This is a genomic window from Rhodococcus sp. P4_B6 (assembly GCF_056402215.1).
This window is the reverse complement of the sequence record NZ_JBFUHV010000066.1, coordinates 1-44,829: the sequence shown is the minus strand read 5'-3', so window position 1 is coordinate 44,829 and position 44,829 is coordinate 1. Positions and strand designations below refer to the sequence as shown.

52 protein-coding genes, 1 tRNA gene and 1 pseudogene are annotated in these 44,829 nt (G+C 67.8%); 26 read left to right on the top strand and 28 right to left on the bottom strand.

The window, feature by feature from the left end; all coding sequences use genetic code 11:
- On the bottom strand, window positions 1-882 hold an 882-nt coding region (locus AC1DWT_RS27205; protein ID WP_477922979.1), incomplete at its 3' end, for an AMP-binding protein.
- Between the two features lie 168 nt (window positions 883-1,050).
- Between AC1DWT_RS27205 and AC1DWT_RS27200 the strand changes: the two genes are divergently transcribed.
- Window positions 1,051-1,416, top strand: coding sequence for an ArsR/SmtB family transcription factor (locus AC1DWT_RS27200; RefSeq protein WP_072947193.1), 366 nt, complete (start codon window positions 1,051-1,053; stop codon window positions 1,414-1,416).
- A gap of 8 nt (window positions 1,417-1,424) precedes the next feature.
- Window positions 1,425-2,621, top strand: coding sequence for a CaiB/BaiF CoA transferase family protein (locus AC1DWT_RS27195; RefSeq protein ID WP_072947220.1), 1,197 nt, complete (start codon window positions 1,425-1,427; stop codon window positions 2,619-2,621).
- A 106-nt stretch (window positions 2,622-2,727) separates the two neighbouring features.
- Here AC1DWT_RS27195 and AC1DWT_RS27190 read toward each other — a convergent pair whose 3' ends face one another.
- The 8 genes from AC1DWT_RS27190 to AC1DWT_RS27155 all read right to left on the bottom strand — a co-directional run bounded on the left by AC1DWT_RS27190 (window position 2,728) and on the right by AC1DWT_RS27155 (window position 8,905).
- Window positions 2,728-3,156, bottom strand: coding sequence for a hypothetical protein (locus AC1DWT_RS27190; protein ID WP_072947192.1), 429 nt, complete (start codon window positions 3,154-3,156; stop codon window positions 2,728-2,730).
- 192 nt (window positions 3,157-3,348) lie between these two features.
- Window positions 3,349-3,951, bottom strand: coding sequence for a DUF8020 domain-containing protein (locus AC1DWT_RS27185; RefSeq protein WP_072947219.1), 603 nt, complete (start codon window positions 3,949-3,951; stop codon window positions 3,349-3,351).
- Between the two features lie 181 nt (window positions 3,952-4,132).
- Window positions 4,133-5,203, bottom strand: a complete 1,071-nt coding sequence (locus tag AC1DWT_RS27180) for a class I SAM-dependent methyltransferase (RefSeq protein ID WP_206013229.1) — start codon at window positions 5,201-5,203, stop codon at window positions 4,133-4,135.
- A 50-nt stretch (window positions 5,204-5,253) separates the two neighbouring features.
- On the bottom strand, window positions 5,254-6,048 hold the full coding sequence (locus AC1DWT_RS27175; protein WP_072947190.1) for an energy-coupling factor ABC transporter ATP-binding protein: 795 nt from the start codon (window positions 6,046-6,048) through the stop codon (window positions 5,254-5,256).
- On the bottom strand, window positions 6,045-6,809 hold the full coding sequence (cbiQ, locus tag AC1DWT_RS27170) for a cobalt ECF transporter T component CbiQ (RefSeq protein WP_072947189.1): 765 nt from the start codon (window positions 6,807-6,809) through the stop codon (window positions 6,045-6,047). Before cbiQ ends, AC1DWT_RS27175 begins: the two co-directional genes overlap by 4 nt.
- Before the next feature lie 2 nt (window positions 6,810-6,811).
- Window positions 6,812-7,159, bottom strand: coding sequence for a PDGLE domain-containing protein (locus AC1DWT_RS27165; protein ID WP_179377609.1), 348 nt, complete (start codon window positions 7,157-7,159; stop codon window positions 6,812-6,814).
- On the bottom strand, window positions 7,156-7,851 hold the full coding sequence (locus AC1DWT_RS27160) for an energy-coupling factor ABC transporter permease (protein ID WP_206015983.1): 696 nt from the start codon (window positions 7,849-7,851) through the stop codon (window positions 7,156-7,158). Before AC1DWT_RS27160 ends, AC1DWT_RS27165 begins: the two co-directional genes overlap by 4 nt.
- Window positions 7,852-7,978: 127 nt before the next feature.
- The gene (locus tag AC1DWT_RS27155; RefSeq protein ID WP_477922974.1) at window positions 7,979-8,905 is read right to left on the bottom strand and encodes a DNA-3-methyladenine glycosylase family protein; all 927 of its coding nucleotides are present in this window, start codon (window positions 8,903-8,905) and stop codon (window positions 7,979-7,981) included.
- Window positions 8,906-8,977: 72 nt separating this feature from the next.
- Here AC1DWT_RS27155 and AC1DWT_RS27150 point away from each other — a divergent pair, with 72 nt between their 5' ends.
- Complete coding sequence (locus tag AC1DWT_RS27150) at window positions 8,978-9,520, top strand: ribonuclease H family protein (protein WP_206013225.1); 543 nt, start codon at window positions 8,978-8,980, stop codon at window positions 9,518-9,520.
- Window positions 9,521-9,582: 62 nt separating this feature from the next.
- The gene (locus AC1DWT_RS27145; protein ID WP_206013223.1) at window positions 9,583-10,458 is read left to right on the top strand and encodes an amidohydrolase family protein; all 876 of its coding nucleotides are present in this window, start codon (window positions 9,583-9,585) and stop codon (window positions 10,456-10,458) included.
- Window positions 10,459-10,463: 5 nt separating this feature from the next.
- Here the strand turns inward: AC1DWT_RS27145 and AC1DWT_RS27140 are convergent, their stop codons facing one another.
- Entirely contained in the window at window positions 10,464-10,622 is a 159-nt protein-coding gene (locus AC1DWT_RS27140; protein ID WP_241031324.1) for a hypothetical protein, read from the bottom strand.
- Window positions 10,623-10,676: 54 nt separating this feature from the next.
- On the opposite strand from AC1DWT_RS27140, the gene AC1DWT_RS27135 reads away from it, so the two are divergent.
- A complete protein-coding gene (locus AC1DWT_RS27135; RefSeq protein ID WP_206013222.1) occupies window positions 10,677-11,096 on the top strand; it encodes a hypothetical protein in 420 nt (139 codons plus the stop codon).
- Window positions 11,097-11,403: 307 nt separating this feature from the next.
- On the opposite strand, the gene AC1DWT_RS27130 is transcribed toward AC1DWT_RS27135, so the two are convergent.
- Window positions 11,404-11,476 (bottom strand) — tRNA-Arg (locus tag AC1DWT_RS27130).
- A 71-nt stretch (window positions 11,477-11,547) separates the two neighbouring features.
- Here AC1DWT_RS27130 and AC1DWT_RS27125 point away from each other — a divergent pair.
- Window positions 11,548-12,318, top strand: coding sequence for a dienelactone hydrolase family protein (locus AC1DWT_RS27125; RefSeq protein ID WP_206013220.1), 771 nt, complete (start codon window positions 11,548-11,550; stop codon window positions 12,316-12,318).
- An 87-nt stretch (window positions 12,319-12,405) separates the two neighbouring features.
- A pseudogene (locus AC1DWT_RS27120) lies at window positions 12,406-13,549 on the top strand (RNA-guided endonuclease InsQ/TnpB family protein).
- Between the two features lie 69 nt (window positions 13,550-13,618).
- On the opposite strand, the gene AC1DWT_RS27115 reads toward AC1DWT_RS27120, so the two are convergent.
- Window positions 13,619-13,891, bottom strand: a complete 273-nt coding sequence (locus tag AC1DWT_RS27115; protein ID WP_241031321.1) for a hypothetical protein — start codon at window positions 13,889-13,891, stop codon at window positions 13,619-13,621.
- Window positions 13,892-14,024: 133 nt separating this feature from the next.
- On the opposite strand from AC1DWT_RS27115, the gene cycA reads away from it, so the two are divergent.
- On the top strand, window positions 14,025-15,497 hold the full coding sequence (gene cycA, locus AC1DWT_RS27110) for a D-serine/D-alanine/glycine transporter (RefSeq protein ID WP_072947180.1): 1,473 nt from the start codon (window positions 14,025-14,027) through the stop codon (window positions 15,495-15,497).
- Between the two features lie 113 nt (window positions 15,498-15,610).
- Entirely contained in the window at window positions 15,611-16,399 is a 789-nt protein-coding gene (locus AC1DWT_RS27105; RefSeq protein ID WP_072947179.1) for a M23 family metallopeptidase, read from the top strand.
- A 4-nt stretch (window positions 16,400-16,403) separates the two neighbouring features.
- On the opposite strand, the gene AC1DWT_RS27100 is transcribed toward AC1DWT_RS27105, so the two are convergent.
- The gene (locus AC1DWT_RS27100) at window positions 16,404-16,664 is read right to left on the bottom strand and encodes a hypothetical protein (protein WP_005251602.1); all 261 of its coding nucleotides are present in this window, start codon (window positions 16,662-16,664) and stop codon (window positions 16,404-16,406) included.
- A gap of 118 nt (window positions 16,665-16,782) precedes the next feature.
- Here AC1DWT_RS27100 and AC1DWT_RS27095 point away from each other — a divergent pair, with 118 nt between their 5' ends.
- Window positions 16,783-18,291 (top strand): glutamate-cysteine ligase family protein, encoded by a 1,509-nt coding sequence (locus AC1DWT_RS27095; RefSeq protein WP_206013218.1) that lies wholly within the window; start codon window positions 16,783-16,785, stop codon window positions 18,289-18,291.
- Window positions 18,292-18,309: 18 nt separating this feature from the next.
- On the opposite strand, the gene AC1DWT_RS27090 is transcribed toward AC1DWT_RS27095, so the two are convergent.
- Entirely contained in the window at window positions 18,310-19,491 is a 1,182-nt protein-coding gene (locus AC1DWT_RS27090) for a globin domain-containing protein (RefSeq protein ID WP_072947177.1), read from the bottom strand.
- 1 nt (window position 19,492) lies between these two features.
- On the bottom strand, window positions 19,493-19,966 hold the full coding sequence (locus AC1DWT_RS27085) for an RrF2 family transcriptional regulator (protein WP_072947176.1): 474 nt from the start codon (window positions 19,964-19,966) through the stop codon (window positions 19,493-19,495).
- A 248-nt stretch (window positions 19,967-20,214) separates the two neighbouring features.
- On the opposite strand from AC1DWT_RS27085, the gene AC1DWT_RS27080 reads away from it, so the two are divergent.
- The 3 genes from AC1DWT_RS27080 (at window position 20,215) to AC1DWT_RS27070 (ending at window position 23,154) form a co-directional block, all read left to right on the top strand.
- Complete coding sequence (locus AC1DWT_RS27080; protein ID WP_206013216.1) at window positions 20,215-21,099, top strand: universal stress protein; 885 nt, start codon at window positions 20,215-20,217, stop codon at window positions 21,097-21,099.
- A gap of 73 nt (window positions 21,100-21,172) precedes the next feature.
- Window positions 21,173-22,213, top strand: a complete 1,041-nt coding sequence (locus tag AC1DWT_RS27075) for an LLM class F420-dependent oxidoreductase (RefSeq protein WP_012689174.1) — start codon at window positions 21,173-21,175, stop codon at window positions 22,211-22,213.
- A gap of 50 nt (window positions 22,214-22,263) precedes the next feature.
- Entirely contained in the window at window positions 22,264-23,154 is an 891-nt protein-coding gene (locus AC1DWT_RS27070) for a universal stress protein (RefSeq protein ID WP_072947174.1), read from the top strand.
- 14 nt (window positions 23,155-23,168) lie between these two features.
- Here AC1DWT_RS27070 and AC1DWT_RS27065 read toward each other — a convergent pair whose 3' ends face one another.
- On the bottom strand, window positions 23,169-24,119 hold the full coding sequence (locus AC1DWT_RS27065; RefSeq protein ID WP_206013215.1) for an acyl-ACP desaturase: 951 nt from the start codon (window positions 24,117-24,119) through the stop codon (window positions 23,169-23,171).
- A gap of 23 nt (window positions 24,120-24,142) precedes the next feature.
- Window positions 24,143-25,006, bottom strand: a complete 864-nt coding sequence (locus AC1DWT_RS27060; protein WP_206013213.1) for a nitroreductase family protein — start codon at window positions 25,004-25,006, stop codon at window positions 24,143-24,145.
- Here AC1DWT_RS27060 and AC1DWT_RS27055 point away from each other — a divergent pair.
- Both AC1DWT_RS27055 and AC1DWT_RS27050 read left to right on the top strand, forming a co-directional pair.
- Window positions 24,981-25,160, top strand: a complete 180-nt coding sequence (locus tag AC1DWT_RS27055) for a hypothetical protein (protein WP_378689391.1) — start codon at window positions 24,981-24,983, stop codon at window positions 25,158-25,160. The genes AC1DWT_RS27060 and AC1DWT_RS27055 overlap by 26 nt on opposite strands.
- A 17-nt stretch (window positions 25,161-25,177) precedes the next feature.
- A complete protein-coding gene (locus AC1DWT_RS27050; RefSeq protein ID WP_072947172.1) occupies window positions 25,178-25,813 on the top strand; it encodes a response regulator transcription factor in 636 nt (211 codons plus the stop codon).
- Between the two features lie 8 nt (window positions 25,814-25,821).
- Here AC1DWT_RS27050 and AC1DWT_RS27045 read toward each other — a convergent pair whose 3' ends face one another.
- Window positions 25,822-27,468 carry a sensor histidine kinase gene (locus AC1DWT_RS27045; RefSeq protein ID WP_206013211.1) on the bottom strand — a complete coding sequence of 549 codons (1,647 nt, stop codon included), beginning with the start codon at window positions 27,466-27,468 and terminating at the stop codon, window positions 25,822-25,824.
- A gap of 117 nt (window positions 27,469-27,585) precedes the next feature.
- Between AC1DWT_RS27045 and AC1DWT_RS27040 the strand changes: the two genes are divergently transcribed.
- A complete protein-coding gene (locus AC1DWT_RS27040; RefSeq protein WP_206013210.1) occupies window positions 27,586-28,209 on the top strand; it encodes a Tat pathway signal protein in 624 nt (207 codons plus the stop codon).
- 12 nt (window positions 28,210-28,221) lie between these two features.
- On the opposite strand, the gene AC1DWT_RS27035 is transcribed toward AC1DWT_RS27040, so the two are convergent.
- The 5 genes from AC1DWT_RS27035 to AC1DWT_RS27015 all read right to left on the bottom strand — a co-directional run bounded on the left by AC1DWT_RS27035 (window position 28,222) and on the right by AC1DWT_RS27015 (window position 31,665).
- The gene (locus AC1DWT_RS27035) at window positions 28,222-28,950 is read right to left on the bottom strand and encodes an SRPBCC family protein (RefSeq protein ID WP_206013208.1); all 729 of its coding nucleotides are present in this window, start codon (window positions 28,948-28,950) and stop codon (window positions 28,222-28,224) included.
- The gene (locus AC1DWT_RS27030; RefSeq protein ID WP_477922965.1) at window positions 28,947-30,017 is read right to left on the bottom strand and encodes a tellurite resistance/C4-dicarboxylate transporter family protein; all 1,071 of its coding nucleotides are present in this window, start codon (window positions 30,015-30,017) and stop codon (window positions 28,947-28,949) included. Before AC1DWT_RS27030 ends, AC1DWT_RS27035 begins: the two co-directional genes overlap by 4 nt.
- Entirely contained in the window at window positions 30,014-30,340 is a 327-nt protein-coding gene (locus AC1DWT_RS27025; protein WP_012689167.1) for a cupin domain-containing protein, read from the bottom strand. Before AC1DWT_RS27025 ends, AC1DWT_RS27030 begins: the two co-directional genes overlap by 4 nt.
- Before the next feature lie 75 nt (window positions 30,341-30,415).
- Entirely contained in the window at window positions 30,416-30,907 is a 492-nt protein-coding gene (locus AC1DWT_RS27020; protein ID WP_074933895.1) for a dihydrofolate reductase, read from the bottom strand.
- Entirely contained in the window at window positions 30,907-31,665 is a 759-nt protein-coding gene (locus AC1DWT_RS27015) for a thymidylate synthase (protein WP_236580952.1), read from the bottom strand. The genes AC1DWT_RS27020 and AC1DWT_RS27015 overlap by 1 nt, the downstream gene beginning before the upstream one ends.
- A 131-nt stretch (window positions 31,666-31,796) precedes the next feature.
- Between AC1DWT_RS27015 and cobF the strand changes: the two genes are divergently transcribed.
- The 5 genes from cobF to AC1DWT_RS26990 all read left to right on the top strand — a co-directional run bounded on the left by cobF (window position 31,797) and on the right by AC1DWT_RS26990 (window position 36,068).
- Window positions 31,797-32,537: a precorrin-6A synthase (deacetylating) gene (gene cobF, locus AC1DWT_RS27010; RefSeq protein WP_072947156.1), complete on the top strand. Its 741-nt coding sequence runs from the start codon at window positions 31,797-31,799 to the stop codon at window positions 32,535-32,537.
- Between the two features lie 55 nt (window positions 32,538-32,592).
- The gene (locus AC1DWT_RS27005; RefSeq protein WP_072947155.1) at window positions 32,593-33,459 is read left to right on the top strand and encodes an Fpg/Nei family DNA glycosylase; all 867 of its coding nucleotides are present in this window, start codon (window positions 32,593-32,595) and stop codon (window positions 33,457-33,459) included.
- A gap of 57 nt (window positions 33,460-33,516) precedes the next feature.
- The gene (gene purT, locus AC1DWT_RS27000; protein ID WP_206013205.1) at window positions 33,517-34,728 is read left to right on the top strand and encodes a formate-dependent phosphoribosylglycinamide formyltransferase; all 1,212 of its coding nucleotides are present in this window, start codon (window positions 33,517-33,519) and stop codon (window positions 34,726-34,728) included.
- Entirely contained in the window at window positions 34,725-35,207 is a 483-nt protein-coding gene (locus tag AC1DWT_RS26995) for a DUF456 domain-containing protein (protein ID WP_206013203.1), read from the top strand. Before purT ends, AC1DWT_RS26995 begins: the two co-directional genes overlap by 4 nt.
- Before the next feature lie 96 nt (window positions 35,208-35,303).
- Window positions 35,304-36,068, top strand: coding sequence for a hypothetical protein (locus AC1DWT_RS26990; protein ID WP_206013202.1), 765 nt, complete (start codon window positions 35,304-35,306; stop codon window positions 36,066-36,068).
- A 15-nt stretch (window positions 36,069-36,083) separates the two neighbouring features.
- Here the strand turns inward: AC1DWT_RS26990 and AC1DWT_RS26985 are convergent, their stop codons facing one another.
- Complete coding sequence (locus tag AC1DWT_RS26985) at window positions 36,084-36,839, bottom strand: amidohydrolase family protein (protein ID WP_072947151.1); 756 nt, start codon at window positions 36,837-36,839, stop codon at window positions 36,084-36,086.
- A 145-nt stretch (window positions 36,840-36,984) separates the two neighbouring features.
- Window positions 36,985-38,376 carry an FAD-dependent oxidoreductase gene (locus AC1DWT_RS26980; protein ID WP_072947150.1) on the bottom strand — a complete coding sequence of 464 codons (1,392 nt, stop codon included), beginning with the start codon at window positions 38,374-38,376 and terminating at the stop codon, window positions 36,985-36,987.
- Between the two features lie 213 nt (window positions 38,377-38,589).
- Here AC1DWT_RS26980 and AC1DWT_RS26975 point away from each other — a divergent pair, with 213 nt between their 5' ends.
- The 3 genes from AC1DWT_RS26975 to AC1DWT_RS26965 are packed head-to-tail and all read left to right on the top strand — an operon-like array spanning window position 38,590 to window position 40,730.
- The gene (locus AC1DWT_RS26975; RefSeq protein ID WP_206013200.1) at window positions 38,590-39,042 is read left to right on the top strand and encodes an Rv0361 family membrane protein; all 453 of its coding nucleotides are present in this window, start codon (window positions 38,590-38,592) and stop codon (window positions 39,040-39,042) included.
- Window positions 39,043-39,090: 48 nt separating this feature from the next.
- Window positions 39,091-39,510 carry a rhodanese-like domain-containing protein gene (locus tag AC1DWT_RS26970; RefSeq protein WP_072947168.1) on the top strand — a complete coding sequence of 140 codons (420 nt, stop codon included), beginning with the start codon at window positions 39,091-39,093 and terminating at the stop codon, window positions 39,508-39,510.
- Window positions 39,507-40,730, top strand: coding sequence for an O-succinylhomoserine sulfhydrylase (locus AC1DWT_RS26965; protein WP_083395780.1), 1,224 nt, complete (start codon window positions 39,507-39,509; stop codon window positions 40,728-40,730). The genes AC1DWT_RS26970 and AC1DWT_RS26965 overlap by 4 nt, the downstream gene beginning before the upstream one ends.
- Before the next feature lie 66 nt (window positions 40,731-40,796).
- Here the strand turns inward: AC1DWT_RS26965 and AC1DWT_RS26960 are convergent, their stop codons facing one another.
- Window positions 40,797-41,117: a WXG100 family type VII secretion target gene (locus tag AC1DWT_RS26960; protein WP_206013198.1), complete on the bottom strand. Its 321-nt coding sequence runs from the start codon at window positions 41,115-41,117 to the stop codon at window positions 40,797-40,799.
- Between the two features lie 93 nt (window positions 41,118-41,210).
- Between AC1DWT_RS26960 and AC1DWT_RS26955 the strand changes: the two genes are divergently transcribed.
- A complete protein-coding gene (locus tag AC1DWT_RS26955; protein ID WP_206013196.1) occupies window positions 41,211-42,881 on the top strand; it encodes an alpha/beta hydrolase in 1,671 nt (556 codons plus the stop codon).
- Between the two features lie 11 nt (window positions 42,882-42,892).
- Window positions 42,893-43,411: an LppA family lipoprotein gene (locus tag AC1DWT_RS26950; protein WP_241031320.1), complete on the top strand. Its 519-nt coding sequence runs from the start codon at window positions 42,893-42,895 to the stop codon at window positions 43,409-43,411.
- A 21-nt stretch (window positions 43,412-43,432) separates the two neighbouring features.
- On the opposite strand, the gene AC1DWT_RS26945 is transcribed toward AC1DWT_RS26950, so the two are convergent.
- Together AC1DWT_RS26945 and AC1DWT_RS26940 are read right to left on the bottom strand one after the other, a co-directional pair.
- Complete coding sequence (locus AC1DWT_RS26945) at window positions 43,433-44,224, bottom strand: HAD-IIA family hydrolase (RefSeq protein WP_072947135.1); 792 nt, start codon at window positions 44,222-44,224, stop codon at window positions 43,433-43,435.
- Between the two features lie 76 nt (window positions 44,225-44,300).
- The coding region (locus AC1DWT_RS26940) for a sulfite exporter TauE/SafE family protein (protein ID WP_477922961.1) at window positions 44,301-44,829 on the bottom strand (529 nt) is incomplete at its 5' end.

Here is a 44,829-nt window from a genome sequence, read left to right as displayed (position 1 = left end):
CCGGAGCAGCGTGGTGGTGATCGGCGCCGAACCGTACGCGACCAGCTCGAGGCTCGACACGTCGTAGCGTTCGAGGTCGGGCACGTCGAGGAGCATCTGAATGGTCGAGGGAACCAGGAAGGCGTGGGTGATCCGGTGCCGTTCGATCAGTTCGGCGACCTGCCGGGCGTCGAATGTGCCGAGCAGCACCACGTGGACGCCTGCGGACAGGCAGGTGCTCAGCCATCCGGCGCCCGCGATGTGGAACAGCGGCAAGGCGTCGAGTGCCACCGAACCGGGTTTCCATTGGTAGATGAGCAGGCCGTCGGGCTCGTTGTGCAGGTTGCGATGCGTCGCGACCACACCCTTCGGAAGCCCGGTCGTGCCCGACGTGTAGAGCTGCAGCACCTCGGCGGCGGGGTCGTCCCCGAGCCCCGGGTCGGTGGCGGTGCCCGACGTGACCAGCCGATCCCACGACCAGGCGCCGGGCGGAAGGGTGTCGCCGTCGGCCGCGTCGACGACCACCACGACCACCCGCGGGAGCGCGTCGCGGACTGCGTCGGCGGTGGCGGCGAATTCCGATTCGACGATCAGCACCTCGAGCCCGGCATCGGCCGCGACCGCGGCGGCCTCGGCTGCCGGGAGCCGCCAGTTCAGCGGGACGAACACGAGCCCCGACTTGGCGGCGGCCACGAACGTCTCGACGCCTTCGGTGCGCATCCGGAGCAGTGCCCCGACCCGGCCGCCCCGGGATGTCAACGCCGACAGCGCTGTTGCGATCCGGTTGGTCCGCCAGTCGAGCTCCGCGTACGTCAGCGTGGTGTCACCGCACGTCACCGCGGGTGCTCCCGGCCGTTCCGCGGCATGGTGCCGCACGCGCTGGGGAAGATGCAGACCGCTCACATCAGGCTCCTCGATGAGTCGTCGACGCCGCCGGGGGACCGGGTGACGTGTCGTGCCAGTCGACCACCGGTGTGCGTGCCGAAACAAAGTCACAGAGCCGAACGGACAGTGAGGAATCGCCTATGGATGCCGGGCCGGGCGGGCTCGCGGCGTTTGTAGACTGGCGTGATGGCCGCCACCCCCGCCCTGAACCCCGAGGACGTTCGGCGTGCGGCGGCGGCACTGCACACCCCCGACATCGACGGCTGGGCGAACCGGTTCGAACTGCTCTCGGACGGCAACCGCCTCCGGCTGCTGCTGTGCCTGCACCACGCCCCCGACATCTGCGTCGGCGACTTGGCGGCGGCCCTCGACATGACCGGGACCGCCGTCTCGCACGCGCTGCGACTGCTCCGTAACCAGGGATGGGTGTCGGCGACTCGGGACGGCCGTTCGATGCGGTACCGGCTCACCGACGACACCGTGCACGAACTGCTGCACACCATCGGTGCCACGCACTATCACAATCACACGGGAGCCGAAGAGGAAAGGTGAATCCCGACATGGAGAACGACCCCGGACTGCTGCCGCTCGACGGCATCACCGTCGTGGCACTCGAGCAGGCCGTGGCCGCTCCGCTCGCCACCCGCCATCTCGCGGACATGGGCGCGCGGGTCATCAAGATCGAACGCGTGGGGGAGGGCGATTTCGCCCGCAACTACGACGACGCGGTGTTCGGGCAGGCCTCGCACTTCGTGTGGCTGAACCGGTCGAAGGAGTCGATCGGCGTCGACCTGAAGTCCGAGGTCGGGCGGGACACCGTCGCGAAGCTGATCGAGAAGGCCGACGTCTTCATCCAGAATCTCGCCCCCGACGCCGCCGACCGTCTCGGGTTCGGCGCCGACGCACTGCGCGCCGAGCATCCGGAACTGATCGTCGTGAACATGTCGGGCTACGGGTCGGCAGGACCCCGGCGCGAACGCAAGGCGTACGACATGCTGGTCCAGGCGGAAACGGGGATGATCTCGGTGACAGGCACTCCGGACACCGCCACCAAGACGGGTGTCCCGGTCTCCGACATCGCCGCGGGAATGTATGCGGTGACGTCGGTGCTCGGTGCCCTGTTCCGGCGGCAGCGCACCGGTGTGGGAGCGCGGATCGACGTGTCGATGTTCGACGCGACCGCGGAGTGGCTGGGCCATCCGATGTACATGAAGATGTACGCCGACAAGCAGATCCCGCGCGTCGGGCTCGGTCATGCGGCGATCGTCCCGTACGACTCGTATCCCACCCTGGACGGACAGATCCTCATCGGTGTCCAGAACGACCGCGGCTGGCGGCAACTGGTGACGGACGTGTTCAAACGCCCTGACCTCGCCGACCATCCCCGGTTCGCGACCAACATGCTGCGGGTGCAGCACCGGGCGGAGGTGGACGCCCTGGTGGCCGAGGAGACGCAACGTTTCACGAGCGCCGCTCTCGACCAGGCGCTCGCGGACTCCGGGATCCCGGCGGCGGAACTCAACGACCTGGGCGGGCTGATCGAGCATCCGCAACTCGACCAGCGCGACCGCTGGCGTGACGTCGGCACCGAGGCCGGGCCGATCCGGGCGATGCTGCCGCCGATGACGTTCTCCGACGTGGAGATGCGGATGGGGGACGTGCCCGCGCTCGGCGCGCACACCGATCTGATCCTCGGCGAGTTGGGCTGGTCGGCGGAGGACATCGCGAACCGGCGTGCAGAGGGTGTCGTCGGCTGACCGAGCAGATCAGTTAGCGCACTAATTGGTCATGTATCAACTAGTCGTGGGCGGACACGCCGCAGCCCCGGCCCGAGTGAGGCCGGGGCTGCAGCCCGCTCTTCGCTCAGGGTGTAGCGAAGAACTGCTCTACGGCAGGCTGGGCATTGGGGTTACCCACGCCGATGCCGATGACGGCGCCGGCGATGGTGCCGACCACTGCGCCGACGATGCAGCCTGCGATGAAGTTGGGGAAGATCGACACGCACCCGATGGCCATGCCCACGTTGGAACCGATCGCCATGCCCTGCAGGCCCGCGTTGTTCCAGCCGGTATTGATCTCGTTGGTCATCTTGTCGAAGGCGTCCTGCTTGGTCTCGTTCTCCGGGAAGAACTGCTCGGCCACCTGGCTGCTACCGCCATCGGCGGCCGGGGTCATGAGCGGCTGCGACCAGTCGATTCCCTGCGGTGCCGGATCGGCGTACGCCGTTCCCGCCCCGACGGCCATCGCGGACACGACGAATATGGACAATGCCAGAGTTCTCAAGAGTTTCATGGAAATTCCCACCATGTCGTAGGACGAACACGGTCCCCACCTGAGAGCACCGAACATCGTTGTGCGTGGACCATATTCGCTGGAAAACCGGAACGGCTACATGCATATGTGGGTGCGCGGTGATGCTCCCCGTGTGCGAACTTACCCATAGTCCTCCCGGAATCGTCGCTCGAGGTCGGAACGGAAGCCCCGCTACAGGGTTCCGAGGAATTCGTAAACCGCCGGTGTCGCAGCGGGGTTCGCGTTGCTGATACCGGTGACGGCGCCGATCGCTGCGCCTACCGCGGCACCGGGGAGACATCCGCCGAGGATGAGGAAGATGCACCCGGCGACGAATCCGATGCCCGCGCCGATCGCGGTCGCGGTCCCGCCGCCGTTCACCCAGCCGATCTCGAGCTGCGTCATCATGTTGGCGTACGCGGAATCCCTGTCGACCGGGGTGAGGGCGAGTGTTCCCGCGACCGGGGTCGTCGTGGGCGTCAGGCTCAGGAACCGGCCGCCGTCGGTGACGAGCGGATCGATCGCGAACTGCACGCCGGCGATCGAGTAACGCAGTGGGATCGTGGCCACCGTGGTTCCGGAATCGTTGGAGATGTCGACCGCGGCGGCCGTCCTCGACAGGGTGAAATATCCCGCGTCGAGTGCGGTGCCGACCGATCGGCCGTCGGCACTGAGGCTGGTGTGCGAGATGACGGCCTGGTCGGCGGGAGTGGGGGCGGCGTACGCGGTACCCATTCCGACACACAGGGTGGCGATCAGCAGCGCTGCCGGCGCTGTCACTCTATGCAGTTTCATGGTGTTTCCCATGCGTAGTAGCGGATGACAAACGACAAATCTGGTTCGACCTGGCGCTTCACAGTTGCCCCGACCGGCGAAAGCGTCCGTAACCTGCCTACTGCAGACATCTTCCCCCTTCGGACGCCCCAGTTTTCGGCCTTTCCGCAAAATACGTACGTATCGGGTGTCGGTGCGACGATTACACCGTCAGCCGGTAGAACCGGAAGAACCCGAAATCCTCGATCGGCAGGACGTCCATGGTGCCGAAACCGGCGGACTCGGCGTAGCCGCGCAATGTGCTCGGGCGCATGACCGTTCCGGTGCCCGCGCTCGGAGTGTGGTTCATGCCGTCGGGCAGGCACACGGTGAGACTGAAGCCGTACATCAGTCGCTCGACGTCGCTTCCCGGCGCGGAGAATTCGTCGTCGACCGCCTCGTCCATCACGATCATCGCACCGCCGGGGGCCAGCGCCCTGCGGACCGCGGACAGCACCTCGACCGGAGCGGGCATGTCGTGGATGCACTCGAACGCGAAGGCCGCGGTGCAACTGCCCTCGGGGATTCCCGCGGCGTCCGATTCGGTGATCGTGATCCGGTCGGCGACATCCGGCCGCTCGCGCACGTTGGACCTCGCGAGTTCGACGGTCGCGGTGTCGATGTCGTAGCCGTGGAGCGTGGCGTCCGGGTAGGCGCGCGCGAGTGCGATCGTGGACCAGGCGCCGCCGCATCCGACGTCGGCGATGGTGGCACCGGGCGCCCGCAGCAACGCGTCCACCTCGGGAACCGACGCCAGCGCGCCGGGAAGAACCTGCTCGTACCACGGCCGATTCATATCGGCCTGCGACTCGCGAGCATCCGCACCGTACTGGGACCACCCCACGCCGCCGCCGGTGCGATACGCCTCCAGCAGTGCGGGCATCTGCGTGGTCGCGGCGACGAAGATCCGCGCGAGCGGTGCCAGATAGTTGAGACTCTGCTCGTCCGTGAGCACTTCGGCGGCACCGGCCGGAAGCGTGAACTTCGGTGGATCCGCGGCGTCCACCGTGAGAAGTCCCGACACGGCCTGCTGCTCGAGCCACTCGCGCGCGTACCGCGGATGAGTGGAGGTGCGTTCCGCCAGTTCGTCCGCCGTCGCCGGGCCTTCCGACGCGAGACTGCGGTACCAGCCGAGGCGGTCTCCCAGGTGGACGGCGAGAAGGTCGATGGCCCCGAGCGACGCGTCGAAAATGCGCTGGGACACCGTCGCGGCATCGGCTTCGGGTGTGGACATCGCTGACCTCCGGTCGGAGTGCGGGCGAAGCTTCGTCACCCCATCGTGGGCTACCCGGTCGGCGGTGTCACGGATCGTTCGCCGGGCGAATGAGGCTCGGCGGTGGGAAGCCGGAAACCCCACGGCAACTCGAGGCGATGCCGCGCGAGCAACGCGGGGTCGCCGAGCAAGTCCAGGATCGGACCGTCGGCCACCAGGCAACCCTCGTCGAGGATCACGGCGCGTGTGCACAACTGGGCGGCGTACGGGAGGTCGTGCGTGACGAGCAGGTGCGTGGTGTCGATACCCAGCAGAACCTCGGCCAGTTCGCGCCGGGCGACGGGGTCGAGATTGCTCGAGGGCTCGTCCAGCACGAGGACGTTCGGGGCGCACGCGAGGACGGTCGCCAGCGCGACCCGGCGTCGCTGGCCCACCGACAGGTGCGCGGGGTTGCGATCGGAATGCGCCGTCATGTCCACGGCCGCCAGCGCGTCGCGCACCCGCTCGTCGAGCGCCGACCCGGTGACGCCGAAATTGACCGGACCGAACGCGACGTCCTGCGCGACGGTGGGCATGAACAACTGGTCGTCGGGATCCTGGAAGACGATGCCGACCCGCCGCCGGACCTCGCGCAACGTGTCCCGCGGCGCACCCCGCGACAGCGCCAGCCCGCCCACCGTGACGCTGCCTTCGGTGGCCGTCAGAATGCCGTTGAGGTGCAACATCAGTGTGGTCTTGCCCGCCCCGTTCGGGCCGAGGACGGCCACCCGCTCGCCGGGTTCCACCGTGAGGTCGATCCGGTGCAGCGCGGCCCGGCCGTCCGGATACGCGAACGAGACGCCCTCGAGGTGCACGGCCGCGGTCATCGGAGCACCCACGCCGTGAGACAGATCCCCACCGCGCACACCGCGGGCACGAGCCCCGCCCGCCATGCCGCAGCGGTCGCCGGGGGCGCCCCGATCGTGGGAACCGAACCCGCGAACCCCCGCGACAGCATCGCCAGGTGGACGCGCTCGCCGCGCTCGTAGGAACGCACGAACACACCGCCGACGCCCCGGGCGGTGGCGCCGATCTGCCGGAACGTCCGGGGGTCGTCGCCGCGGGACAGCCGGGCGGTGCGCATCCGCTCGATCTCGGCCGTGAGCAGGTCGAGGTAGCGCAGCATCAGAACCACGATCGTCGTGAGCATCGCGGGCACGCGCAGTCGCGCCAGACCCAAGGGCAGGTCCCGGGCCGGTGTCGTCGCAGCGAGCGTCAGCGAGACGAGGACGCCCAGAGTGCCCTTCACGAGAATGCCCCAGGCCGCATAGAGGCCCGCGACGGACAGCGACAGTCCCGCGACCGTGACGCGGGCGCCGCCCTCGGCGAACGGCAGCAGCACCGCGAGTGTCACGAACGGCAACTCGATCAGCATCCTCGGCCCGATCCACCTGAGCGCGATGCCGGCGATCCGCCAGATCACGATCAGGACGGCGAGGTAGCCGGCGAACGCCCAGAACGCCTCGCGTGGTGTCGCGACCACCGCGAAGACGAAGACGACGGCGCAGACGATCTCGACCTCGGCGGGCAGTCGGTGCAGGGGGGAGGCGCCGTCGAGGTAGAGCGGATGGGCGTGACCGGCTCCCACGGTCAGGGGCTCGTTCGGTTGCGCCGCGCGCGGGCGAGCAGCCAGAACAGGCCACCCGCGACGGCGAACGTCGCGGTCGCGCCGATGACGCCCGCGACCCCGGTGAGATGCGCCCGGCCGCCCACCGTGTAGTCGGCGAGCGGCGAGTCCGACAGGTGATGCGCGGACGCGTTCCGGGCGATGCAGTCACCCACGAGCGCCTCCCCGTTGTCGGTCTCCACCGTCTCGCATCCGCGCGTCGTCGCGGCATCGAGACCATCCGGACTGGAGCTGGCGAGGTAGGAGACCGCGCCGGCGACGAGCAGCGCCACCAGCGCGAAGCCGATCAGGAAGCGGCGGAGGGAGATCACGCCCGCACCTCCACCCGCCGGGGTGCCGTCCGCAGCAGATACACAAGGTCGGGGCGCGCCTTCGCGACGGCCGTGACCGTGACGGCCGTGATGAGGCCCTCGCCGATGCCGATCAGCACGTGCGCCCCGAGCATGTAGGCGGCCACCGCGCCCAGCGAGGTCGACTCCCCGGACGTGGCGTGTCCGCCGATCGCGTACTCGAGCACGAAGCCCATCGCCGCCGCCACCGTTCCACACAGGGCCGCGGCGAACGACATCCCGCCGAGGACGCGGAAGCGCAGTCGCTCCTGCCGCACGACGAGCGGACGCAACGTCACCGCGACGCCGCAGCCGACCACCACCCCGATGATCGCCATGTTGGTGATGTTCGCCCCCAGCGCTGTCAGCCCGCCGTCGGCGAACAGCAGGGCCTGCACGATCAGCACGATCGAGATACAGAGCATGCCGGTGTACGGGCCGACCAGGACGGCGGCGAGTGCGCCGCCGAGGAGGTGGCCGCTCACACCGGGAAGGATCGGGAAGTTGACCATCTGGACCGCGAAGATGAAGGCCGCCACGAGACCGGCCATCGGTGCGGTGCGTTCGTCGAGTTCCGAGCGCGCGCGCCAGGCGGCGATCGACAGTCCCGCCACGGCGACGACGACGAACAGCAGGGAGGTCGGTGCGTTGATCAGGCCGTCGCTCATGTGCATTGCCACGGATTCCACGGCGTCTCCTCCGGCCGGCAGCTGATCCTTCGAAGTCTAGTTGTTCGTATGAACACTTGAACAGGTGTTCACAGGTGGTGGAATGCGGCCACGTGGAGTGCGTGAATGACGTTCAGTGCCAGCTGTGGTCGACGACCGTCGTGCGGGGGCCGAACTTGGGTTTGACGGCATGCCCGCTCACCTCCAGCAGTCGCACGGCGCGTTGGCGGTGCGGCTGCAGCGGCGCCAGATACTCCACCATCCCGGCGTCGTCGAGGGGCCTTCCGAGCAGCGACCACCCGACCATCGCGGCCAGGTGATAGTCGCCGACCGACAGGGCATCGGGATCGCCCAGCGCGCGCTGCGACACCTCGGCCGCGGTCCAGACCCCGACGCCGGGAATGGACATCAGCCGGCGGTTCGCCTCCTCGCGGGGGAGGTCGACGATCTTCTCGAGCCGGTCGGCGACCTGCGCGCAGCGCACGATCGTCCTCGACCGGCCGGGGTCGACGTTGGCCCGGTGGAACTCCCACGACGGCACCCGCCGCCACACGTCCGCGGTCGGGGGAAGTCGCATCCCGTCCGGAGCCGGACCGGGAGCAGGCGCGCCGAACTTCCACACAAGGTGCCGCCACGCCGCGAACGCCGCGATGCCGTGCACCCGCTGCTCGAGGATCGCGGGCACGAGGGCTTCCAGCACCCGGTCCGTGCGGCCGAGGCGCAGGTGCGGGAAACGCCGGTGCGCCTCGACGAGGATCGGATGGTCGGGGGCGAAGTCCGCGCACTCGTCGTGCTCTCCGACGAGGCGGCCCAGCCCCGCAGCCAGCTCGGGAGCACCCGCACCCCACGCCTGGCAGCGCACCGAATGACGGTCGATCTGGGTGAGGCGATAGGTGACCGGGCCCGACTTCTGCACCGACGTCCGCCAGATCGCGCCGTCGGCCGTCCGGCGGTGGYAGGGGTCACCCTTCCCGCGCTGCAGCGGCTGCAACGACATGGCGACGTCCAGGGGACGCCGCGCGGTCACGGTGGTCTCGACCACCTCGAGCGAAGCCGTCATCGAATGCAGCGTATCCACTGTGAAGGCGACCGCTACCGGCGGCTGTCGGAGCGCGCACGTAAAGTCCCAGCCATGATCATCGTGAGTACCGACGGATCCTGCCTCCGCAACCCCGGTGGGGCGATCGGCTGGGCATGGGTCAATCACGAGGGTCCCAGCCAATCGGGTGGCGAACCCTCCGGGACCAACCAGATCGCCGAGCTGCGGGCGCTGCTCGAAGCGATCACCGCGCATCCCGGCGCCGATCCGCTGCTGATCGAATCCGACTCCCAGTACGCCATCAAGTGCGCGTCGGAATGGCTGCCCGGGTGGAAACGCAAGGGCTGGAAGACGGCGGGCGGTGCTCCCGTCAAGAACCTCGGGCTGGTGCAGTCCATCGACCGGGCCATCGCCGAACGCCCCGGGCCGGTCCGGTTCCGCTGGGTCCGCGGCCACGTGGGCAACCACTACAACGAGATGGCCGACGTCCTCGCCGGCGAGGCGGCTCGTGCCGTCGCATCCGGCGCGGTCGCTCCGGCGCCGGTCGCAGCCCCTGCCGCTGCACCCGCCCCTGCCGCTGCACCGGCGCCTGTCGCGCCGGCACCCGAGCCCGAGGACGCGTTCACGCTGTTCTGAGTCGGCCCCCGTTCCGATCCGCCGGGGTTCCGTGGTCCGGCACTGCGTCGAGGAGAAGAGTGTTGTCCGAGGATCTACGGGTGCAGGAGTTCTGGCGCGCGCTGGGGCTGCCCGGCATCATCGACGTCCACACCCACTTCATGCCCGCGAATGTGATGGAGAAGGTGTGGGGCTACTTCGACGCCGTCGGTCCCCTCACCGGACGTGAGTGGCCCATCCACTACCGGCACGAAGAGGACGTCCGCGTCGAGCACCTCCGCGGGTTCGGTGTCCGCCGGTTCACGTCGATGATCTACCCGCACAAGCCGGAGATGGCGGCGTGGCTCAACCAGTGGTCGGCCGAATTCGCCGCGCAGACCCCCGACTGCCTGCGGACGTCCACGTTCTACCCGGAGGAGTCCGCGGCCACGTATGTCGCGGAGGCGATCGAGTCGGGGACGCGCGTGTTCAAGTCCCACATCCAGGTGGGCGACTACTCGCCGAACGATCCGCTCCTCGACCCCGTGTGGGGTGTGCTGCAGGAGGCGCGTGTCCCCGTGGTCATCCACTGCGGGTCGGGGCCCGCGCCCGGCACCCACACGGGCCCGGGCCCGATCGCTGAACTGCTGTCGCGGTACCCGCGGCTGCACCTGATCATCGCCCACATGGGGCTGCCGGAGTACCGGGAATTCCTGGACTTGGCCGACCAGTACTCCAATGTGTATCTCGACACCACGATGACGTTCACGGACTACACCGAAGCGGCCACACCGTTTCCGCGCGACCAGGTGCACCGCCTGTCGGAACTGCAGGAACGAATCGTGTTCGGCAGCGACTTCCCCAACATCCCGTACCCGTACCTCGACGCGCTCGAGGGTCTCACCCGATTCGACCTCGGCGAGCCGTGGCTGCGGGCGGTGTGCCACGACAACGCGGCGCGGCTCTTCGCGATCGACTGACACCGTCATTCGCCGCCCTCGTCGACCTCGCCGTCGCTGCCGACGCTGAGAGAGGTGCCGTGACCGACGGTCTCGTCCCGGAGCGTCGGCCGGTCGTAGTCGCCGTCGTCGCTGAAAGACCATGATGGCGGCGTCGCCCTTACGCAAAGATTATGGCTGTCCACGACATGTCGGTGGGCACGCCTACGCTGCGATTCCCACGCGACGAAGGCGGCCCGATGGATGACTATCTCAATGACGGCGAGACGTTCGACGACTACATCATTCGGACCCAGCGGGAGATCGAGATCCACAGGCTGAACATGGACTATCACCTGTCGGGGATGGAACATGCCAGGCGGCAGGGCGGGAAGTTCCTGTATCTCCAGTTCGCCTTGGGTGCTGTCGCCCTGATCTGTGTGACGCTCGGCCACGCGTACGGCGGGAACTGGTTGCTGGTGTCGATTCCCTTCTCTCTCGGCTCGCTCGGCCCTGGATTCGTGTGCTGCACGTACCTGAAGGAGTTCAGAACCGAATCCCGGGCGTTCAGCGCGCTCGAGGCCCCGGCAGTCCTGAAGCAGATGCGGCACGAGATGGAGGAGGCAGAGAAGGCGGAGCGGAAGGCCAGGTGGTGGCGGCGCGTACGCGGGACCCGCTGACCGGGCTACTGTGCGCTAGAAAGGATTCCACCAGTTGATGAACGCGATGTACAGATTGGTCGGGAAGAAGAACTCCCAGTCCAACCCCATGTACGGCAGGTCGGGCAGCATGCCGATCATGATCCCGCCCCGTTGCTCGTCGGCGCGGCCAACAGGCGCAGCAGGTCGGCGATCGGCGGTGGGAAAATGTCGATGTCCACCCAGTTCATGAGACTCTCCTCGGTCGTCCCGACCTACCCGTCGTATCGCCCGCGGCGTGACCTGCGTTACCGCAGCAGAGGCGCGTGGACGACCGTATGCAGGAGAGTGCCCTCGGCAGGATTCGAACCTGCGACCTACCCTTTAGGAGAGGGTTGCTCTATCCCCTGAGCTACGAAGGCGCGGTGCACGCGCGGGGCGCACACCGAGGTGAGTGTAGCGGGAATGGTGGTGCGCTCGCGATGGGGAGGGCATGGTTGTCGCAGATGTTCTGGAAGTGACGACGGAACGGGAGACGCACATGTCCGAGATCGACTTGACCGACCTCGCTGCGCGGCACGACGGTTCGCTGAACTTGCACGGCTATCTGGCGAGGCCGTCGGGTGAGGGTCCGTGGCCGGGTGTGGTGATGGTGCACGAGGCGTTCGGCTTGGACGACGTGATGCGGCGTCAGGCGGACAGGCTGGCGTCGGCGGGGTTTCTGACTCTGGCGCCGGATCTGTTCAGTGCGGGCGGTGCGCGACGTTGCCTGGTGTCGACGATGCGGGCGATGCTCTCGGGGAAGGGCCGGGCGTACGGGGACATCGAGGCTGCGCGTCAGTGGCTGTCCGGGTCTTCGGACTGCACGGGGAAGATCGGGGTCATCGGGTTCTGCATGGGCGGCGGGTTCGCTCTGATGACCCTGCGCACCGGGTTCGACGCGGCAGCCCCGAACTACGGGGTCTTGCCGCGTCACCTGGACGCGGCGGTGGCGGGGGCGTGTCCGGTGGTGGCCAGTTACGGCGGGAAGGACTTCGCCCTGCGGAACGCGGCGGCCAAGTTGGAGTCGGCGCTGACCCGGGCCGGTGTGGTCCACGACGTCAAGGAGTATCCGACGGCCGGCCATACGTTCCTGAACGACGCACTGGCCGGACCGAAGGTGATGCGTCCCCTGATGAAGGTCACGGGGATGGTGCCCGACCCGGAAGCCGCCGCCGATGCGTGGACCAGGATCGACGGTTTCTTCGGGGAGCACCTGGGTTGATCCGTGAGTCTTTCGGCGCAGACCCGGTCCTTGAGGTCCGGGATAGCCGATCTGGATTTGTCGGACCCTGTGGCTAGTGTCTGGGTCATGGCGCGGAGGGTGGTGAAGCGGGCGTACAAGTACCGTTTCTATCCGACTGCGGTGCAGGCGGAACAGCTTGCTCGGACGTTCGGGTGCACCCGGTATGTCTACAACCGGGCGTTGGCCGAGCGGACGCGGGCCTGGTCGCAGGAGCAGCGACGGGTCACCTACACGGACACCTCGAAGATGCTCACCGGATGGAAACGGGACACCGAGACGGAGTGGTTGGCGGAGCCGTCGAAGGGGCCGTTGCAGGAATCGCTGCGGCAATTGCAGGGCGCCTTCGAGAAGTTCTGGCGCAACCAGGCCCGCTACCCGCAATTCAAGAAGAAGGGCCAGTCGAAGGATTCGGCGACCTACTATTCGAATTGCTTCACCTACCGCGGCGGGCAGATCCGGTTGGCCAAGCAGTCCGAACCGCTGGATATTCGGTGGTCGAGGCCACTGCCGGAGGGGGCGACACCGTCGCAGGTGACGGTGTCGCGCAATGCTCGCGGTCAGTACCATGTTTCGATCCTCGTCGAGGACACGATCGCCGAACTCGAGCCGGCCGATCGGGTGGTCGGGCTCGATGCCGGGATCACGAGCCTGTACACGCTCTCGACGGGGGAGAAGATCACCAACCCGCGCCACGAGCGCGCGGATCGTGAGCGGCTGGCGAAGGCGCAGCGCATGCTCGCCAGGAAGCAGAAGGGATCCCGGAACCGGGCCAAGGCCCGACTGAAGGTCGCCAAGATTCATGGCCGGATCGCCGATCGGCGCCGCGATTATCTGCACACACTCTCCACTCGGCTGGTGCGCGAAAATCAAGTGATCGCCATCGAGGATCTGAGTGTGCGGAACATGATCAAAAACCGGTCGTTGTCTCGGGCGATCTCCGATGCGAGTTGGTCCGAGTTCCGGTCCATGCTCGAATACAAGGCCGACTGGTACGGGCGGCGGGTGGTGGCGGTCGACCGGTTCTGTCCGTCGTCGAAGACCTGCTCGGTGTGCGGGGAGATCGCCTCGGCGATGCCGCTGGAATGTGCGGGAATGGACATGCCGATGCGGCGCCGTCCACAACCGGGACGTGAACGCCGCTAAGAATATTTTGGCCGTCGGACTGACGGTGACAGCCTGCGGAGACGGTGTGAGACCGCCCCGCACCTAAGGTGCGGGGCGGCAACCGTCGGTGAAACAGGAACCTCGGGACGCGAGTCCCGCGGGGAATCTCGGTCGTTCACGGCCGAGAGGACGTCAACAGTGGATGTACTGGCGGGCGGGTGGCGTGCCGGTAGTCGAGTCCGCACGCCCGGACGACCTGGCCGAGGCTGAGGTATCCCTCGATGCTCGTGGCCTTCGCGAACTTGCCGTCGGCCCGTACCGACACCGTGACGCTGGACGCGACCGAATCGACCCGAGCGAGTTCGTACTCGTCGACGCCGCCGGCGGCCTGAGCCACACAGGTGACAGCGCCCTGGGCGTACGCGATCTCGATCAGGTCCTCGATCATGTGCAGGCTCCTCGCCTCGAAGTAACGAAATGAGGTTAGCCTTAGCTACTCGGCTTCTGTCAAGTCCCCGGCGTAACGTGACGCACGCTTTCGGACGGTGACAGCAAGGACTGAGAAGGGTTGCAGGTGTTCCATGGCTGACCGCACTTCCTCGACGGACTCGATCGGATCGGGCGGCGACCCAGGGACGGGAGCGGGCGGCGAACCGCATCTCTCCAGGCAGCTCGCCAACCGGCACATCCAGCTGATCGCGATCGGCGGAGCAATCGGCACGGGCCTGTTCATGGGGTCCGGGAAGACGATCTCGCTGGCCGGACCGTCGGTGATCTTCGTCTACATGATCATCGGCTTCATGCTGTTCTTCGTGATGCGGGCAATGGGGGAGTTGCTGCTCTCCAACCTGCACTACAAGTCGTTCTCCGACTTCACGGCAGACCTGCTCGGCCCCTGGGCCGGGTTCTTCACGGGGTGGACGTACTGGTTCTGCTGGATCGTCACGGGGATCGCCGACATCATCGCGATCTCCGGTTACGTGCGGTACTGGTGGCCCGACCTCCAGCTGTGGATCCCGGCGCTGATCGCCATCGCGGCGCTGCTGCTGCTGAATCTGCCGACAGTCCGGGCGTTCGGCGAGACCGAGTTCTGGTTCGCGCTGATCAAGATCATCGCCATCCTCAGCCTCATCGTCGTCGGACTCGTGATGGTGTTCACGCACTTCACGTCGCCGGGCGGCTCGGAGGCGGGATTCGACAACCTGTGGAACGACGGCGGCATGTTCCCGACCGGCGCGATGGGCTTCGTGGCCGGATTCCAGATCGCGGTCTTCGCGTTCGTCGGTATCGAACTCGTCGGCACCACGGCGGCCGAGGCGAAGGATCCGGAGAAGAACCTGCCGAAGGCGATCAACTCCATCCCGATCCGCATCCTGCTGTTCTATGTGGTGTCGCTGATCGTGATCATCTCGGTCACGCCGTGGCGTGAGGTCGTCCCCGGGGAGAGCCCCTTCACGGCGATGTTCACGCTCGCAGGTCTGGGAATCGCGGCGGGAGTCATCCAGTTCGTGGTGCTGACGTCGGCGGCGTCCTCGGCCAACTCGGGAATCTATTCGACGTCCCGGATGGTCTACGGCCTCGCGCAGGAGGGGGACGCACCGGCCAGACTCGGTAGGCTCAGCTCCCGCAAGGTCCCGGCCAACGCGCTGATGTTCTCGTGCGCCTTCCTGCTGTCGGCGATCGCGCTGCTGTTCTCCGGCGACTCGGTCATCGAGGCGTTCACGACTGTGACGACAATCTCATCGGTGCTGTTCATCTTCGTGTGGACGATGATCCTGGCCAGCTATCTCGTGTACCGGAAGCGCCGCCCCGAACTGCACGAGGCCTCGAAGTTCAAGATGCCCGGCGGGGTGGTGATGTGCTGGGTCGTGCTGGCGTTCTTCGTCTTTCTCATCTGGGCCCTGACCCAGGAGGACGACACCCTCGAGGCGCTCCTCGTCACCCCGGTATGGTTCATCGTGCTCGGGATCGCGTGGGCGGTAATTCGCCGGCGCGCCCCGCACCGCGCTCGGTACGCCGCCTTCAAGGCGGAACTCGAGGAGCGCCGAACATAAACGTTCGGTAACGGTGGCGCGGACCTATATCGTTTTGTTACATTCGTCGCCAGACAGAGGAGCCCACCCCGGACGGGGAGGGCTGCAATCCGACGACTGACGAGGTATTTACTGTGGGTTCCCACCACCGGGCGAGCGGGTCTTCCATTCGCTTCGAGATCGATCCGGACGCGGCGCGCGGGCGCCATCGCAACCAGCAGGCCGGAGCGGGTGTGGGCATCAAGGCCGCGACTGTCGCGGCCGCCACCGGAGCCATCGTCGTCGGTGCAGCCCAGCTGGGTGCCGGAAACGCCGCCGCCGCCCCCGTCGACTCCCACGAGACGAACGGTGCGCAGACCCTGCCGGGCCTGCCGTTCGAGATCCCGGCCGGTGTCCTTCCCGCCGGCTTCGAATTGCCCGCAGACCTGGGCACCGCCGCCCAGAACCTCGGGGGCCCGGACCTCGGCGCCCAGGCTCAGCAGTGGCTGTCCTCCGTCAACCCGGTCAAGCCCCACACGGTTCAGCCGGTTTCGGGCAAGCTGACCTCCGACTTCGGTTCCCGCTGGGGAGCCCACCACGGCGGCATCGACATCGCGGCGCCCATCGGCACGTCGGTGCTCGCAGCGGCCGACGGCCAGGTCATCGACGCCGGCGCGGCGTCCGGCTTCGGACTGTGGGTGCGTCTGCTGCACGACGACGGCACCGTCACCGTCTACGGACACGTCAACGACTACACCGTGAGCGTGGGGCAGCGCGTCACCGCAGGGCAGGAAATCGCCCACGTCGGCAACCGCGGCCAGTCCACCGGACCGCACCTGCACTTCGAGGTGCACGACGCGAACGGAAACAAGATCGATCCTGGCCGCTGGCTGCAGGAGCGCGGCGTGTCCGTCACCTGGGGCAACGCGGGCGCCAACGCGTAAGGGCCTACTCCGGCTCGAGATCGTCGTCGTTGCGGAACACGAGTGGTCCGCTGTCGAGGGCGATCGCCCAGCGGCGTGACACGGCCCAGTCCCGGCCGTACGAATCGTTGCTGATGTCCTGGACGCCGGCGAAATCGTCGACGATGACGCCGGCCTCCAGGGGCCACTTCTTCTCGGCCAGTTCGTGATCGGCCGAGTGCCGCGTTTTCACGCGCGTGCCCACGGAGAACTCTGGTTTCTTCTTGGAGTCGGTATCAGGCGTCATCTCCGGTCCTTCCGCTCACCAGCGTCTGGTTCGAGGTTAGCCCGCCATCCCGCATTCGCGCGGGCTGAACGGATATGCTCCCCCGTGAGCGCAGTTCGACGCGCAGTTGGGGAGTGGTATGGGTCGCGAAGTGACGTCTCGGACATTCACCCGAGAAGACCGGCGCCTGTTCCGGCAGAAGGTGCTCATGTGCGTCGACGCGCTCGAGAGGATGCTGCGGGAGGGGGCGTTCGCCGACGACGTCGACCCGCCGAGGCCCATGCTGGGCATGGAGATCGAGTTCAATCTCGTCCACTCCGACATGACGCCCGCGATGTCCAATCTCGCGGTCCTCGAGTCGATCGACGACGATGCCGTGTTCCAGACCGAGCTCGGCCAGTTCAACGTCGAGATGAACGTCCGCCCCGGTCCGCTGAACGGTGAGGGGACGTTCGAGCTCGAACGCACCCTGCGGGCGTCGCTGCACGTCGCCGACGCCCGGATCCACGGCCACGACGCCCAGTTGGTGATGGTCGGCATGCTGCCGACGCTGGAACTCGAGCATCTCGGCCGCGAGTGGATCACCGCGAACCCCCGCTACGAGCAGCTCAACGACCAGATCTTCGCCGCGCGCGGAGAGGACATCGAACTCGACCTCGAGGGCGTGCCGCTCGAGGGGCGGTCTGCCGAACAGCTGAAGGTGGACGCCAATTCGGTGCTCCCGGAGGCCGCGTGCACGTCGCTGCAGTTGCACCTGCGCGTCGCGCCGGACGAATTCGCCGCCCACTGGAATGCCGCGCAGTGCCTGGCAGGCGCCCAGGTGGCGCTCGCGGCGAACGCACCGTTCATGGCAGGCAAGGCGTTGTGGCACGAATCCCGCATCCCGATCTTCGCGCAGGCCACCGATACGCGTCCGCTGGAGTTGAAGAACCAGGGTGTGCGGCCGCGCGTGTGGTTCGGCGAGCGGTGGATCACGTCGGTCTTCGACCTGTTCGAGGAGAACTCCAGGTACTTCCCGGCGCTGCTGCCGGAGGTGTCCGACGTCGACCCGTCGGCCGAACTCGACGCGGGCCGGGTGCCGGACCTCAACGAACTGCAGATGCACAACGGCACCATCTACCGGTGGAACCGCCCGGTGTACGACAGCGACGACGGCAAACCGCACCTGCGCATCGAGAACCGGGTGCTGCCCGCGGGCCCGACCGTGCTCGACACGATGGCGAACGCCGCGTTCTACTACGGTGCGCTGCGCGGGCTCGCCGAATCGGATCGGCCGGTGTGGTCGCGGATGTCGTTCAACGCCGCCGAGGAGAACCTGCACGCCGGCGCGAAATTCGGCATGGACGCCGAACTGTACTGGCCCGGTGTCGGATTCGCGGGCGCCGACGAACTCGTCCTACGGCGGCTGCTGCCCATCGCAGACGAGGGACTCGCGGCGTTCGGGTTGTCGGCGAAGGCCCGCGACCGGTACCTCAGCGTCATCGAGGGCCGGTGCGTCACCCGGCAGACGGGGGCGTCGTGGCAGCGCGCGCAGGTGGTCCGGCACGAGAACGCCGGGCTGAGCCGCCGGGAAGCCCTCGCCGCCATGTTGCGTCAGTACGTGGAGAACATGCGGGAGGGCAGCCCCGTCCACACCTGGCCGGTGTGAACGGCGCCGCGCCCGCAGTCACACGGTGGCCGACCAGCTGTCGGGGCCGAACACCTCGTAGTGGATGTTCTCGGCGGGCACATCCTTGGCGAGGAGCGCTTCGCGTATTCCCAGCATGAAGGGCAGCGGGCCGCACAGGTAGGCGCGGGTGCCGGGCGCGATCGTGACCTCGCCGAGGTCGGCCCGTCCCTCCCGCAGGCCGCCCACGGGACGTCGGGTGCCCAGGTCTTCGTACCAGCGGTGCATCACCGCGAACGGCAGACGTTCCACCAGTTCGGTGAGCTCCGCGCGGTGCGCGTGACTGCTGGCGGACCGGTCGGCGTGGAGCACCGAGATCGGGCGGCTGTCGTCGGTGTCGGCGAGGTGGCTGAGCATCCCGATCATCGGGGTGCACCCGATGCCCGCGGACACCAGGAGCAGCGGCGCGTCGTCGTCCTGCAGGACGAGATCGCCGAACGGCGTCGACACCGTCAAGACATCGTCTTCGAAGACATTGTGGTACAGGAAGTTCGACACCTCGCCGGCGCGTTTCACCGAGATCCTCCAGTCGCCGCGCGACGGGGCCGACGACAGGCTGTACTGGCGAATCTGGCGTGCGCCGTCCGGCAGGCGAACGGCGACGGACAGGTACTGCCCCGGAGTGAACGACGGAAGCGGCGAGCCGTCGACGGAGGTGAGCACGAACGACACCGTGTCCGCGGACTCGTGCCTGCGCTCGCGGACCCGCACGTCGCGCCACACGTCACCGGCGGCCACTCCCGCCGAGGCGTACAGTCCGGCCTCCATCGCGATCAGGGTCTCCGCCATCAGCCAGTACACCTCGTCCCAGGCGGCAGCGACCTCGGGAGTGACGGCGTCGCCGAGGACCTCGACGATGGCCGCGAACAGGTGGGTGTGCACGATCGCGTACTGGGAGGGTTCGATCCCCAGCGAGGCGTGCTTGTTGGCGATCCGCGACAGGATGAGGTCGACGCGCGCCTGATCGGGCTCGAGTTGGAGGGCGGCGAACGCGGCGATGGCGCCGGCCAGCGCCTTCTGCTGTTCGCCCTGCTTCTGGTTCCCGCGGTTGAACAGGTCTCGTTCGAGTTCGGGATGAGCGTCGAACATCTTGCGGTAGAACAGCGTCGTGATGTCCGAGATCGCGGCGCCGACCACGGGCAGGGTGGCGCGGATGACGTCCGTCGAGGTGGGCGAGAGCATGTCATTCTCCGATCGTTCGAGAAAACTGGGAAGTTGAGGTGGCCACCCGGGGGAGGGCGAGCAGCACGGTTCCGGTGGGGGTTCGGGTGAGGTCTTCGACGGTGAGGCCGTCCAGCGACTCGAAGAACGCGTTCTGCGCGCGCCGGAGCGCCGACCGGAGCAGGCACCCCGATCGCAGCGGGCACGGCTGGGCGCCGTCGCAGTCGACGACCTCCGCGTCGCCTTCGAGTCGGCGGGCGAGCCAGCCGACGGACGCGGTGCGCCCGAGTTCGGTGATGGCCAGGCCGCCGGCGCGTCCGCGGCGTGCGTCGACGATGCCGAGTTCGCCGAGTCGGGTGATCACCTTGGCGGCGTGGGTGTACGACACCGACAGTTCCTCGGCGATCGCCCGGCTACCCGGTCGTTCGCCGTCCCCGGCCACGGCCAGTCGCATGACCACCCGCAGTCCGAGGTCGGTGAACTGTGTGAGTTGCATGACCCGAATGTACTTTAATTCGCATCTTGGATACCAAATTTGTGACCGAGATCGCTCGTGATTTTCTGGGCCGAAAAAGGCAGTGGCCCAGTAATATTCGACGAGACACACGCCTCCATTTCTCATTATCGCCTAATCGGGCCGCTGCGGCTACGGCCGGAGAGCCCGAATCGATGGGGACTTAAGTCCCCACGTCGAAAGGTGAAGGGCGGCAGACGCGAAAAGGAGGCCGGGGATAGTGTGAAGCCATGAGCACACGGGACCGCAACAGCGTCGTCGTCGGCGTCGACGGATCGGACAGCTCGAAGTCCGCTGTCCGGATGGCTGCCGAACTCGCCACCGAACGTGGACTGAACCTGAAGATCATCCACGCACTCGACTTCGCTCCGTATGGGTTCGGTGGCCCGTACATGGATTCGGGCGGCGTGTACGAGTGGGTCGAGGCGAGCGGCAAGGCGATTCTCGCCGAGGCGCAGGAGCGGGCGTTCGCGGTCAATCCCATCATCGAGGTCTGCACCGAACTGTCGATCGGGAGCAGCGCTCAGTGGCTCGTCGACCTGTCCGAGAACGCCCGGATCGTGGTGGTCGGCGCGTCCGGGTCCGGGGCGGCGGCCACCGCGCTGCTCGGGAACACGGCGATCAACGTCACCAGCCACGCGCACTGCCCGGTCGTCGTGGTCCGCGGCGACGCCCACGCGGACGGGCCCGTCGTGGTCGGCGTCGACGGCAGCGCCACCAGTGAGCGGGCGATCTCGGTGGCCTTCCAGGAAGCGTCGATGCGGAATGCTCCGCTCGTGGCCGTCCACGTGTGGAGCGACCTCGGATCGAAGGCGTTCGAGGATCCGCGGGCCGCGGCCCTCGTGCCGCAGGGACTCGAGGAGGACGAACGTGCCGTCCTCGCCGAGAGCCTCGCCGGCTGGCAGGAGAAATACCCCGACGTGCGGGTCACCCGCGAGGTGTACATCGACAATCCGCGGGCACGGTTGCTCGACTGGTCGAAGAAGGCGCAACTGCTGGTCGTCGGCAGCCGGGGGCGCGGAGGATTCAAGGGGATGCTGCTCGGTTCGACCAGCAACAGCCTGGTCGGTGGTGCGCATTGCCCGGTAGTCGTCGTGAGGCCTGCACGCCCCTGAGGCGACTACGCGCAGTAGTGTTCTGGAACGAAGCAGGAACAGGTTGCAGGTAACGCCAGGATTGGGGAACGACGTGCGCATAGGTATGGGCTTGAACTACAGCGGCGGTTTCGCCGAGACGGTCGACGAGGTCGCCGACCTGGAGAAAGCCGGACTCGACATCGCGTTCGTGCCCGAGGCCTACTCGTTCGACGCGGTGAGCCAGATCGGCTACCTCGCCGCCAAGACCACCACCCTGGAACTCGCTTCGGGCATCTTCCAGATCTACACCCGCACGCCGAGCCTGACCGCGATGACGGCCGCCGGCCTCGACTTCGTGTCGGATGGGCGCTTCGTGATGGGACTCGGCGCCTCCGGTCCGCAGGTGATCGAGGGTTTCCACGGCGTCAAATACGACGCCCCGCTCGGACGCACCCGCGAGGTCGTCGAGATCTGCCGCAAGGTGTGGCGCCGCGAGAAGGTCGAGTTCCAGGGCAAGTACTACCAGATTCCGCTGCCCGCCGAGAAGGGCACCGGGCTGGGCAAGCCGCTGAAGATCATCAACCACCCTGTGCGTGACCGCATCCCGATCGTCATCGCCTCCCTCGGACCGAAGAACGTGGAGTTGACCGCCGAGATCGCCGAAGGCTGGGAACCCATCTTCTACCACCCGGAGAAGGCCGCGAGCGTATGGGGCGAGCCGCTGGCCAAGGGTAAGGCGAAGCGCGACCCGAGCCTCGGCGACCTGCAGGTCTTCGCGTCGCCCGCCCTCGCTATCGGCGACGACGTCGACCACATGCTCGACTGGGTCCGCCCCGGTCTGGCCCTGTACATCGGCGGCATGGGCGCGAAGGGCAAGAACTTCTACAACGACCTCGCGGTCCGGTACGGCTACGAGAAGGAAGCCGAGACCATCCAGGACCTCTACCTGTCGGGCAAGAAGGACGAGGCCGCAGCCGCGGTGCCGGACGACCTGGTGCGGGCCGTGTCGCTGATCGGTCCGGAGAGCTACGTCGCGGAGCGGGTGGCCGCGTTCGCCGAGTCCGGGGTCACCACGCTCACCGTCACACCGCTCGCCGCGGATCGTGCGGGTCGTGTCGCGTTGGTCGAGAAGCTCCGCAAGATCTGCGGGTAGCACCCGCACACCTCAGCAGTGCACAGCCGGAAGAATCAGGAAAGGTGACCATGACTGGAATCAAGCCGATCGTCGTGGGTGTGGACGGATCCGAGTCGGCGTCGGCCGCTGTGGCGTGGGCCGCTCGGGCCGCCGCCGCACTGTCGCTCCCGCTGCACATCGTGACAGTGGTCCACATTCCTGCCTTCTATTACACCGAGCCGTATCTGGCCGAGAGCTTCAAGGAAGAACTCGAGGACACGGCGAAGGCCCGGCTGGGCAGTGCGCGGGTGCACGCCAAGCAGACGGTGGACGAGCCGCTCGACATCACCACCGAACAGTTCGAGGCCAAGGTGAGTCAGACCCTCATCGAACTGTCCGCCAACGCGCACATGGTGGTGCTCGGCTCGCGCGGGCACGGCGAGTTCACCGGCCTGCTGATCGGTTCCACGACGTCCGCGGTCGCCGCGCACGGCCACTGCCCGCTAGTGGTCGTGCGGGGGCGCACCCTGGACGGGCAGCCGCCGACCGAGGGGCCGATCGTGGTCGGTGTCGACGGTTCGGAAAGCAGCAGGGCCGCGTTGGAAGTGGCGTTCGAGCAGGCCGCCGCCCGGGGTGCGAGCCTGGTCGCGGTCAACGTGTGGAGCGATGTGAGTGTGCAGCCGTCGCTCGGTGCCAGTCCGGACGACCCGCTGTGGAGCAGCATTCAGACGGGCGAGGAAGTGGTGCTGTCGGAGCGTCTCGCCGGGTACCAGGAGCGGTATCCGGACGTGACGGTCGAACGCGTCGTCGCGCGCGACCGCCCCGTGCGGGTGCTCAGCGAATTCGCCGAGAAGGCGCAACTGATTGTCGTGGGCAGCCGCGGCCGGGGTGGCTTCAAGGGAATGCTGCTGGGCTCCACCAGCAACGCATTGCTCCACACCGCGGACTGCCCGGTGATGATCGTCCGGCCGGACAGCTAGGTCTTCGAGGTGCGTCAGCGGGCCGCGATGCGTTCGCCGAGACGGGCCTCGCGGGCGAGTGCGCGATCCCGGGACTCCTCGAACCGGGATGCCTTGGCCTCCATGCCGTGCAGGAACGTCGCCAGCTCCTCGCGGCAGCGTTCCCCTTCCGGACCGAAATCGTTGCGCTCGAACATGTTCCACTTTCGAAGCACGGGCAGTACGACGTCGTCGAGGTGCTGGCGCAGGTCGTAGATGCCGCCCTTCGCGATCAGGACCGCATTGCGGCGGAAGTTGTGCATGCCCGCGCCGGGCATCTGGAAGTTGGTCACCACCTTGTGGATCGCGGCGATCGCCTGATCGGGAGCGATGTCCAGGGCTGCGCCGACGATGTTGCGATAGAACATCATGTGCAGGTTCTCGTCGGCCGCCACCCGGGCGAGCATGCGGTCCGCGACCGGATCACCGCATGCCTTACCCGTGTTGCGGTGCGACACCCGGGTGGCCAGTTCCTGGAACGTCACATACGACACCGAATCGAGCATCGACCCGCCGCCGGGATCGAAGCCCTGTGTCATGTGGGCCATTCGAGCATGCTCGAGCGCTACCGGGTCGACCCCTCGCGTCACGACCAGATAGTCCCGCATCACGATCGAATGCTTGTTCTCCTCCGCGGTCCACCGGCCCACCCACGTGCCCCACGCGCCGTCGAGTGAGAAGTGCTGGGCGATCTCGCGGTGATAGGACGGCAGATTGTCCTCGGTCAGCAGATTGGTGATCATCGCCGCCCGCGCGGTGTCGCTGAGCTGGGATTGTTCCGGATCCCAGTCCTCGCCGCCCAGCGCCGCGAAGTTGCGGCCGTCGTCCCACGGAACGTAGTCGTGGGGGTGCCAGTCCCTGGCCATGGCGAGGTGCCGGTTGACGTTGTCTTCCGCAACGTCCTCGAGTTCGTGCAGCAGTTCGCGGTCCGTGAGTACGCGGCTCACAATGGCGCTCCGTTTCTGTTCTGTCAGTATCCGATTCGCAGGATCAGCTGGGGATGGCCCGGCAGGTTCAGTCGATTCGCGAGCCGAGGAGCCGAGTCGTCGACGCGCAGCGGGTGGGAGAGAACGGAGGCGCCGAGCCGGGCGTCGACGGCGGTGAGCCACGCACGTTCGACCGCGATTCCGGTGCGGACCAGGTCGATCGACTCCTGCGTGTCCGATGCGAACACGAGGACGGTCTCGCTCTCGATGGCGGCGGCGAGGCGTGCCGAATCGGGGACGCCGCGGGTGACGACGGTGCGGATCGTGTCGAAAGACTCGTGACCGCCCCGCGGCAGCCAATGCGACGTCCACGGGAAGAGATCGCGCTGGTGGCCCGGATCCTGCCGAACCCGGTCGGCGGAATAGAGCAGCACGTCGGCGAGCGCGGGTGCCTCGTCCGCGGCGAGCAGGCGAGCGCAGACACCCTCCATCTCGGCCGCGTCGACGATGTCGGCGACGGTGGCCGCGGGAACCGGTATGTCGGCGAACGCCTCTCGATGACTTCGGCGGCGGGCCATGGCGGAAAAGAGCCTCAGATCGGTGCTCGACGGCGAAGCCGTCCCCACTGCGCGAACGGTTGCGACGAGTTCGGGCCGGCGCGGATCGGGCAGCAGATCGGTCTCGATCTGCCTGCCGAGTGCCCGCAACGCGAGTTCCACGTTCGTGACACCAGCGCCACACGAGATCACGCGGTCGGCGCGCGGTGTGTCCGTGAAGCCGCGGCGCTCGCTGATCTGCGCGCACGTGCCGTCCAGCCGCAGATCCCACGGCTGCGTGTCGTGGACCGACGGAGCCGAGACGATGGCGCGGGAGACCACCTCGATGTCACTGAGCGACCAGCTGTTCATCGCGACCTCCAGTAGTGGTGTCCGGGTGTTCCCCCGCATCCTCAGCCTTCCGGTCGCCGGCGTGTCCGCGCTGGGGTCGAAGGTCCCGTTGTGTGCGGGAGAGGTCCCGGATCGGTGGATACCCGGGGTGTGCGCGGTACGGTTCGATGAGTAGACGGTGGAGGTGCACACATGACCACGCGGGTGTTCCTGGTCGACGACCACGAGATCGTGCGACGAGGCCTGGTCGATCTACTCGGCAGCGTGCCCGACCTCGAGGTGGTCGGGGAGGCCGCGTCGGTCGGTGAGGCGATGGCGCGGATCCCGGGCAGCGGCGCCGACGTCGCCGTGCTCGACGTCCGGTTGCCGGACGGCAACGGTGTCGAGCTGTGCCGGGACCTGCGCGCTGCGCTGCCCGAACTGCGGTGCCTGATGCTGACGTCGTATTCCGACGACGAGGCGCTGTTCGACGCCATCATGGCCGGGGCGTCCGGATTCGTCCTGAAGCAGATCCTCGGCACCGACCTGGTGGCGGCCGTGCGGACGGTCGGGGAGGGCGGTTCGCTGCTCGACAGCAGGGCGACGTCGGCGCTGATGAACCGGATCAGGTCCGCCCGCCGGGACGACCCGCTGGCGCAACTGTCCGAGCAGGAACGCGCCGTGTTCGACCTGATCGGCGAGGGGCTCACCAACCGGGAGATCGCCGAGCGGCTCTTCCTCGCCGAGAAGACGATCAAGAACTACGTGTCGCGGCTGTTGTCCAAATTGGGGATGCAGCGGCGCACGCAGGCGGCGGTGCTGGCCACCGAGTTACGCAAAGAGCACTGACAGTTTCGTCACGTCAACGGTACCCGCCACGTGACGACGGTTCCCCCGTCGGCGGAATCGACGGTGCAGGTGCCGCCGCAGTGCTCGGCGCGCCGATCGAGATTGTCCAGTCCGCTGCGCCGGGCGCCGTCGGCGATCCCGATGCCGTCGTCCGCGACGGTGACAACGAGGTCGTCCGCGGCGGCCACCGAGATGTCGATGGTGGTGGCCCGCGCGTGCCGCAGCGCGTTGCTCAGGGCTTCGCGCAACACCGCCTCCGCGTGCGGGTGGATGCGGCTGGGCACGAGAGTGTCGATGGCGCCGGTGAACTGGACGTTCGGCGCGACCGGCGAATGGGAGGTGAGGTCGCCGATCACGTCGAGCAGGCGGCGGCGCAGACTGGTCGCCGACGCGATGCCGGTGGCCTGCAGATCGAAGATGGTGGTGCGGATCTCGCGCACCGTCCGATCGAGTTGCTCGACCGCAGTGGAGACGATGGAGCGCACGCCGTCCGGAACGTCCCCGACCGCGTGCGTGCTCTGCAGGCTCATGCCGGTGGCGAACAACCGCTGAATCACGTTGTCGTGCAGGTCGCGCGCGATCCGGTCGCGGTCGGCGAGCACCGACAGCAGACGTTGCTTGCTCTGCTGATCGGCGAACTCCACCGCGACGGCGGCGAGGTCGGCCACCGATTCGAGCCGGGCCACCTCGTCCGGATCCCACGGAGCGGTGCCGCGCGCCGTGACCACCAGGACCCCGCCGACCCCCGACGCCGTCGACAGCGGCAGCACCGCGGCCCGGCCCGCCTCGGCGGAGAACGGTGCGAGACCGTCGATCCCCGTCAGCAGTGCGGGGGTGCGGGAGCGCAGCACTGCGGCGAACGGTTCGGCCTGGGTGGCGCTTCGGAAGTTGGTGCGCAGCGGCCGCACCGTGCTGTCCGCCCCGACCACCGCGCCCTCGCCGAGCGTGACGACGATGAAGACCTCGTCACCGCTGGACAGTTCGCGTACCTCGGCGGCGAGCGTGTGCAGCGTTTCGTCGAGTGATCCGCCGACCATCAGCCGGGAGGTGATCGCCGCGACGGCCGTCAACCACCGCTCCCGCGTCCGCGATTCCTCGAACAGCCGGGAATTCTCCACCGCCACGCCTGCCGACGTCGCGAGCGCGCGCAGAATGACCTCGTCCTCGTCGGTGAACTCGGGTCCGCTGAGTTTCTCGGTGAGATAGATGCTTCCGAAAACTTTGCCCCGCATCATGATCGGCATGCCCAGAAAGCTCTTCATCGGTGGATGATTGGGCGGGAAGCCGATCGACCCCGGGTGATCGGCCAGGTTGGCGAGGCGCACCGGGCGGGGGTCGTGGACCAGCAGTCCCAGCAGCCCGCGGCCCTCGGGCAGGTGGCCCATGCGCGCACGCTCCTCCGGCGTAATGCCCTCGTAGACGAACTCCGAGAGCCCGCCGTCGGGGGCGTGGACACCGAGCGCGCCGTAGCGGGCCCCGAGGAGGGACGTGGCCGAAGTGACGATGCGCTGCAGGGTGGAATCCAGCTCCAGCCCCGACCCGACCACGAGGACCGCCTCGAACAGGCGCTGCAGACTTCGGCGGGTGGGGACCACGTCGGCGAGCCCCTCCCGGAACTCACTGATCCTCGCCTCGTGCCCACCATCCGATCCCATGCCAGCAGCATAGGTCTGAGGGACGCGTAACACCGCGAACCACGGCGTCGATAAGAGCTCGAGTGTTTACTCATCCGAACTAATGCTTACCCATTGACGTGACGAGGGAGAAGAAGAATGAATCGACGGCACTTCGCACGACGTATCGCGGCAGGTCTGACCGCTGCAGTGGCAGCGACGATGATGTTCACCGGTGTCGTGTCGGCGCAGCCCGCAGATTCCGCTCCCGTCGTCGACCCGGCGACCGCGATCACGAAGCTGCGCACCGTGGCCGCCGGAAACCCCGAGGCGGAGGCCGCCATCGAGCGACTTGCCGCATCCCCGACCGACACGGCGGCGACGAACATCGCCCTGCCGGGTCAGATCTTCCAGGTCCCGGCGTACTCCGACACCGGGCAGGGCGGTCCCGTTCTCGGACAGCTGTACGGAGCGGGCGTGGCGACCAACATGAGCAACCAGTTCCGCTTCGGATTCTTCGGCGGACCGGGCGTCATCGCGAACGACCAGACCGGCGCCGAACTCGACGTCGTGTACTACAGCTTCGCCACCGGTGCCAGCGGCATCGTGAAGCTGGACCAGAACAACGTCGCGGTTCCCACTGTCGTCTCCACTCCGCCGGTCGCCGGGCTCGGCAGCGGTCTCGTCGTGGCGGCCGTGTACGGCTCGCTGAACCACCAGGTGGGGCCGAACGTCGTCAAGAGCACGATCTGGTGGCCCACACTGGGCACCGTGCTCGCCTGACCGGTCGAGAACTCAGGTGGCAGGTTCGGCCCCCGGCCGGGCCTGCCACCACTCCGTCCAGCGCTGCTCGAGTTCGGCCCACTCCTCGTCGTCCAGGCCGTAGGCGGCCAGGAGGATCTGCGCACCGCCGTTCGGACGCGCCGCGTTGACGGGCTGCTCGCCGAACTGCAACAGTCCGGGGCCGAGATCGTCGACGCTCACCGCGGTCTGGTGCTCGCCGACGAAACACACCACCCCGTGCAGCAGGTCGCCCGTGTCGGCGACCGCGGTGAAGTGATCGCCCACCGTCAGGCCCGCGAGCTTGTCGAGGCCGAGCAGGTGCCGCGCCGAATCTCCGTCCGCGACCGGGCCTTGCAGAAACAGTGTGCGACGCTCGTCGAGTCCGTGCCGTTCGATGCCGAACTTGAGGAACTGCAGAAACGTGGTCCAGCCCTCGGTGACGTCGTCGTACCAGTCGTCGGCGGCGGGATCGGCGCCCCGGGGCGGCCGGGTGATCCGCACCAGCGTGGTGCCGTCGAGCTCGTGGAGGCTGAACCGGTCGGCGCCGCCGAGGGCGAGGATGAAGGCCTCGGCGTCCTCCGTCACGTCGTCGCCGAAGTAGATTTCCCTGATCTCGTCGTCCAGGCCCTCGCAGTCCCAGCCGTGCCAGCGGCGAAGCAACTCCGGGTCGCGCAGGGCAGGCCATACGACCGACGGCGCCGCAGCCACCGATACCTCGATCACGGGTGGGGTTTCCGTCATGCGCTCTCCTGCGTCTCCACTGTTGCCGGTCCGACCTGCACCACCGACCGCCAGAGATGCACCACCATGACGACGAACGCCACGCACCACACGGTGAATGCACACCACAGTTCGGCACTACCGACCATACCGACGAGCGGGATGTGATCCGCCCGGCCCAGGTAGATGCCGGCGACCGCGTACATGCCGAGGGGGAAGACGATGCTCCACACGGTGGCGTCGTAGCGCAGCGGCACCTTGTTGGTGATGTGACGCCACCATCCGGCGGCCACCAGGACCGGGATGAGCCAGGTCGCGAACGCCCAGAACACCACCGCGAATCCGCCGATGAGCCCACGTGTGGCGTTCACCATCGGCGCGTCCTCCATCTCGACGATGCGGGCGCCGGCCAGGACGGTGATCGCACACGCACCCATCGCCACCCAGTACGGCGCCGTGAGGTCGCGCGGCCGCAGCGGATACAGCAACATCCGTGCGGCGACGAAGATCCCCGCCGCGCCGTACAGGCACACCCCGATCGACCAGGTGAAGACGGCGACCACGGCCAGGAACCGGCGGGCGCCGTCGTACACCGGTTCGAGGGTCGCGGCGGCCACGGCCACCGACTGGGCGGCGACCACCCAGATGAACCAGGTTCCATTGGCACGTGCCACCACCGGACGTTCGGACGTGCCCAGGACGGCGGTCCACGGGACGACGTAGCCGAGCACGATCCAGGTCAGCCCGGCGACGGTGAGCAGCACCGCGGTGGCAGCGTGGTGGCCGTCCATCGCCAGGCGCACGCCGAACACATCGGTCCCGGCGATGAACGTGAAGAAACCGAATCCGCGGCTCGCGTCCGTCAGGTCGTCGACGACCTGACGGCGATACGCCRCGATCCGCCAGATCGTGAGGATCACCAGCGTCACGTAGGCCGCGGCGCAGACGATGAACAGCAGAACCGAGAGCACGTCGAATCCGCCCAGTTTCATGCCCACCGAGATGATCCCGCTGGCCATGACGATCGCGAAGTAGCCCGGGTTCAGGCTCCGAACGGAATCCTCGAGACGATCGCGCACGACCGTCACATGGCGACGGTGAGCAGGAACGCGACATCCTCGATGGCCTCGACGCTGTGCCGGTCCGTCGGGAGGACCAGCAGATCGCCGGTGGAACCCTTCCACGAGTCCTCGCCGGCCACGAGGTTCAGTTTGCCGCTGAGAATGAACAGGGTGGCCTCGCCCGGGCTCTCGTGTTCGGCCATCTTCTGACCCGCGGCCAGGGCGACGACGGTCTGCCGGAGGCTACGTCGATGCCCGCCGTACACGGTCTGCGAACTGCGGCCGCTGGACGTCCCGCCTGCCAACTTCAGTTGCTGACGGGCAAGGGCGGTCAGTGACTTCTTGTCCATGCTGTGAGTATGAACCACTGCGCCCATCGTCACCCGTCGAATCGGGTAACGGTGCGGTGGCAAACAGGTGGCCGGTCAGCGCCGGGTGTAGGTGATCCAGCGGTACCGGGTGCCGTCCTTCGCCGACGTGAGCCACTCACCGGTGTCCTGTGCGTGCCAGGACTCGTCGATGGGGGGTGCCCAGGCGTCGCCGTCGATCGTCACGTCGATCTCGGAGACCAGCAGCTGCGTGGCGAACGGCATTGCCGCCGTGTAGATCTGGCCGCCGCCGATGACGCAGACGTCCTCGTCGGTGAGCGCGAGCGCCGAGGCGATGCCGTCGGCGGACTCCGCCCCCTCCGCAGCCCAGTCGGGCTGACGGCTGATCACGATGTTGCGCCGACCCGGCAGGGGCCGGAATCGCGGGGGCAGCGAGTCCCACGTCCTGCGGCCCATGATCACGGGGTGGCCCTGCGTCACCTTCTTGAAGTACGCCATGTCCTCGGGGACGTGCCACGGGATCGTGTTGTCGCGACCGATGACGCCGCCGACACCCTGCGCCCAGACCAGCTTGACCTCGCGGGCCACTAGACGGCCACCGGCGCCTTGATGGCCGGATGGTGCCGGTAGTCGACGATCTCCACGTCCTCGAACGTGTAGTCGAAGATCGAATCCCGCCGGTTCAGTTTCAGCGTCGGATACGGCAACGGCTCCCGGCTCAACTGCTCGGTGACCTGGTCGACGTGGTTGTCGTAGATGTGGCAGTCGCCGCCTGTCCAGATGAAGTCGCCCGGTTCGAGCCCGGCCTGCTGCGCCACCATGTGGGTGAGGAGCGCGTAACTTGCGATGTTGAACGGCACGCCCAGGAACATGTCGGCGCTGCGCTGGTACAACTGGCACGACAGCTTGCCGTCCGCGACGTAGAACTGGAAGAACGCGTGGCACGGCGCCAGCGCCATCTGCGGRATGTCGCCGACGTTCCACGCCGACACGATGATGCGACGCGAATCCGGGTTCGACTTCAGTGTCTCGATGGTCTGGCTGATCTGATCGATGTGCTCGCCGGACGGGGTCGGCCAGCTGCGCCACTGCACGCCGTAGACCGGGCCAAGTTCGCCGTCCGCGTCTGCCCACTCGTCCCAGATCGTGACGCCGTTGTCCTGGAGCCACTTCACGTTGGAATCGCCGCGCAGGAACCACAGCAGTTCGTACACGATCGACTTGAGGTGCACCTTCTTCGTGGTGATCAACGGAAACCCGTCCGCGAGGTTCCAGCGCATCTGATGCCCGAAGACGCTCTTCGTGCCGGTCCCGGTGCGGTCGGCCTTCGGGGTGCCCGTGTCCATGACGAGTCGGAGCAGGTCTTCGTACGGGGTCGGCACAGATGTCACGGTACGAGCATAGGCGGCTCCGCCACCCGTGCGCCTTTCCGGTAGCTGGAGCAACCGGAAAGGCGCACGAGCGTTAGCCTCGCCACATGCGTGAACTCTTCGTGATCGGAATCGGCGCCGGCGACCCCGACCAGGTGACGGTCCAGGCGATCAAGGCGATGAACAAGGCGGACGTGTTCTTCGTCATCGGCAAGGGCGACGAGAAGCAGGACCTCGTCGATCTCCGCACCGGCATCCTCGAGGAGCACGTCGCCGGCCCGTACCGCGTCGTGGACATCGTCGACCCGCCCCGCGACCGCACGCCGTCCGACTACGAGGGTGTCGTCGACGACTGGCACGAGCGCCGGGCGGCGCTGTTCGAGGCCGAGTTCGCGTCGGAGCCGGGGGTCGGGGCGATCCTGGTCTGGGGCGACCCGTCGCTGTACGACAGCACGCTGCGGATCGTCGAGCGGGTGCTCGCCCGCGGCAACGTGTCGTTCGACTACTCGGTGATCCCGGGCGTGACCAGCGTGCAGTCGCTGGCCGCCCAGCATCGGATCGTGCTCAACCGGATCGGCGAACCCGTCCACGTCACCACCGGACGCCGCCTCGCCGAGGGGCTGCCCGACGGCGTCGACAACGCGGTGGTCATGCTCGATGCCCACTGCACGTTCACGCAGGTCCCCGGCGACGACGTCCAGATCTGGTGGGGCGCCTACCTGGGCACCCCCGACGAGGTGCTGATCTCCGGTCGCCTCCGCGACGTCGAGGACGAGATTCAGCGGGTGCGCGCCGAACTGCGCGAACGCAAGGGCTGGATCATGGACACCTACCTCCTCCGCAGGTGAGTGCGAAAGTGTGGAGGAGCACACTTTCCCGCTCACATGCCGTTAGCCTGGGAACATGCCCGAGCTGCCCGAGGTGGAGGCGTTAGCCGAGTTCCTGCGTGAACACGCCGTGGGAGCGGTCGTGGGCCGGGTGGACGTGGCGGCCCTGAGCGTGCTGAAGACGTTCGACCCCCCGATCACCGCCCTGCAGGGCCGCGACGTCACGGGTGCCGCCCGGTTCGGCAAGCACCTCGCGCTCGACTGCTCCGGGTTGTGGCTCGTCACCCACCTGTCGCGTGGGGGCTGGCTGCGCTGGACCGACAACCCGTCTGTTGCGCCGCCGAAACCGGGCAAGGGCCCACTGGCGCTGCGGGTGCACTTCTTCACCCCGGAGGGCGCGACGCCGGCGTTCGACCTGACCGAGGCTGGCACGAAGAAGCGGCTCGCGGTGTGGCTGGTGCACGACCCGCAGGAGGTGGAGGGGATAGCCCGGCTCGGGCCCGATGCCCTCGCCGTCACCGAACCCGAGTTCGCGGCGCTGCTGTCCACCACGTCGGCGCGGATCAAGAACGCGCTCGTCGACCAGTCGCTGCTCGCCGGCGTCGGCAACGCCTACTCCGACGAAATCCTGCACACCGCAAAGATTTCCCCGTTCGCGACGTCACGCACCCTGCCGGAAGACCAGGTGCACGTGCTGTACGACGCGATGCGTTCCGTGCTCACCGACGCCGTCGACAGGTCGCTCGGCCAGGACGCGGCACGGCTGAAGGGGGAGAAGCGGTCCGGGATGCGCGTCCATGCCCGAACCGGTCTGCCCTGCCCCGTCTGCGGTGACACCGTGCGAGAAGTGTCGTTCGCGGAGAAGTCTTTTCAGTACTGCGCGACGTGCCAGACCGGAGGCAAGGTGCTCGCCGACCGCCGGATGTCGCGGCTGCTGAAGTAGGCGCTGGTGCGAAACCGTGCCCGCATAGAGAAACTGTGCCCGCATATAGTTGTGACTATGCGTGAACAGGCACCCGGACGGTTCGGTACCCCTCTGACGGCAGGCGCGACCCGCGTCATGCTGCTCGGGTCGGGTGAGCTGGGCAAGGAGGTGATCATCGCCCTCCAGCGGCTGGGGGTCGAGGTGATCGCCGTCGACCGCTACGACAAGGCGCCGGGCCATCAGGTGGCGCACCGCGCGCATACGATCGACATGAGCGACCCGGAGGCGCTGCTTCGGCTCGTCGACGCCGAGAAGCCGCATTTCGTGGTGCCCGAGATCGAGGCCATCGCCACCGATGCGCTGGCCACGGTCGAGGAGCGCGGCGTCGCGGTCGTGGTGCCCACCGCGCGGGCGACGCAGCTGACCATGAACCGCGAGGGAATCCGGCGGCTCGCGGCGGAGGAACTGGGACTGCCCACGTCGCCGTACGAGTTCGCAGAATCGCTCGAGGAGGTCCGGGCGGCGACCGGACGCATCGGCTTTCCCTGCGTGATCAAGCCGGTGATGTCTTCGTCCGGCAAGGGGCAGTCCACGGTGCGTGCCGCCGACGACGTCGAGAAGGCCTGGGACTACGCGCTCGCGGGCGGCCGCGTCAATTACGGCCGCGTCATCGTGGAGGGGTTCGTCGACTTCGACTACGAGATCACCCAACTCACCGTCCGGGCGATCGGCTCCGACGGCGAGGTGGGCACCTTCTTCTGCGAGCCGATCGGGCACCTGCAGGATTCGGGTGACTACGTGGAGTCGTGGCAGCCGCAACCGATGAGCGACACGGCGCTCGCCCGCTCGCGCGAGGTGGCGGAGAAGGTGACGTCGGCGCTGGGCGGCCGCGGGATCTTCGGGGTGGAACTGTTCGTGAAGGGTGACGACGTGTATTTCTCGGAGGTCAGCCCCCGCCCGCACGACACGGGACTGGTCACCCTTCGGACGCAACGACTCTCGGAGTTCGAACTGCATGCCCGTGCGATCCTCGGGTTGCCCGTCGACACCACCCTCACGACACCCGGTGCGTCCGCGGTGATCTACGGAAAACTGGATGCCGCCGGGATCGGCTTCGAGGGTGTCGCCGACGCGATGGCCGTCCCCGAGACCGACCTGCGGCTGTTCGGCAAGCCGGAGAGCTTCGCGCGGAGGCGGATGGGCGTCGCCGTGTCCACGGGGCCGGACGTCGAGACCGCCCGCAGCCGTGCGCGGGAGGCGGCGTCCCGCGTCGAGCCCGTCGCGTGAGTCCGGGCGCAGAAGTCCTCGTCGGCCTGGCCATCGTGGTCGGGCTCGTCGGGATCGTCATCCCGATCCTGCCCGGCACGATCCTCATCTTCGCCGCAATCCTGGTGTGGGCCATCATGACCGGCGGTGCGACGGCGTGGACGGTGTTCGCGGTCGCCACGCTGTTCCCCGTGATCAGCGGTGTCGTCAAATACACCTGGCCCGGCAAGCGGATGCGCAGCGCCGGCGTGCCCAACGTGTCGCTGATCGTCGGTGGGCTGCTCGGGATCGTGGGGTTCTTCGTCGTTCCCGTGGTGGGACTGTTTCTCGGGTTCATCGCGGGAACGTATGTGGGCGAGCTGTACCGGTTGCGTGCCCACAACCGGGCGTGGGCGTCGACGTGGCACGCGTGCAAGGCCGTCGGACTGTCGATGCTGATCGAACTGCTCGGCGCCCTGATCGCGTCGGGGGTGTGGCTGACCGCGGTGGTCGCGACGTAGGTCGCCGAAATCGTCGCCGGGGGTATCCAGGAGCGACCTCCACCTGCGATGATGAAATGCGGATGTTGATCTTCCCGGCTAGCGGAGGAATGCGCCGTGAACAAGAAGACGACCTGGATCCTGGCCCCGCTCGCTGCCGCGACCCTCGCACTGAGTGGCTGCGGCAACGACTCGTCCGACTCGTCCGCGCCGAGCGCCACCAGCGCCGCGGAGGCCACGAGCAGCGGCGCAGCGGCGCCCGCGTCGAACATGATGGAGAAGATTCCGTCGCCCTTCGTGATGACCCCGCAGATGGACCCGACCTATGTCGGGTCGGTCGACGGATCCGACGCATACGTTGCGCTGGCCAGGTCGGGGAACGACATGGTCGCCTTCCTGTGCGACGGGGACCAGATGTGGACGTGGATGACCGGCACCATGGAGGGTGACAAAGCGACGCTGTCTTCGCCGGACGGGGCGACGCTCACCGCGTCGATGAGCAACGGCACCGTGACGGGGCAGGTCAGCGCGCCGGGCATGCCCGACAAGGCGTTCACCGCTAAACCTGTCGCCGCGGAGGACGGGCTGTTCCGGGCCACCACCAACCACGACGGCACCGACTACACCCTCGGCTGGATCATGACCCCCGACGGCGTCCGCGGGCTGGAACGGCAGGCCAACGGCTCGACCACCGGTGGCATCGCCGTCGACCGGAACGGCGACGACATGGACGACCGGCAGCGGGAGCGGCGGCAGGAGCGCCGCGAACAGCTGGACTGCGATCAGATGCAGAACTACAACACGTGGCTGGTGTCGCAGCCGCAGACGCCGCCGGTGGCCGAGATGGTGTCGATGAACAGCGTGCAGATGGAAGGCTGCTGACGAGGGGCCTGCGTGCTAGCAGCGTCCGTCCGGAGTGTCGCAGCGGTACCACGCACGCGCGTTGCCGCCCATGACCTTGTCGAAGTCGTCGCCGACGGCGTCCGCCACGATGTCGATGTCGCTGTCCTGGAACACTCTTCGGGATCGGCTGCCCGGTAGGTCGGTGCCGAACATCAGCGCCTCGGGGTTGACGGCGTGGATCTTGCGCAGCACGTCGCCGACGTTCTCGATGGTGGTCCGCCCGAACCCGGTGGCCTTCACCCGGACTCCCCGGTCGACGAGATCGAGGAGGTACGGCAGGCCCCGCGTCGACATCCCCAGATGGTCGATGCACACGGCGGGCAGTTTGGCGAACACCGGCTCGAGCGACAGCAGCAGGGTGGCGTCCACGTAGAACTCGGCGTGCCAGCCGGCCAGCTCGTACGCCCGCAGGGCCTGTTTGGTGAGGAGCTTCACGTCGGTCGCGCTGCGCCGAAGGTTGAACCGGACGGCCCGGACCCCGGCGCGGTCGAGTTCGAGGATGCTCTCGTCGGTGGTGTCGAGTTCCATCTGGGTGACGCCCACCCAGCTGGGGCCGAGCTCCTCGAGCGCGGCTTTCAGGTAATTCTGATCGGTGCCCTGGTACGAGGCCGTGACGACGGCGCCGCCGTCCACGCCGAAGCCTGCCGTGCGGGCGCGGTAGTCGGCGACGGTGAACGGCTCCGGAAGGTAGCCGTGGTTCTCGACCACCGGGAACCGGGGATCGATGATGTGAACGTGGGCGTCAAACACGACTCATATCCTGCCTTCTGCGGGCGACGGCGCGGGGCATCGCGTCAGCAACCGGGGTGAGCCTCGCGGCCATCCGGAGACACCTGGTCCGAGACGACGGAAGGGAACCTCCCGCGGGAGGTTCCCTTCGCACCGAGTCGGAAGATCAGGCCTTGTCGGGCTCGCTGGCCTTGAGCATGTCCTCACGCTCGACGACCTTGATCCGCTCGCGGCCCTCGGGCTCGCCCAGGCTGCGCTCGTGCGCGTCGAGGCGGTACCAGCCCTGCCAGGTGGTGTAGGGGACCTGCTTGCCCTCGAGGAACTCGATGATCGCGTCCTCGCCCGGGTTCGCGGGCTCGGGGAAGCCGGTCCGGTCCTCGAGCAGGTTCGCGACGGTCTCGTTCGCGTCGCCCTTGGTGTGTCCGATCAGGCCGACCGGGCCGCGCTTGATCCAGCCGGTGACGTAGGTGGCCGGCATGAACCGGGCGTTGCCCTCGGCGGTGTCGTCGGCGATGACGCGTCCGGCCTCGTTCGGGACGGTGCCCGCCTGCTCGTCGAACGGCAGCTTCGCGATGTTCTGCGACAGGTAACCCACGGCGCGGTACACGGCCTGGACGTCCCAGTCGTTGAACTTGCCGGTGCCCTTGACGTTGCCGGTGCCGTCCAGCTGGGTGCGCTCGGTGCGCAGACCGACGACCTTGCCGTCCTCGCCGAGCACCTCGGTGGGCGACTCGAAGAAGTGCAGGAACAGCTTGTGCGGGCGGTTGCCCACGTCGCGGATGGCCCAGTCCTGCAGGGTGTTGGCGACCATGTCGACCTGCTTGGAGTTGCGGCGCGCCTGCTCGGAGCCCTCGTCGTAGTCGATGTCCTCGGGATCGACGATGACCTCGATCGTCGGCGAGTGATCGAGTTCACGCAGCTCGAGGGGGGTGAACTTGGCCTGCGCCGGTCCGCGGCGACCGAACACGTGGACCTCGACGGCCTTGTTGGCCTTGAGTCCCTCGTAGACGTTGGCGGGGATCTCCGTCGGCAGCAGTTCGTCGCCGGTCTTGGCGAGGACGCGCGCGATGTCGAGGGCGACGTTGCCGACACCGAGGACGGCGACCTTCTCGGCCTCGAGGGGCCAGGTGCGCGGGACGTCGGGGTGGCCGTCGTACCAGGAGACGAAGTCGGCGGCGCCGTAGCTGCCGTCGAGTTCGATGCCCGGGATGTTGAGGGCGCGGTCGGCGTTGGCGCCGGTGGAGAAGATCACCGCGTCGTAGAAGCTGTGCAGGTCTTCGAGGGTGATGTCGCTGCCGTAGTCGATGTTGCCCAGCAGGCGGACCGACGGCTTGTCGAGCACCTTGTGCAGGGCGGTGATGATGCCCTTGATGCGCGGGTGGTCGGGGGCGACGCCGTACCGGATCAGACCGAAGGGGGCAGGCATCCGCTCGAAGAGGTCGATGCTGATCCCGCCGTCAGACGCGGCATCGGATTTCATGAGTGCGTCGGCTGCGTAGATACCGGCGGGGCCGGCACCCACGATCGCAACGCGCAACGGACGTGTCTGATCAGTCATCTGGAGCGAACTACCTTCTGAAGGGCGGACAACGAAACCTCAGCTTAAATTAAGCCCAGCCTAATCGGGTGGCCGAGGTGCAGCAGACAGGGCAAAGCCCATTCTCGGGACTCACGCCTGTAGAGGGTAGTCGCCTCCGCGTTGGGGGGTCACAAACACGATTTGTAGGGGCAGCTCTATACACTCGTGGCCAGCCGAGATCGAAGGGAAGTCATGTCCGGTTCGAGCGAATCGCCTCAGCACGACGTGGGAGGCGCGGAAGATTCGGTGGATCCCCGGCGCATCACGGCGGTGCCGTTCATCGCCGCCGTCACCGTCATCGTCGTCATCCTCGTCGCCATCGTGGTGTCCAGCATGCTCTCGCCCGCCGACGAGAACGTCACGGAAGCGGACCGCATCAACCGTTCGGTCGCCGACTTCATCCAGGCCCACAACCACGACGACGCCGATCTGCAGAAGACGCTGGTCTGCCCGACGTGGTCCGACGACCGGTCCGTGCTCCGGGGCAGGGAAGGCGACGTCACGCTGCAGGGCGTCGAGTCGTCCGAGGTCAACGGCGACCGTGCCCGGGCAGAGGTCCGGGTCAGCGCCGACGACGGCAAGGGCGAGACGACGGATACCTGGCAATTGACGCGGGACGGCGAGACATGGGTCGTCTGCAACTGACCGTTGCCCGGAAGGGCGCACAGAACAGGGTTGTGAAAAGCTGACATGGTGAGTTACGCAGGCGACATAACGCCGGAGCATGCCTGGGAGCTGCTCCGCGACAATCCCGACGCGGTGCTGGTAGACGTGCGGACGGACGCCGAGTGGAAATACGTCGGAGTCCCCGACACGACCTCCCTCGGGCGGAAGACCGTGCTGATCGAATGGGTCAGCTACCCGACGGGCAGTCGTAACGACAACTTCGTGGACCAGCTGAAGGAGGCCGGGATCGCGGGCGGCGACAACGCCCCGGTGATCTTCCTGTGTCGCTCCGGCCAGCGGTCCATCGGTGCGGCGGAAGCCGCGACAGCGGCGGGCATCGGCCCGTCGTACAACGTGCTCGACGGTTTCGAAGGCGGCCTGGACGCCGACGGTCATCGTGGGGCGGTCGGCTGGCGGGCTCTGGGCCTGCCGTGGAGGCAGTGGTGAGTGCAATTCCTCAAGGCGGCGCGTTTCAGAAGGCGCTGCCGGACGACATCGGCCAGGGCACGATCAGCGTGCGCGGAGGAACCCTCCGTTCCGGCTTCGAAGAGACGTCCGAAGCGATTTTCCTGAACTCCGGTTTCGTGTTCGAGAGCGCGGGAGCGGCCGAGGCGTCGTTCACCGGCGACATCGACCACTTCGTCTACTCCCGGTACGGCAACCCCACCGTCAAGATGTTCGAGGAGCGGCTGCGCCTCATCGAGGGCGCGGAGGCCTGCTTCGGCACCGCCAGCGGAATGTCCGCGGTGTTCACCGCACTCGGTGCGCTGCTCAAGGCAGGCGACCGACTCGTCGCGGCGCGCAGCCTGTTCGGCTCCTGCTTCGTGGTGTGCAACGAGATCCTGCCCCGCTGGGGTGTGGAGACGGTGTTCGTCGACGGTGAAGACCTCGACCAATGGGAGAAGGCTCTGTCCGAGCCGACCACCGCGGTGTTCTTCGAGACACCATCGAACCCGATGCAGACACTCGTGGACGTGCCCCGGGTGGCGGAACTCGCACACGCCGCCGGCGCCAAGGTCGTGCTCGACAACGTGTTCGCGACCCCGCTGCTGCAGCACAGCCTGGAACTGGGCGCCGACATCGTCGTCTACTCCGGCACCAAGCACATCGACGGCCAGGGCCGCGTGCTCGGCGGGGCGATCCTCGGTCCGAAGGACTACATCGAGGGACCCGTCCAGAACCTCATGCGCCACACCGGGCCGGCACTGAGCCCGTTCAACGCGTGGACGCTCCTCAAGGGGCTCGAGACGATGCCGATCCGGGTGCGGCACTCCGTCGGCTCGGCACTGGAGATCGCCCAGTTCCTCGAAGGCCACTCCGCCGTCGACTGGGTCAAGTACCCGTATCTCGAGTCGCACCCCCAGTACGACCTCGCCAAGCGGCAGATGAGCGGCGGTGGCACCGTCGTCACCTTCGCGCTGAACGCGCCCGAGAGCGAAGCGAAGAAGCGGGCGTTCGAACTCCTCGACGCCCTGCGGCTGGTCAACATCTCCAACAACCTCGGCGACTCCAAGTCGCTCATCACCCACCCGGCCACCACCACCCACCGGGCGATGGGCCCGGAAGGTCGTGCGGCAGTGGGCATCACCGACGGCGTCGTCCGGCTGTCCGTCGGACTGGAAGACACCGCCGACCTCCTGACCGACCTGGAGCAGGCACTGGGATAGGCGCTTCGCGCCCGTGCGCCTTTCTGGTTGTTCCAGCAACCAGAACGGCGCACGAGCCCGGAGGGCCTAGAGGTCGAGGCTCGTGGCCGGCGCGACCGCGTGGAGGCGCTCGGCGGTCGTGGCGTCCTGGGTGTCGTATCGGTGGGCGCACTCGACGAGTGTCGCCGACATCTCGGCGAGGGTGCGCTGCAACGACTCCTGCCTGCCGTCGAGGTAGGACGTGAACAGGGCGAACCCGGCACCGGCCGCGTCCGGCCACGCAGCCCCCGAGTCGGCGACGGCAGCGTCGATGGGGTTCAGCCGTGAGAGTGCATCGTCGAACAGGGCGTCGAGCTGACCGGCCGCTGCGCGCAGGGTACCGGTGTCGACGTGGGTGGAACCGCTCATTTTCGATCCTTCGTGTCGGTCGAGACGAGATCGGACTCCCGCGGGCGCGATCGATCCGCTAGGGTACGGGCATTATGCATCCTGGGGGGGATCGTGAATCTGAGGGACATAACCCAGTGGGACGTCCGCGCGCTGCAGGCCGTGCAACGGTCGCTGTCCGAGCGGGCGGCGACCATCGCGTTCGTGCAGGACGGTCTCGCCGACATCGGCTGGTTGCCGGCGTGGCAGGACGAGGCTGCGGACGCCGCACGTGAGCGGTTCCGGATCGCCGCGGATGAACTGAGCGGCGAGGCGGCGTCGGTCGCCGTCGTCGAATCGCTGACCCGCGAGTTGTTCGACGCGGTCACGCACTTGCAGACCGAACTCGACGGCGTCCGGGACACTGCTCTCGCCCACGGTATGGCAGTGTCGGACAACGGGGACGTCGAGGACGTACCGGGACCGCCGGTCGACGTGCCGGACGCGTCGGGGCGCGAGGAAATCCGCGCCGAACTGGGTGCCGCGGCCCGGGCGTTGATCCTGCAGGCGGAGGACCTCGTCGACGACGCGGCTGCCGTCCTGACGCGGGCCGCGGACGGCGGTGTCGAACCCGGTGAGGTGGGTCGCGGCCTGTCCGCCCCCGCGCCGCCACCAGACGGTTCCCCGCTCGCCAACCGCGAGTACTGGGATGCCCTGCCCACAGCTCAGCGGCGCGAGGTGATCGAGCGGCATCCCGAGTGGGTGGGCGCCCGTGACGGCATTCCGTCCGCGGTGCGGCACGAGGCGAACGTGAGCCGATTCGCCGACGAGCGGTCGCGGTGGGAGTGGGAACGGGACCGCCTCCGGGAGAGGCTGGACCACAACGTGTTCGGTGGCGCGTTCACCGACGACGATGCACACCTGTGGTATGCCGAGCAGAAGCTGCAGGACCTCGACCACCTCGAGGCACTCGTCCGCGACCACCCGGACGGCAGGCTGATGCTGCTCGACCTGCAGTCGGGTGAACGGACGATGGCCGCGTTCGCGCTCGGCGACCCCGACACCGCCGACCACATCTCCGTCACCACCCCGGGCATCGACACCACCGTCGGCTCCCTCGCCGGAATGACCGACGAGGCGAGGGCGCTGAAGGCGGAAATCGAACGGCAGCTGGACCTGTCCGGACACACCGGCGACACGGTGTCGACGATCGCGTGGCTCGGGTATCAGCCGCCGACCACCACGGGCCCGGGCAATTACGACGTCCCGTTCATCGACCAGAACCTCGGGCGCGGATGGCTCCTCGATGCATGGCAGTCCGACCGCGCGACCGCGGGAGCCCCGAAGCTCGCCTCGTTCTACGAGGGTCTCGACGTCGCCTCGCAGACGCCCGACCCGCACATCACCGCCCTCGGACATTCGTATGGTTCGTACACCCAGGGCCTGGCCCTGCAGGTAGCGGGACCGCGGCAACCGGTGGACGACGCCGTGTTCTACGGTTCGCCCGGCTTCGATGCGAACGACGAATCGGACCTCGGGCTGGCACCCGGCCACGGGTTCGTGATGCGCGCGCACGACGACCCGATCACCGTGGCTGACGGGTTCGGCCGGCTCGGACCGGATCCGGTGCAGACCGATCTCGAGCAACTGTCGGTGCGTGCGGCGACGACCCCCGACGGCGTCCGGCGGGAAGATGCCAACGGGCACAGCGAGTATCCACGGCCGAGTGACAACGGCGAACTCCGGGCGTCGGGCTACAACATGTCCGTGATCGCGGCGGGTCTGCCGGAACTGGCGCTCCGGTGACGATCCGGTGGGTGACGAAGACGGTCGCCGTGATCGGCGCGGCGATCCTGACGAGCGGATGTGGTGGCATGACGGACAACCCGTACAACTTCGGCGACGAGGAGATCGCGGCGGCGGCCGAGAGCCTGAGCGGCAGGCCGACGCTCGCCGTCACCGAGAGACACGTCACCGATGCGCTGGTGCGGATCAGCGAAGCCGTCGGCGCGCTCGCTCCGGATGTCCAGTGGCGGTGGCATCGTGAACGCAGCCAGGGTGGCGGATGCCCCGGACCGTATGCCTACACGGCGGGGAAGTCCGTCACCACGCGAGCGCTACTGTCCGACAACCCGATCCGCGACGACGACTGGACGGCGGTGCTGGCGGCGGCCCGCGCGGTCGCCGCCGACGCCGGGATGGATCGGCTCGACGTCCACGTCGACGAGCCCGGACGTCACGATGTGACGTTCGCCGGTGGAGACGGGAACCGGATCACGTTCGGGACGTACAAGGCAGCCTCCCTCCGCGGCGTCACCGGCTGCCGCCACCCGTAAGTACTTGTTAACGTCCGGCGGTTAATAAGTACTCACGGGTGGCGCAGCCGCATCGCCGAACGGATCCGACGTGCGGCCGACCAGGTCGGCGACCGATTTGAGGACCGCGGTGGGGCGGTAGGGGAACAACTCCACCGAATCCCGCGTCGAGATTCCGGTGAGGACGAGGATGGTCTGCAGCCCGGCCTCGAGACCGCAGACGATGTCGGTGTCCATGCGGTCACCGATCATCAGTGTGTTCGCGGAGTGCGCGCCGATGGCCCGCAGGGCCGAGCGCATCATCAGCGCGTTCGGCTTGCCCACGTAGTACGGGTCGCGGCCGGTGGCCCGGCTGATCAGTGCCGCAACGGATCCCGTGGCCGGAAGGGAACCCTCGCGCGACGGTCCGGTGGGGTCGGGGTTGGTGGCGATGAAGCGAGCGCCTCTCTCCACCAGTCGAATTGCGGTGGTGATGGCCTCGAAGGAATAGGTGCGGGTCTCGCCGAGGACCACGTAGTCGGGATCGTTCTCGGTGAGGACGTATCCGATGTCGTGCAGTGCGGTGGTGAGCCCGGATTCGCCGACGACGTAGGCGCTGCCGCCGGGGCGCTGGTTCGCCAGGAACGTCGCGGTGGCCAGGGCGGACGTCCAGATCGATTCCTCGGGAATGTCCAGGCCGGTGCGGAGCAGCCGGGCGCGGAGATCGCGCGGAGTCCTGATGGAATTGTTGGTCAGGACGATGAACGGGGTGCCGGACTCCCGGAGTTCGGCCAGGAACAGGTCGGCGCCGGGGACCAGATGCTCTTCGTGGACGAGAACGCCGTCCATGTCCATGAGATAGGTCCAGCCCGGGTGCTCTACTTCGTTGCTCACCGACTCAGTATGGGGGAGCGGGAGGGTGCATGCGTGACTATGCGAGCAGCCGGAACAGGCCGATGAGACCGACGACGACGATGGTTCCCCGTAGTGCGGTGGGGGACAGGCGGCGGCCGTAGCGGGCGCCGAGGACGCCTCCGAGCAGCGAGCCCACCGCGATGAGGCCGGCGGCCGCCCAGCTGATCCGGTCGAAGGCCACGAGCGTGTACGCGGTCGCCGCGACGACGTTGACGATGAGCGACAGCAGATTCTTCGCGCCGTTCATCCGTTGCAGGCTCTCCGGCAGGATCGCGCCCATCACGCCCATCAGCAGAATGCCCTGCGCAGCGGTGAAGTATCCGCCGTACACGCCGACGGCGAACGTGCCGACGGTCAGCAGGGTGAGTCGCGCCGTGCTCAGGCCCGCCTCGTGGCTGCCACGCTGCTTCGCCCAGGCCTGGATCTTCGGCTGCAGCACCACCAGGATCAGGGCGAGGATCAGCAGCACCGGGACGACGAGTTCGAACACCGTTTCGGGGAGGTGCAGCAGCAGCCACGAGCCGAGAACCGCACCGCACAGGGAC

Coding starts and splice junctions, on each gene's coding strand:
- AC1DWT_RS27200 (WP_072947193.1), top strand. CDS start 1,051: ATGGCCGCCACCCCCGCCCTGAACCCCGAGGACGTTCGGCGTGCGGCG.
- AC1DWT_RS27195 (WP_072947220.1), top strand. CDS start 1,425: ATGGAGAACGACCCCGGACTGCTGCCGCTCGACGGCATCACCGTCGTG.
- AC1DWT_RS27190 (WP_072947192.1), bottom strand. CDS start 3,156: ATGAAACTCTTGAGAACTCTGGCATTGTCCATATTCGTCGTGTCCGCG.
- AC1DWT_RS27185 (WP_072947219.1), bottom strand. CDS start 3,951: ATGAAACTGCATAGAGTGACAGCGCCGGCAGCGCTGCTGATCGCCACC.
- AC1DWT_RS27180 (WP_206013229.1), bottom strand. CDS start 5,203: ATGTCCACACCCGAAGCCGATGCCGCGACGGTGTCCCAGCGCATTTTC.
- AC1DWT_RS27175 (WP_072947190.1), bottom strand. CDS start 6,048: ATGACCGCGGCCGTGCACCTCGAGGGCGTCTCGTTCGCGTATCCGGAC.
- AC1DWT_RS27160 (WP_206015983.1), bottom strand. CDS start 7,851: ATGCACATGAGCGACGGCCTGATCAACGCACCGACCTCCCTGCTGTTC.
- AC1DWT_RS27150 (WP_206013225.1), top strand. CDS start 8,978: ATGATCATCGTGAGTACCGACGGATCCTGCCTCCGCAACCCCGGTGGG.
- AC1DWT_RS27135 (WP_206013222.1), top strand. CDS start 10,677: ATGGATGACTATCTCAATGACGGCGAGACGTTCGACGACTACATCATT.
- AC1DWT_RS27125 (WP_206013220.1), top strand. CDS start 11,548: ATGGTTGTCGCAGATGTTCTGGAAGTGACGACGGAACGGGAGACGCAC.
- AC1DWT_RS27115 (WP_241031321.1), bottom strand. CDS start 13,891: ATGATCGAGGACCTGATCGAGATCGCGTACGCCCAGGGCGCTGTCACC.
- cycA (WP_072947180.1), top strand. CDS start 14,025: ATGGCTGACCGCACTTCCTCGACGGACTCGATCGGATCGGGCGGCGAC.
- AC1DWT_RS27100 (WP_005251602.1), bottom strand. CDS start 16,664: ATGACGCCTGATACCGACTCCAAGAAGAAACCAGAGTTCTCCGTGGGC.
- AC1DWT_RS27095 (WP_206013218.1), top strand. CDS start 16,783: ATGGGTCGCGAAGTGACGTCTCGGACATTCACCCGAGAAGACCGGCGC.
- AC1DWT_RS27090 (WP_072947177.1), bottom strand. CDS start 19,491: ATGCTCTCGCCCACCTCGACGGACGTCATCCGCGCCACCCTGCCCGTG.
- AC1DWT_RS27085 (WP_072947176.1), bottom strand. CDS start 19,966: ATGCAACTCACACAGTTCACCGACCTCGGACTGCGGGTGGTCATGCGA.
- AC1DWT_RS27080 (WP_206013216.1), top strand. CDS start 20,215: ATGAGCACACGGGACCGCAACAGCGTCGTCGTCGGCGTCGACGGATCG.
- AC1DWT_RS27070 (WP_072947174.1), top strand. CDS start 22,264: ATGACTGGAATCAAGCCGATCGTCGTGGGTGTGGACGGATCCGAGTCG.
- AC1DWT_RS27055 (WP_378689391.1), top strand. CDS start 24,981: ATGTCACTGAGCGACCAGCTGTTCATCGCGACCTCCAGTAGTGGTGTC.
- AC1DWT_RS27060 (WP_206013213.1), bottom strand. CDS start 25,006: ATGAACAGCTGGTCGCTCAGTGACATCGAGGTGGTCTCCCGCGCCATC.
- AC1DWT_RS27050 (WP_072947172.1), top strand. CDS start 25,178: ATGACCACGCGGGTGTTCCTGGTCGACGACCACGAGATCGTGCGACGA.
- AC1DWT_RS27045 (WP_206013211.1), bottom strand. CDS start 27,468: ATGGGATCGGATGGTGGGCACGAGGCGAGGATCAGTGAGTTCCGGGAG.
- AC1DWT_RS27040 (WP_206013210.1), top strand. CDS start 27,586: ATGAATCGACGGCACTTCGCACGACGTATCGCGGCAGGTCTGACCGCT.
- AC1DWT_RS27035 (WP_206013208.1), bottom strand. CDS start 28,950: ATGACGGAAACCCCACCCGTGATCGAGGTATCGGTGGCTGCGGCGCCG.
- AC1DWT_RS27025 (WP_012689167.1), bottom strand. CDS start 30,340: ATGGACAAGAAGTCACTGACCGCCCTTGCCCGTCAGCAACTGAAGTTG.
- cobF (WP_072947156.1), top strand. CDS start 31,797: ATGCGTGAACTCTTCGTGATCGGAATCGGCGCCGGCGACCCCGACCAG.
- AC1DWT_RS27005 (WP_072947155.1), top strand. CDS start 32,593: ATGCCCGAGCTGCCCGAGGTGGAGGCGTTAGCCGAGTTCCTGCGTGAA.
- purT (WP_206013205.1), top strand. CDS start 33,517: ATGCGTGAACAGGCACCCGGACGGTTCGGTACCCCTCTGACGGCAGGC.
- AC1DWT_RS26980 (WP_072947150.1), bottom strand. CDS start 38,376: ATGACTGATCAGACACGTCCGTTGCGCGTTGCGATCGTGGGTGCCGGC.
- AC1DWT_RS26975 (WP_206013200.1), top strand. CDS start 38,590: ATGTCCGGTTCGAGCGAATCGCCTCAGCACGACGTGGGAGGCGCGGAA.
- AC1DWT_RS26960 (WP_206013198.1), bottom strand. CDS start 41,117: ATGAGCGGTTCCACCCACGTCGACACCGGTACCCTGCGCGCAGCGGCC.
- AC1DWT_RS26945 (WP_072947135.1), bottom strand. CDS start 44,224: ATGGACATGGACGGCGTTCTCGTCCACGAAGAGCATCTGGTCCCCGGC.